Source organism: Lutibacter citreus (genome assembly GCF_003260195.1).
Lineage (GTDB): Bacteria > Bacteroidota > Bacteroidia > Flavobacteriales > Flavobacteriaceae > Lutibacter > Lutibacter citreus.
On sequence record NZ_QEIH01000004.1, the window covers coordinates 1 to 57,671 of the forward strand.

The window sequence follows — 57,671 nt, forward strand, 5'->3', positions numbered from 1 at the left end:
TTTATTTACACTAAATTCCTGAACTTTTTACCAACTTACCTTTGTTTGTTAGCGGGTGCAAATGTAACTACTTTTTATTCTTAAACAAGCTTTTTTTAACTCTTTTTATTAAAAATTTTAAAATATCCTATACCCCCCTGAAAATCCAATACTTATAAATATAACAATATTTCAAACTGCAAACTTACTTTCATTTTAAAAAATAGGCGGACTACTAAAGTAGAACATTTATTTTAATTACGCAAGTATTATTTTTAAATAAATTACTTTTTTTTTGATTTTGGCTTAGGCAAAATAACATCCTTAGAACTTAATTCTATAAAATTAAAATCTAATTTAGATGGTTGTTCCTCTAATGTACCATCTACAAAGGCACGTTGTAGTATATCTTCAATTAAATAATCTTCTTCTACATTTTCTGGATCATATTCAGATTTTAAAGATAATTTAAACAAATTGGCCGTTGAATTGTACCAAAATGCTTTCCATCCGCTTCTTAAATCTTTAACCAAATCATAAACTGTGTTTCCTGTTTGCCTATGAATTAACTTTATTAGTATTCTACCTTCAGTACGAGTTAGCTTTTTTAGTTGTTCTGTAAACTCCCCCTCCATGTATTTCTGAATACGCTTTGTGTAAACACGTTTTTTTCTTTTCGACTTCATATTATCAATTCTTTCATTTAACACATCTAACCTTTCTGTTGCCATTTTAGCAAATGGGTAGGCTTTTAATGTTTTTTTACGGAACCAGTAATAATATCTTCTATCGTATGAAGTTTTGAATTTTAACTTTTTTAAAAGTAACACTTCATCCAGCTCTATCAATAAAGTATCTCCTTCAAATATTACATATTTATCTGTTAAGGAAACAGAATCTACAATCTTTTTCTCTTGCGAAAAAAGATTTACACCATATATAGTTATAAATATATATAATAGGACTCTAAACTTAACTTTCATAAATATTCTTTAATTAATCAAAAACGTTTTCAAAATTACAACTTTCAATTATACTTTTTAGTATCTATTATTTAAAATGATTATTAATTTATAATTAATGAATTAACATTTTAGTATCTTCGTTTTTTATTAAAAAAATAAATTATGAGTAAAAAAATAATAAATAAAAGTTCTATTTCATTCTTAGAAAAATACTTAAATAATGCATCTCCTACCGGTTACGAAAGTGAAGGACAAAAAATATGGATGGATTATTTAAGACCATATGTTGATACATTTATTACTGATAGCTATGGAACAGCCGTTGGTGTAATTAATCCTGATGCAGATTTTAAGGTTGTTATTGAAGGACATGCAGATGAAATTTCCTGGTATGTTAATTATATTACTCCAGAAGGTTTAATTTATGTAATTAGAAATGGAGGTAGTGATCACCAGATAGCTCCATCAAAAGTGGTAAATATTCATACTAAAAAAGGAATTATAAAAGGTGTTTTTGGTTGGCCTGCTATTCATACAAGAATTGGAGGAAAAGAAGAAGCTCCTAAATTAGATAATATTTTTATTGATGTTGGTTGTAAAACAAAAGAAGAAGTTGAAAAACTTGGGGTTCATGTTGGTTGTGTAATCACTTATCCTGATGAATTTTTTATTTTAAATAAAAACAATTTTGTTTGTAGAGCTTTAGACAATAGAATGGGTGGCTTTATGATTGCTGAAGTTGCTAGATTATTAAAAGAGAATAAGGTTGAATTACCTTTTGGATTGTATATTACTAATTCTGTTCAAGAAGAAATTGGATTAAGAGGAGCTGAAATGATTTCACACACTATTAAACCAGATGTGGCAATTATTACTGATGTTTGTCATGATACAACCACACCAATGATTAATAAAAATAAAGAAGGAGAAACAAAATCTGGTGATGGACCTGTTATTACCTATGCCCCTGCTGTTCAAAATAATTTAAGAGAATTAATTATTGAAACGGCTGAAGCAAATAAAATTCCATTTCAACGTTTAGCTTCATCTAGAGCAACAGGAACTGATACCGATGCTTTTGCTTATAGTAATGGAGGTGTTCCTTCTGCTTTAATATCATTAGCTTTAAGATATATGCATACAACAGTAGAAATGGTTCATAAAGATGACGTAGAAAATGTGATCAGATTAATTTATGAAACATTATTAACTATAAAAAAAGGAGAAAACTTTAGTTATTTTAAATAAAATTGAGAGAAAGGCAGCTTTCGCTGCCTTTCCTTTTTTAAGATATGGATGAATATATTGACCTATTAGATAAAAACGGAAATAAAACGGGGAAAACCTGTTTAAAATCTGAGGCTCATAAAAAGGGGCTTTTACATGCAAGTACGCATATTTGGATATTTAATAATAAAAGTGAAATAATTATTCAGAAAAGAGCTAAAAACAAAGATACCTTTCCAAATTTGTGGGATGTTTCTGTAGCTGGGCATATTTCTGCTGGTGAAAAACCAGAAACTTCCGCTTTACGCGAAGTTGAAGAAGAAATAGGTTTATTACTAACTATTGAACAGCTCGATTTCATTTCTATATTTAAAAAAAAGGTTAAACATCATGTTAATTTAATTGATAATGAAATACACCATATATATATGTGTAACATAAATTTTGATTTTGACTCTTTAAAAGTTCAGAAAGAAGAAGTATCAGAGATTAAATTAATCACGTTAAAAAAATTAATTGATAGTTTAAAACTTAATAATAATGGTTTTGTACCTCACGGAGAAAATTATTATAACTTAGTTTTAGAAAATTTAAAAAAATATAATAGTTGATTTATGGCTAGTATGAAAAATACAATTGCGGAAAGAATTTTGGATTTTTTAAAAAACTATCCTCCATTTAATTTAATACCAAAAGAGACATTACTTGAAGTAGCTAAAAATGTAGAGATTAATTATTTTGAAAAAGATCAAATCATTTTTAGTCAAAATGACACTCCTCATGAACATCTTTATATGGTATATGAGGGAGTAATTAGATTGTATAGATTTGCCGAAGGCAAAAAGCATATTGTTGATATTTGTGATGAAGGAGACTTATTTGGTCTTAGACCTTTAATAATGAAGGAAAACTATTTAATGGGAGCTTCAGCAAATGAAGAATCTATAGTATATGGTATTCCTATTAATTTATTTAATGATATTATTTTAAACATACCAAAAGTAAGTCAATTCTTAATTGCTAGTTTTGCCACAAATACTAGAGATCCATTTTCAGAAAAACATAAAGGGAAATTATTTGCAAATATAAAGGCCATAAAAAAAGTTGAAAATACTTTTATTGAAACTCAATCTGCTAAATACACTAAAAACCCAATAACTTGTAATCCTAAAACCACAATACAAGAAGCTGCAATTAGAATGACAACCAATGTTATTAACTCAATTGTAATTGCAGTTGACAAAATTCCTCTTGGAATTATTACAGATAAAGATATAAGAACCAAAATAGGTACAGGGATTTTTAAAATAACTGATCCCGTTGAATTAATAATGGTTAGTCCTGTTATTACTTTTCCTGAAAATATAACAGTGGCCGAAGCTCAAATAGCTCGATTAAAACATAAAGTTTCTCATTTATGTATTACAAAAGATGGTACAAATAACTCTGAGTTAGTAGGGATTTTAACTGAGCATGATTTAAATTTAATTCAAGGCAACAATCCTCTTTTATTAATTAAAGAAATTAAATGTGCAAAAGATGCAGAGACCTTAAAGTATATTAGATCAAAAGCTGCCGAATTAACTAAAGGATACATAGAGCAAGAAATTCCTATTTATTTTGTAACAAAGGTTATTTCTGAAATAAATACAGCAATTACAAAAGCGGCAATTGAACTTTCTATTAAAGAAATAGGTAAAAAACCTCCTGTTGAATACTCTTGGTTAGCAGTTGGAAGTCAAGGACGGAAAGAACAATTATTAATGACCGACCAAGATAATGCACTTGTATTTGAAAATGTTGAAGATTCAGAATACGACGGTGTAAAAGCATATTTCTTAAAATTAGCAACCAAGGTTACCGAAAAATTAAATATTGTTGGATTTGAATATTGCCCCGCAAACATTATGGCTAGTAATCCTAAATGGTGTTTGTCTAAAAGAGAATGGAAACATCAATTTAAAGAATGGATTAAAGATCCTATTCCTGAAAAAATTCTGTTAAGTATTATTTTTTATGACTTTGAACTTATATATGGAAATAAAGAATTATATAATCAAGTAGCTAAAAGTGTTTTAAAATTAATTAAGAAAAATCAGATATTCTTAAGCTTTTTAGGAAAAGTAACATTAGACAACCCTCCTCCATTAGGCTTCTTTAAACAATTTTTAGTAGAACAGGATGGTGAAAACAAAGATAACTTTGATATTAAATCTAGAGCAATTAGACCTCTAGTTGATGCGGCTCGAATATTTTCATTATACCACGGCCTTCAAATTAACAATACAATAGCACGTTATAAAAAAATGATGGAAGTAGAACCGCAAAATAAAGATTTGTTTGAATCGTGTTCAAACGCCTTTAAAATACTTCTTACATTTAGAACTTCCCAAGGGTTGGCAAATAATGATAGTGGAAAATTTGTTGATATCAATAGTTTAAGTAAAGCGGATAGATTAAAATTAAAAAGTTGTTTTAATCCTATTAAAAATGTTCAAGAAGCTATAAAAATCCGTTTTAAAACAACTCAAATTGGTTAATTATGTTAGGTCTATTTAAAAGAAAAAACTTTCCAAAATATTGGCAAGATTATATTGATAAAGTTTCAAATAGCGAAAAATACTCTAATTATGAAAATATCCGATTTGTAGTCTTAGATACTGAAACAACAGGTTTTGATTATGAAAATGACAGAATGTTATGTATTGGGGCTGTTGCAATTCAAAATAACAAAATTTTAGTTACAGATTCTTTTGAAGTATATATTAAACAAGAAGTTTTTAATAAAGAAACCGTTAAAATTCATGGGATAAGAAAAAATGGTGATGAGATAAAAATTAGCGAAGAAGAAGCTCTTATTCAATTTATTGAATACTTAGATGATGCCGTTATAGTTGCCCATCATACTGCTTTTGATTTAAATATGATAAATACAGCTCTAAAAAGAATTAATTTGGGTCCTATTATATCTAAGCAACTAGATACCAACTACATTTATAAAAAATTATCTCCAAATAATAGATATAATAAAGTATTTAGCCTAGACGATTTATGTAGAAGGTTTAATATAACAATGCACGATAGACATACGGCATCTGGAGATGCATTACTTACAGCTTTTGTTTTTCTAAAACTAACAAATCAATACAAAAAAAATAATGCATTAAACATTCAAGATTTAGTAAAAACTAATTATCACTTAAATAGTTAACCTACTTTTATTAATATTCATTTTTTTGTAACTTCAGTGTTTAACATTCATCTATAAAAAGTATGAAAAACACTATTTCAGAACGCATATTTGATTTTTTAAAAGACTTTCCTCCTTTTGATGTTTTAAATAAAAAACAGTTATTTTTAGTTTCAAGTAATGTTAAAGTAACCTATATTGAAATAGGAAAAACTGTATTTCAGCAAGGAGAAATACCGCATGAAAACTTTTATATTGTAAAAGATGGAGCTATTGGTTTGTATAGAACTATTGAAAGTGATGAGATATTAGTTGATATTTGTGATGAAGGAGATATTTTTGGTTTAAGACCATTAGTCCAAAATGATCATTATTTAATGAGCGCTAAGGCAAATGAAGAATCGATTTTATATGCAATATCTGTAAACATTTTAAAAGAAATTATTGAAAATAATGAAAAAGTAAATAAGTTTTTGATTGCTAGTTTTTCTACAAATATTAAAACTCCGTATGCAAAAAACAATAATGGTAAATTATTTGCTAACATTGAAACTCTAGAAGATAACAACGGTAATTTCTCAGATTTTCAAACAGCTGAATACAGTAAAGACCCAGTAACTTGCCTTAAATCTACTTCAATAAAAGAAGCTGCATTAATAATGAGTTCAAATAAAGTTGGATCAATTTTAATTGTAGAAGATAAAAATCCAATTGGAATTATAACGGATAAAGATTTACGTTTAAAAATAGCCACAGGATTTGTTTCTATTAATAAAAAAGTAATTGAGATAATGTCTTCGCCCGTAATAACAGTTTCAGAAAAAATTACAACAGCTGAAGCTCAAATTGCAATGCTTAAAAATAAAATTACACATTTATGTATTACTAAGGATGGAACTCCCAATTCTGAATTAACCGGAATTATGTCTGAACATGACATTGTTGTATTACAAGGAAACAACCCTTCCGTTTTGATAAAAGAATTAAAACGAGCTAAAGATGTTGAAACATTAAAATATATTAGAGAAAAAACATCAAACCTTTTAAATGGATATATAGAACAAAAAATTCCTATTGTTTTTGTGTCTAATATAATTTCTGAAATCACTAATGCTATAACAATTAAAGCTATTGAATTATCTTTAAAAGAAATGAAAAAACAACCGCCAGTAAAATTTGGATGGTTAGCTTTAGGAAGTCAAGGTAGAAAAGAGCAATTACTAGTCACCGACCAGGATAATGCTCTAGTATTTCAAAATGTTCCAGATGAAAACCATCAAGAAACAAAAGACTATTTTATTAGCTTATCAGAAAAAATAACTAAAAAATTAAGTATAGTTGGATTTGAATATTGCCCTGCAGAAATGATGGCGAGCAACCCTGATTATTGTCTTTCATTAAAAGAATGGAAACATCAATTCAACAAATGGATTACTATTCCTTCTGAAAAATCAATTATGATGTGTACCATATTTTTTGATTACAATTTAATTTATGGTGATCTAGGGTTGGTAAATAAAATGTCTAAAAGTATTTTTAACTCAATAAAATCTTATGAAATATTCCTTAACTTTTTAGGGAAAAATGCTTTGATAAACCCACCTCCTCTTGGTTTTTTTAGGCAATTTTTAGTTGAAGACGATGGAGAAAATAAGGATCAATTCGATATAAAAAGCAGAGCTCTAATGCCTTTAATTGATGCTGCAAGGTTATTAACTTTATCTCATAAAGTAAAAGATAAAAACAATACTATTGAACGCTTTCAAAAATTAATTGAAATTGAACCTCAAAATAACGATTTATATTTAATGTGTATAGATTCTTTTAAAATATTATTGCGTTTTAGAACTGAACAAGGAATAAAACATAAAGATTCCGGTAGATATATTAATTTAAAAAGTTTAAACAAAGCTGAAAAATTAAAATTAAAAGGTTGTTTTAAACCTATTAAAGATATTCAAGAGTTGATAAAAGTTAGATATAATTTATCTCAAATGCTATAATGTTCAATTGGTTTAAAAAAAATACACATCCTGAGTTTTGGAAAGAATATTTAAAAACATTCAAAACCAAAGAATCAAAAAAAATTGAAGAAACTCGATTTATTGTTTTTGATACCGAAACCAACGGATTAGATATTGTGAAAGATAGAATTCTTTCAATTGGAGCTATTACTGTTTTAAATAACACACTAGATGTTGCTGATAATTTTGAATTGTACCTAAAACAAAATGAATTTAATGCTGAAACTGTTGAAATTCACGGAATTTTAAAAGACGGAAACCTTTTAAAATATACAGAAATTGAGGCTTTGGAAAAATTTATAAATTATGTAGGAAACTCTATCTTAGTTGCGCATCATGCAGCATTTGATATTGAAATGGTAAATGCAGCTCTTAAAAGAATGAATTTACCTAAACTTAAAAACAAAAGTATTGATACCGGTATTTTGTATAAAAAACTTAAAGGGAAAAAAAACAAACATTTTAATTTAGATGTATTGTGTAAAGAGTTTAATATTCCAAAACATGACAGGCATACAGCTTCTGGAGATGCTTATATTACTGCACTATTATTTCTGAAAATTATATCAAAATTGAAACAGGAAAGAAAAGTGAATTATTCCGATTTGTTTAGGACTTCAAATAAGGAAGGATTGATATAAACTAGGCTTTCTTATTGAAGTTTTTATAAATCGGAATTTATTTCGAATTCTAATAACAATTAACATCCAAAAATAAGATTCTAAAATAAATAAAGAATAACGTTTTTTTAATTAAAAAAAGCCTTCATTTCTGAAGGCTTTTTATTTTTTAGCAAGTTTTTGTTTATTTAACCAATGATCCTTCCATTATGGCCGCAACCACATCTGGATTTAATAAAGTTGAAATATCTCCTAAATTTGAAGTTTCATTCTCTGCAATTTTACGTAAAATACGTCTCATAATTTTTCCTGATCGTGTTTTTGGTAGTCCAGGTACAAACTGAATTTTATCTAATTTTGCTATTGGGCCAATAGTACGTGCAATTAATTCATTAATTTCGGTACGTAAAAAATCTTTATTTCCTGGTTCCTCGTATACAATTACATAAGCATACAATGCATTTCCTTTAATATCATGAGGATAACCAACAATTGCGGATTCTACAACATTACTATGTTCGTTAATAATATTTTCAATTGGTGCAGTTCCTAAATTATGACCAGAAACTATTACAACATCATCTACTCTACCTGTAATTCTATAATTTCCCTCTAAATCTCTAAATGAACCATCTCCTGTAAAGTATTTGTCCTTAAACGCCGTAAAATAAGTTTCTTTATAACGTTTGTGATCTCCATATATAGTTCTTGCCATAGACGGCCAAGGATATTTAATACATAATTTCCCTTCCGCAGGGTTCGTATTTAACTCTTCTCCATTTTCATCAACTAAACATGGCTGAATTCCTGGTAAGGGTCTTGTTGCAAAAGTTGGTTTTGTTGGTGTAACTCCACCTAAAGGAGAAATCATAATTCCACCTGTTTCTGTTTGCCACCAAGTATCTACAATTGGAGATTTTTGTTTTCCTATTTTTTCATCATACCAGTGCCAAGCCTCTTCATTTATTGGCTCTCCTACTGTTCCTAATACTTTTATTGAACTTAAATCGTGTTTTTCAATTAATTCATTTGGTTGTGCTGCCAATGCTCTAATTGCAGTTGGTGCTGTATAAAACTGATTTACTTTATACTTTTCAACTATTTGCCAAAAACGTCCATAATCTGGATATGAAGGAATTCCTTCAAACATTAAAGTTGTTGCTCCTGCAGCCAACGGTCCATAAACTATATATGAATGTCCGGTAATCCAACCAATATCAGCAGTACAAAAATACACATCACCATGTGTATATTGAAATACATTTTTAAAACTATATGCTGTATGAATCATATAACCAGCACAAGTATGCACCATTCCTTTTGGTTTACCTGTTGATCCTGAAGTATATAAAATAAACAACATATCTTCTGCATCCATTACCTCAGCGTCGCAAACAGCATCAACTTTAGCAATTTCATCGTGCCACCAAATATCTCGTCCTGCTTTCATGTTAATATCTCCATTAACTCTATTTAAAACAATTGCTTTTTCAATAGTTGGACAAGTTTCCAATGCTTCATCAACAATAGTTTTAAAATCTACAGCTTTACTTCCTCTAAAAACACCATCAGAAGTTAGTAAAACTTTACATTCGGCATCGTTAATTCTTGTTGAAAGAGCTACTGCAGAAAATCCAGCAAAAACTACTGAATGAACAGCTCCAATTCTAGCACAAGCCAATACAGCAATTGCTAATTCAGGAACCATAGGCATATACACACAAACTCTATCTCCTTTTTCTACACCATTATTTTTTAAAACATTTGAAAATTTACAAACCTCAGCATGTAATTCTTTATAAGTAAAAGTTCTGTTAGATTCTGTTGGATCATTTGGTTCCCAAATAATAGCTAAGTCATCACCTCTTTTTGATAAATGACGATCTAAACAATTTTCTGTAATATTTAATTTAGCACCTTTAAACCATTCAAACTTTGGTTTATCCCAATCGTATTCAACAACAGAATCCCATTTTTTATGCCAAGTAAAAGTTTCGGCAATTTGAGCCCAAAATCCTTCAGGATCATTAACACTATGTTGATATGATTTATAATATTTAATGAAAGAATCTACTTTTAAATCTGCTAATGTTTGTTTTTCTTCTTCAGTAGCATGTTCGTAAATTCCAATTTTATGTAATTTGAATTCGTGCGTAATTTCATTAATAATTTCAGGATCATCAATTGTTGAAGGAATTGTATATTCAACTCCATCTGCAATATTTCTTAATAATTTACGAAGAATTTTGCCAGAACGTGTTTTTGGTAATCTGTTAACCAATAACACTTTTTTTAGAGAAGCAACGGCTCCAATTTGCTTACGAACTTCCTGAACAATTTTGTATTCTAATTCAAAACTAGAAACATAATCTCCAGATTTTAAAACAACTAAAGCCAAAGGAACTTGCCCTTTTAACTGATCTTCAATCCCAAAAACAGCACATTCAGCAACCGAAGGATTAGCTGCTACAACTTCTTCCATTTCGGCTGTAGATAATCTGTGCCCTGCAACATTTATAACATCATCAACACGGCCAGTGATAAATACATATCCATCTTCATCTGTATAACCACCATCACCAGAAAAATAATAACCTGGTAATTTTTTAAGATAACCATCAACATATCTGTCTGTATTTCCCCAAATATTTAGTAAAGTTCCTGGAGGCATTGGTAATTTTACAGCTACTAAACCTTCTTCATTTGGTCCTAATTGTTTTCCTTCTGCATTTAAAATATGAATATCATACCCCGGAACTGCTTTTGCTGCTGAACCTGGCTTAATAGGTAAATGTTCAACTCCCATTAAATTAGATAACATTGGCCAACCAGATTCTGTTTGCCACCAATGATCAATTACAGGAATATTTAATTGATCTTCGAGCCAGCTTAAAGTGGCTGCATCACAACGTTCTCCTGCTAAAAACTGATATTTTAAACAACTTAAATCGTACATTTTTAGTAATTCTCCATCAGGGTCTTCTTTTTTAATAGCACGAATTGCAGTTGGAGCGGTAAACATAACCTTTACATTATTTTCACTTATAATTCTCCAAAAAGTACTTGCATCAGGTGTTTTAATCGGTTTTCCTTCAAAAATAATAGTTGTATTTCTATTTAATAAAGGTCCGTATACAATATAACTGTGCCCTACAACCCAACCAACATCTGAAGCCGCCCAGAAGGTATCACCCTCATCAACTCCATAAATATTTTTCATAGAATATTTTAAGGCTGTTGCATATCCTCCAGTATCTCTTAAAATTCCTTTTGGTTTTCCTGTAGTACCTGAAGTATATAAAATATATAAAGGATCTGTTGATTTCATTTCTACACAATCAACCGGTTCCGATTTTTTTACTAATTTTTTATAACTAATATAACGCTCTGTTTTAGTGTTTAACGCTCCTAAATTTCGTTTATAAACAATTACTTTATCTGGTTTATGTGTTGCTAATTTAATAGCTTCATCAACTAAAGGTTTATAGGCTATTAATCTGTCTACTTCCATCCCTGAAGTTGCAGTTATAATTGCTTTTGGTTTACAATCATCTATTCTTATGGCTAGTTCATGTGGGGCAAAACCTCCAAAAACAACTGAATGAATTGCTCCAATTCTTGCACAAGCCAACATACTAAATGCAGCATGTGGAATCATTGGCATATAAACAATTACAGTATCTCCTTTTTTAACGCCTAAATCACGAAGTCCTCCTGCCAAACGTTCAACTTCACTTTTAACTTTACTATAACTATATTTTACTTTTCTTTGAGTTACCGGAGAATCGTAAATTATTGCAGTTTGATCTCCATATCCATCTTCAACATGTTTATCTACTGCTAAATAACACATATTTAACTTTCCATCAGCAAACCAACGATCAAATCCATTTTCATCTTTAGACAAAATAGATGTTGGTTCTTTATACCATTTTAATTTTTTTGTTTGGTCTTTCCAAAATACTTCTGGATTTTCAATACTACTATTATAATGCTTTTGGTAACTCATATTATAAATTTTTAGTTGTTATTCACCCCCCAGTTTAAACTTGAGTGTATTTTTATTTTATTAATTCTTTTACTTCCTTAACCAATTTTTTTACTGAAAAAGGTTTTGACATATATTTATCTGCTCCCAATTGCAAACCTAATTCTATGTCTGATGCTTTATTTTTTGCCGAAAGAAAAATGACTTTTATTTTACTTAAATTCTCATCTCCTTTTAAATATTTTAAAACTTGATACCCGTCTACATTTGGCATCATAATATCCAATAAAATAATATCTGGAATATTATTTTCTGCTATTTCAATTGCTTCAGTACCATCACGAGCAATAAAAACTTCAAAATTTTCTTTTTTAAAAATATATTCTAATGACATTACAATATTTGGTTCATCGTCAACTATTAAAATTTTTCTCATATTAAATTAGTTTAAATGGTAATGTAAATGTTAATTTGGCTCCTTGAGGGATTATATTTTCGGCCCATATTTCTCCGTTATGACTTTTTATTATCTGTTTACTTATGGCTAAACCCAACCCACTTCCTACAGGTTTTAAAATTGTTTGATTTTTTGATTGGTAAAATTTATCAAAAATTGAGACCAAATCATTTGGATCAATTCCTTTACCATTATCAACAACTGAAACTTCACCTTTATTGTTTTTAAGTGCAGCACTTATAATAACTTCTCCATAATTTTCTTTTGAAAATTTAATAGCATTAGACAACAGATTAATTATTACTTGTTCAATTCTATCTTCATCATAAATTAATAAGGAATCAATTCCCCCGTTAAAACTTAATTTTACTCCTTTATTATCTGCAATCTGTTTGGTAGCATCCATTGATTTTCTAATTGTATTTTCAATAGAGTTTTCTTTTAAATCAAGTTGCTCTTTTCCTGTTTCCAATTTTTCTAAATCAAGAATATTATTTATCAGTCTACTTATTCTTTCACTTTCTGTTACTATACTACTTAAAAATTTGTTTTTAGTCTCTTTATCAACCTCATCATCTTCCAATAATATTTCAGAAAGCGCTCTTATTGATGTTATTGGAGTTTTCAACTCATGAGCTACGGTATCCAAAAATTCATCTTTTTGTTTGTCGCGCTCTTTTAACAATACATTAGATTGTTTTGTTTTTTTAGTTTCATCCAAAATATTTAAAACTTCGGATAAAGTAATCTCTTCTTCTTTTACTACGGTAGAAATTAAAATTCTAGAAGATGCACTACCAATACTTCCTGTTAATAATTTTTCTGAAAAGTTGACCAATCGTGCATCAGCAATAGGATTCTCTACATTTATTCCATTTTTCATATAAAACAAATTCAACGCTCTTTCTGTTCTTTCCTCTCCTAAAAACCGACTTAAAACTTGTTTTATATCACTTACATAAGCTTCTCCTTTCCATACATAAGCATTCTCATGTAATTCTGCATATTTGGCACTATCAACAAACATTTCAGCAAAATTTCGCTCTCTATAATTACCAACTATAATCACAGAAATTATAACATATACTAAAATATTAAAAAACAAACTCCAAAAAAAAGCGTGTGGCACTGGCTCAAATAATTGTAAACCAAATAACTCATATGGTTTTAAAAACTTCAACCCGAACAAACCATTATTTACTATTGATGTAGAAAGTAATTGTGATTCTACTGTAAAAGGTATTATTAATGTATAAACAGTAATTAAAAACCCAATGATAATCCCATATTTTGCACCTTTAGATGATGCTCTTCTCCAAAATAAACCTCCAAAAAATGAAGGTGCTAACTGGGCAATTATAACAAAAGAAATTAAACCAATAGATACTAACGATCTATTTAAAGTAAAACTTCTATAGAAAAAATATGCTAATATTATTAATGTAAAAATGGCAACTCTTCTTATGTTTTTAATAGATTCTGTATTTTCAGAAGATTTCCCTTTACTGTACTTTGTTAAAAATCCGTAAGGAATAATTAAATTATTACTTAACATTGTTGAAAGTGCTAAGGTTGAAATTACAACCATTGATATTGCTGCCGAAAACCCTCCAAGAAATACTATTAAAGCTAATAATTCATGTCCATTTACAAGTGGTAACATAAGAGTAAATAAATCTGCATCAACATTTTTATTCTGAAAAACTATATTTCCTCCCCAAGCTATAAAAATTACAAAAACATTAAATAACAATAGATATAAAGGAAATAACCAAATAACTTTTTTTAAATATTTTTCTCTTTCATTTTCAACAACTGTAACTTGAAATTGTCTTGGTAATAACATTATTGCAATCATTGAAAGCATTGTTAAAAAAAACCAATTAAATCCGCCTTCTAACCCATTTATTGTTTGTTGACTTTTAAAATTTGGTAAAAATGAGGCTTGATTATAAATATCTGAAGGTCCATTAAATAAATAAAATGTTACATAAATTCCTATAATTAAAAAGAATACTAATTTAATTATAGACTCTAAAGCCACTGCTGTAATAATTCCTTTATGACGCTCAGACGCATCTGTATGTTGAGTTCCAAAAAAAGCTGCAAAAATTGCTAATAAAATTGCTATATAAAAAGTAGTATCATTAACTATAGAGTTTGTTATTGTTTTATGATCTGTGATAACATTAAACGTTTCCGAAATAGCTTTTAACTGAAGTGAAATATATGGTACAATAGCCAATACACATACAATAGTTACTAATGCTCCTAAAAAACGACTATTTCCATAACGTAATGAAATAAAATCTGCTAATGATGAAATTTTGTTCGCTTTGGATATTTTTAAAATTTTACGCATTAAAATTATCCAGGCCGGAATAATAATAACCGGACCTAAATAGATTGTTAAAAATTTTAATCCTGAAGTTGCTGCTAAACCTACACTTCCATAATAAGTCCAAGCTGTGCAATAAACAGCTAAAGACAATGTATATACGTAAGGATTATTAACCCATTTACTTTTTGAATTTTTCTCAGCCCAATAAGCAACATAAAAAATGACCGACAAATAAATAATAATTATAAATATGACTAAAAAACTACTCATAAAACTTATTTAAAATTATATAAGATATTATTATACTCAATATCCAAATAAAAAAAACATAAAAATAAATAAGAGGAAAACCCATAAAAGATGAGCTATAATTAAATAATAATATTATTGGAATGTTAAACAAACACAATAATATTATTGAAATAACTATTAATTTTTGTTGATGTCTTTTTTTCACTATTTACGTTTTAAGACAATTAAGTTACAAAAACAGCACTATAAATATTATAATGCTGTCTGCACTAACTAATTAACTAATGATCACTTGCCTCTCCAGCTCCTGATGGGATTCTAATATCTTCTACTATATCTTGAACATTTTGTGGTGGTGCAGGTGTCATTCTTGAAACAACCAATGAAACAATAAAGTTTACAACCATTGCAACAGTACCAAAACCTTCCGGTGAAATTCCAAACCACCAGTTTTCTGCAGTATCAACAGCAGGATCACCTATCCAATGTAACTTATATTTTGCCATATAGAAAAACATTAATGTTAAACCTATAATCATCCCTGAAATAGCACCTTCTTTATTCATCCTCTTATCAAAAATCCCTAACAAAATTGCTGGAAAAAATGAGGCAGCTGCCAAACCAAAAGCCAAGGCGACCACGGCGGCGACAAATCCCGGCGGATTGATACCAAAATATCCTGCAATACAAACTGCAACTAATGCACTTAAACGAGCTGCCATTAACTCTCCTTTTTCTGAGATATCTGGCTTTATAATTTTCTTAAATAAATCGTGTGATATGGACGATGCTATTACTAACAATAAACCCGCAGCAGTTGATAATGCAGCAGCTAAACCACCTGCACCAACCAATGCAATTACCCAATTTGGTAATTGTGCAATTTCTGGATTTGCCAATACCATTATATCTCGGTCTATAGTCAATTCATTTGTAGATTTATCTGCAACATATTGCACTACTCCATCACCATTTTTATCATCAAATTTTAATAATCCTGTTTTTTCCCAATTTCCAAACCATTCTGGTAATTCAGCATATTCAGCATTACTTACTGTTTCAATCAGTTTTGTTCTTGCAAAAACAGCTACCGCAGGAACGGTTGTATATAAAATTGCAATAAATAATAAAGCCCAACCTGCAGAAACACGAGCATCTTTTACTCTAGGAACTGTAAAGAAACGAACAATTACGTGAGGCAATCCTGCCGTACCTACCATTAAAGCCACTGTAATTGCAAACACATCTATCATAGATTTACTTCCTGATGTATATTCGTGAAACCCTAGTTCCTGCTGAAGCCCATCTAATTTATCTAATAAATAAACACCATCTTCTCCTGCACCACCAAAACCTAATTGAGGAATTGGGTTACCTGTCATTTGAAATGAAATGAATATTGCAGGAACCATAAAAGCAAAAATCAATACACAATATTGTGCAACTTGTGTATAAGTAATTCCCTTCATTCCTCCTAAAACAGCATAAAATAAAACGATTGCCATACCTATATAAACTCCTGTATTTATATCTACTTCAAGATAACGAGAAAATACAATTCCAACACCACGCATTTGTCCGGCTACATATGTAAACGATACAATTAAAGCTGCAATTACTGCAACTATCCGTGCTGTATTAGAGTAATATCTATCCCCAATAAAATCAGGTACCGTAAATTTTCCAAATTTTCTTAAATAAGGTGCTAAAAGTAGTGCTAAAAGCACATAACCCCCGGTCCACCCCATTAAATAAACCGACCCATCATATCCCGTAAATGATACAATACCAGCCAATGAGATAAATGAAGCGGCAGACATCCAGTCTGCTGCAGTAGCCATACCATTCATAATTGGAGGCACTCCTCCACCAGCTACATAAAATTCTTTTGAAGATCCTGCCCTAGCCCAAATTGCAATTCCTATATAAAGTGCAAATGTAATTCCAACAAGTATCCATGTCCATGTTAATATTCCCATGATTTAATTTTTTTTTAAAGTTTAATTATTCGTCAACTCCATATTTTTTATCTAGTTTATTCATCAACTTTACGTAAACGAATATTAAGACTACAAATACATACATTGAACCTTGTTGTGCAAACCAAAAACCAAGCTTAAATCCACCTAACTTAATTGTATTTAACTGATCCACTAATAAAATTCCAAACACGTAAGAAACTAAAAACCATATAGCTAGCAAAATTGCTAAATAACCAAGGTTCTCCTTCCAATATGCTTTCATATCTTTTTTTGACATAATCGTAAGTTTTTAATTATTATAGATAAATCATTGCCTGAAGCGTAACAGTTCCTGTAGAATTATTATCTCCAAATTTTTGATTTTTGTATTCTAAAGTAAATTTTGAATTGTGACCACTTAAAAACATATTAGCCCCTAAACCAAATACATTTCTATTGTCGTCTATAGCATCATAACTATTTGTGCCATAAGACATATATGGCTGATATCTAGCTTTTTTCACATCTCCTGAAAAAAGATACCCAACATGTGCATAAAGCATACTTCCAGTTCCATATGCACTATACATATAATTTTTCCCATAATCATTTGATTGATATGTTGCATAGGCAGATATTGCACTTCCATCATCATTTAATGGAGCATCATAATAAGCATCAACGGCAAGGATTGAAACATTTTCACCTTCCATTTTTCCTGAAGAGTTAGCAACAACAGCGCCTTTAGGATGCGAAAAGAAACCAGCACCTATATTAAACACCTTTTTAGTTCCTAAGTAGGTACCAACTTTATAAGGTAATGTATTGGACTCTTGATCTAAAAAATTATATTCAAAATAACCAGCGTAAGCAAATCCAGCATCTTTAGATCCTAATATTCTCTTTCCTCCATAAACAGCTGCACCTCCATTTTCTGGATTTCGCATATCTAAACCATTTACAATGGCATCATTAATAGCTAACTGATATTTAAAATTATTAAATTTTCCTTTTACAAAAAAACCTAAATGTCTTGCAAACTGATCTGATAGACCTATAGTAGCCCATGATTGACGATTGTTATCTAAAGTTAGACCATTTAATGTACTTTGGTTATTTAATCTTGAAATTCCATTCCAATAATGTAAACCACCTCCTACAGTATGATTATCATTTAAATTCCATTGCCCCCAAATTCCGTGCATAAAAATCTGATTTCCATCACCTTTACCAACTGGATGCAAATTTGCACTGTTTAACCCATTCAACCCAAAATGGGTTACTAATAAAAATTTCTTTGTTATTTGTGATAACAATAATACTCTAGCTCTTCTTACATTAAAACTTAGATTACTTGTATTATCGGGAACATCATCATTGTATACTGCCTGAAACTGCCCCCAGGAAATAACTCTTAAGTACTTACTTCCATCGTCATTAAATTTAATTTTAAAGCCTCCCTTATAATCTGGTGAGCCTTGTGAAAAAGAAAATTGAAATGAAAGCATAAATATACTAAACAGTAGTATTTTAATTTTTCTCATAATGTTTATTATTGGTTAATTGATTTAAAAAAATATGCTAAAAAACAATTTTTAACCTTCACAATATGAAAATAAATATATGCTAAATGAAATTTAATATATATATCTGCTAATATGTATAGCTACTCCTTAAATCGTTCCCAACGGATTAACATATATTTGTCCCCTAACTCAGTAACAATAACACCTGCACCAATTAAATTATTATTTTCCGTAAAGTACTTTGCAAGCTCATCTGCATTTAAAATTTTATAAGTTGAATGATACTCAAAGCTATACGGCCTTTTAATATTGTACTTTTTTACCCAATTTATTATACTCACATGAGAAATCCCTAAAATCCTTTCAATTTCCCTATAGCTCAACCCTTCCAAATATAATTGCAAAGCCTTGTTCACATAATAAGAATCTATTTGTTTACCTATTTTATTTACGGTAAAAAAGTAATTGCATTTTTTACATTTATAACGTTGTCTATCTTTAACAATTCCGCTCTTAACATACTCAGTTGAAGTACAATTTGGGCAACATTCAATTTTCATATATATTTATTTTGCATAAATATACCTATTTAGCACGATATTTATGTGATTAAGAAATCTGTTTTTAATAAAAAATTGACGTTTTACAATTTAATAACACTTCACAAGTTTGCTTCAACTTAAGAATTTCTTAATAAAGCTATGCAATTACACCGAATAAAAAATTAATAAGGTTTATTTTATTTTATTATCATAATTATAACGTTTTCGCAATTTCATTAAGAGATTATATTATAATTTCGTTATTTTTGTAGCTATTATTAAAACTAAACATAATATGCTTAAACAAGGTCTTTACCTACCAGAATTTGAACATGAAAACTGTGGTGCAGGTTTCATTTGCAACCTGAAAGGAGAAAAAACAAATCAAATTATTCACGATGCTTTAGAAATTTTAGTAAAGCTTGAACATCGTGGTGGTGTTAGTTCTGATGGGAAAACTGGAGATGGTGCTGGACTTTTGATTGATATTCCGCATGAATATTTCAACCGAGTTTGTGATTTTGAATTACCTGAAAGAAGAGAATACGCCGTTGGAATGGTGTTTTTCCCAAAAAACAAGAACCAATATGCCTATTGTAAAAAAATATTTGAACAAGAAGTAGAAAATCAAGGCTTAAAGATATTAGGATGGAGAAGCGTTCCTGTTGATTCTTCTCAACTTGGTCCAATTGCTTTAGCTTCTGAACCTACTATTGAACAAATCTTTATAAGTAAAGGTAGAATTAAAAAAGAACTTAATTTTAAGGCTAAACTGTATGCCGCTCGTAAAATAACTGAGCATACAATTGCAGCTTCTAAAATGTCTGAAGCTTCTTATTTCTATGTTTCTAGTTTGTCACATACTACGTTAATATATAAAGGTATAATTATGCCTGAAGATATTGGCCCATATTATACAGACTTGCAACAACCAGATTTAGTAACTAGATTGGCGTTAGTGCATCAAAGATTTTCTACCAATACAATGCCTTCTTGGGAGTTAGCTCAACCATTTAGATATATGTGTCAAAATGGTGAAATAAATACTTTAAGAGGAAACGTTAGTAGAATGCGTATTCGTGAAGAAATCATGAAAAGCGATATATTTGGAAGCGACATAGATAAATTATTCCCTATTATTTTACCAGGAAAATCAGATTCAGCATCCATGGATATGGTTGTTGAACTATTAGCTTTAACAGACAGATCTTTACCTGAAGTAATGATGATGTTAATTCCTGAAGCTTGGGAAAAACATGCAACAATGTCTAAAGAGCGAAAAGCTTTTTACGAATATAACGCTTGTTTAATGGAAGCTTGGGATGGTCCTGCTTCTGTTCCTTTTACAGATGGAGATTATATTGGTGCTCTTTTAGATAGAAACGGTTTAAGACCTTCAAGATATACTGTAACCAAAAGTGGTAAATTAATAATGTCTTCAGAAATTGGAGTTTTTGATGTTGCTCCTGAAGATGTAGAAAGACACGGTAGATTAGAACCAGGAAAAATGTTCTTGGTTGATATGAATGAAGGTAGAATTATTAATGACGAAGAGATAAAAAATAAAATTGTTTCTGAAAGACCATATAAAGAATGGCTCGATGAAACAAGACTACATTTAAAAGATGTAGAAAACACACACGAAGAATGTCCTATTGAAACTTTAGACATTAAAACGCGTTCCCGTTTATACAACTATACTATAGAAGATATTCAAGAAGTAATTACACCAATGGCTCAAAATGGTAAAGAAGCCTTGGGTTCAATGGGAATTGATACTCCTTTAGCTGTATTATCAGATAGACCTCAGTTAATATCAAACTATTTTAAGCAATTATTTGCTCAGGTTACAAACCCTCCTTTAGATGGTATTCGTGAAGAAATTGTAACAGACATTAGCTTAGCATTAGGTAAAGACAGAAATATTTTTAGTATTTCTAAAAGACAATGTAAAAAATTACGTATTCAAAATCCTGTTATTTCAAATAACGATTTAGAAAAAATAAGAAACATAAATATTGGTAAAGACTTTAAAGCTATTACTATCCAAATTCTTTATAAAAAAGAAAGAGGTGTTAACGGTTTAGAAGACGCTCTCGATAACATAATTAAACAAGTTTCAAAAGCCGTAGATAAAAGAAATAATATTATTATTTTATCTGATAGAGGTGCAAATGAAGAAATGGCTCCAATACCAGCTTTATTGGCTTGTTCATTTGTTAATCACGAATTAAACAGAATGCGTAAGCGTTCATATTTTGACATTGTTATTGAATCTGCAGAACCACGTGAACCTCATCAGTTTGCAACTTTATTTGGTTATGGAGCAAGTGCTATTAACCCATATATGGTTAATGAAATTATTCGAATGCAAGTTTCAGAAGGTTTTATAACTGGAATGGACGAACAAAAAGCTGTTGACAATTTCAATAAAGCAATTGGAACAGGATTGTTAAAAATAATGAACAAAATTGGTATCTCTACTTTACATTCTTACAGAGGTTCTCAAATTTTTGAAATAGTTGGATTCAATTCTAAATTTGTTCAAAAATATTTTCCTTATACCGCTTCAAGAATTGAAGGTATCGGATTATACGAAATAGAAAAAGAAATTTCAGCTCGATACAATTACGCCTACCCTAAAACACTAATTAAAAGTAGATTAGGACTAAATATTGGTGGTCATTACCGTTGGAGACGAGGTGGAGAACAACATATGTTTAATCCAACAACTGTCGCTAAATTGCAACAAGCTGTTAGATTAAGCGATCAAGATAGTTATAATGTTTATGCTAAAACAGTAAATGAACAATCTGAACGTTTAATGACAATTAGAGGTTTATTTGAGTTTAACAATTACGACCCTATTCCTATTGATGAAGTAGAACCTTGGACAGAAATTGTAAAACGTTTTAAAACAGGAGCAATGTCTTATGGGTCTATTTCAAGAGAAGCCCACGAAAACTTGGCTATTGCAATGAACCGTATTGGAGGAAAATCTAATTCTGGTGAAGGTGGTGAAGATAGAAGACGTTTTCAAAAAGATATTAACGGAGACAGCAGAAACTCAGCTATAAAGCAAGTAGCTTCTGGTCGTTTTGGAGTAACTTCTCATTATTTAACAAATGCTGAAGAAATTCAAATAAAAATGGCACAAGGCGCGAAGCCTGGTGAAGGTGGACAGCTACCTGGAGAAAAAGTATATCCTTGGATTGCTGCGGTACGTAATTCTACTCCTTTTGTAGGATTAATTTCACCTCCTCCTCATCACGATATTTATTCTATTGAAGATTTAGCACAATTAATTTTCGATTTAAAAAACGCCAACAGAGAAGCAAGAATTAATGTGAAATTAGTTTCTGAAGTAGGTGTAGGTACAATTGCTGCTGGAGTTTCAAAAGCAAAAGCCGATGTTGTTTTAATTTCTGGTTATGATGGTGGTACAGGAGCATCTCCTTTAACATCTTTAAAACATGCTGGTTTACCTTGGGAACTTGGGTTAGCAGAAGCACAACAAACTTTAGTAATGAATAATTTACGTTCTAGAATTGTTGTAGAATGTGATGGACAATTAAAAACTGGACGTGATGTTGCAATAGCAGCTTTACTAGGTGCAGAAGAATTTGGTTTTGCAACTGCTCCTTTAGTAGCTTCAGGATGTATTATGATGCGTAAATGTCATTTAAACACCTGTCCTGTAGGTATCGCAACTCAAGATAAAGAGTTACGTAAAAACTTTAAAGGAACTCCAGAACACGTAATTAATTTCTTCTTTTATATTGCTGAAGAATTAAGAGAAATTATGGCTCAGTTAGGTTTCCGAACTATGGAAGAAATGATTGGTCAAACTCATAAAATTGATTCAAACAAAGCAATTAAACATTATAAAGCTAAAGGATTAGATTTAAGTTCTATTTTACATAGACCAGAAGGTTATAAGAAAATGTCTTTAAGAAATTCCGAAAAACAAGATCACGATTTAGAGAATGTTTTAGATTTTCAACTTTTAAAAGATTCTCATAGAGCTATCTATAGAAAAGAAAAAATGATTTTAGAATACCCTATTACTAATCTAAATCGCTCTACTGGAGCAATTGTTAGTAATGAAATTTCTAAAATATATGGACACTTAGGTTTACCTGAAGATACATTAAACATTAATTTTACAGGATCTGCAGGACAAAGTTTTGGAGCATTTGGAGCACCAGGAATTACATTTACAATTGATGGTAATACAAATGACTATTTAGGAAAAGGCTTATCAGGAGCTAAAATAATTGTTAAAAAACCTGCTAAAGCAGATTTCGTAGCCGAAGACAATATTATAATTGGTAATGTTTGTTTATTTGGAGCTGTGCAAGGTGAAGCTTATATTAATGGAATTGCTGGTGAACGTTTTGCCGTAAGAAACTCAGGTGCTACAACAGTTGTTGAAGGCGTTGGAGATCACTGTTGTGAATATATGACTGGAGGAAAAGTTATAGTATTAGGTAATACTGGTAGAAATTTTGCTGCTGGTATGAGTGGTGGTATTGCTTATGTTTATGATCCAGAGCATAAATTTAAAAACGGATTATGTAACACTGAAACAATTGAATTTGAACCAATTGAAACAGAAGAAGCAGAAGAGTTAAAAGCTCTAATTAGTAAACATGTTCTTTACACAGAAAGTAATAGAGGTAAAGAATTATTGAGTGATTGGGACAAAAGCTTAAGCAATTTTGTGAAAGTTATGCCTATTGAGTACAAACGTGCATTGATACGTTTAGAGACTGAAGAACAAATGGTTGAAGAATTAACAGTTTAGAAAAATGGGAAAAGTAACAGGTTTTAAAGAATTCGAAAGAAAAGACGAATCATATAAGTCAGTAAAAGAAAGAGTAGGAAATTATAAGGAATTTACTATTCCTTTAGATAAAGAAGATCTTACTAAACAAGGTTCAAGATGTATGGATTGCGGAATTCCATTTTGTCATAGTGGTTGCCCACTTGGTAATTTAATTCCAGATTTCAATCATATGGTACATCAAGGTGAATGGAAAAAAGCATCATGGATATTACATTCAACAAATAATTTTCCTGAATTTACAGGAAGATTATGTCCTGCTCCTTGTGAGCAAGCTTGTGTATTAGGAATTATTGATGATCCTATTTCAATTGAAAACATTGAAAAAAACATTGTTGAAAGAGCGTTTAAGGAAGGCTGGATAATTCCACAAATCCCTAATGAACGTACTGGTAAAAATATAGCTGTAGTTGGATCAGGACCTGCTGGTTTAGCAGCTGCTCAACAATTAAATAGAGCTGGACATAGTGTAACTGTTTTTGAAAGAGATGATGAATTAGGTGGTTTATTACGTTATGGTATCCCTAATTTTAAATTAGAAAAAGGAATAATTGACAGACGTTTAAATATATTAGAAGCTGAAGGAATTGTTTTTAAAACAAATGTAAATGTTGGTGTAAATTATCCAGTAAAAAAACTGAAAAAATTTGATGCCATTGTTTTATGTGGTGGAGCAACTGAAAGAAGAAGTTTACCTACTAAAGGTATAGATTCTAATGGAGTTGTTCAAGCTATGGATTTTTTAACTCAAGCAACCAAAGTTGTTTTAGATAAGCAATTAGACGAACCACAAATATTAGCAACAGGAAAAGATGTTATTGTAATTGGTGGTGGTGATACAGGATCGGATTGTGTAGGAACTTCAAACAGACAAGGAGCTAAATCGGTAACTAATTTTGAAATTATGCCCAAACCTCCTGGTCATAGAAGCCCAACAACTCCTTGGCCATATTGGCCTTTACAATTGAAAACATCTTCTTCTCATAAAGAAGGTTGTGATAGAAATTGGTTAATTAATACCAAAGAGTTTGTTACAAACGAAAAAGGTGAATTAACAGCCTTAAAAACTATCAACGTTGAATGGAAAATGGTTCCGGGTCAAAGACCTCAATTAATTGAAATTGAAGGTACAGAAAAAACATGGCCATGTGATTTAGCTTTATTAGCTCTTGGATTTACTGGACCAGAATCTACTTTAAGTGATCAACTTGAATTAGACACTGACGCTAGAAGTAATTACAAAACTAATAAATATCAAACTAAAAACCCTAAAGTATTTGCCGCTGGAGATATGCGTAGAGGACAATCCTTAATTGTTTGGGCTATTTCTGAAGGAAGAGAAGCCGCTAAGAAAGTTGATGAATATTTAATGGGATATAGCTATTTACCTACTAAAGGAAGTGGAGATTTACCTGCACTATAATAAAAATAAATAGTTTCTAACTATTAATATAAAGTAAAAACCATCTTTGTTAATCAAAGATGGTTTTTTTTATTTAAAAAATATGATTTTAAGTAAAATTCCTCATTAACCAAAACTTAAATCAGAATCTTATAAGAATTAAGTTTCAGCATAATCAAATTCATAAACCCTTTCTAAATTCAAACTAATAAAGTAACTAAGGATATAAATATATCTATTCTTCAGATATAATCAATTTTATTACTCCCAAAAAGCTTTTATTCTTATTTATTTAACAACGTAAAATCAGCCAATACCATAGCCGCTAAAGCTTCTACAATTGGTACAGCTCTCGGTACAACACAAGGATCATGACGTCCTTTTCCTGTCATTTCAACTATATTCCCTTCCTTATCAATTGTTTGTTGAGCTTGCATTATAGTAGCAACTGGTTTAAATGCTACACGAAAGTAAATATCCATTCCATTACTTATTCCACCTTGAATACCTCCTGAAAGATTTGTTTTAGTTGTTGCATCAGCATTAAATATATCATTATGTTCACTACCTTTCATTTTTGCGCCACAAAAACCACTCCCATATTCAAAACCTTTTACGGCATTAATAGAGAGCATTGCTTTTCCTAGTTGCGCATGTAATTTATCAAAAATAGGTTCTCCTAAACCAACAGGTACATTTTTAATTACACAAGTAACAGTTCCACCGACAGTATCTCCTTGCTTTCTAATTGAATCTATATATTCAATCATTTTCTCAGCTGTCTCATCATCTGGACATCTTGCAATATTACTTTCAACTTTATCAAAATCTATATCCTGATAAGGTTTTTCTAAAAAAATATCTCCTACAGAAGATGTATAGGCATTTATTTTTATTGAAGGAATTGCTTGCTTTGCTACTGCTCCCCCAACTACCCAATTCGCCGTTTCACGTGCAGAGGTTCTACCTCCACCTCTATAGTCTCTGTTTCCATATTTCTTGTCGTAAGTATAATCTGCATGAGATGGACGATAAGAATCCTTTATATGTGAATAATCATTTGACCGTTGGTGAACATTTTCTATAATGAAACCTATAGACGCCCCTGTAGTTTTCCCTTCAAAAATACCAGAAAGAAAGCGAACTTCATCTGGCTCTTTACGTTGTGTAACAATTTTAGATTGCCCAGGCTTTCTTCTATCCATTTCTTGTTGAATAGCCTTCAAATCTAATTCAACTCCTGCAGGACAACCATCAATCACTCCTCCAATAGCTTCACCATGTGATTCTCCAAATGTGGTTAAAGTAAATATTTTTCCAAACGTATTTGACATATGTAAAATTTAAGTGACAAATTTAAAAAAAGAATTTAACAGAGGGTTTATTTATTCCTTGAAATAAATTTAAAAAAACCATAGTTTTATTGCCATAATTACAACAATAACAATTAAAAATTTCTTAACAAGCCCATCTCCTTTCTTTACAGACCATCTGCTTACAAACCAACCCCCTAATGCGTTCCCAATAGATAAGGTTAAGCCCATTTGCCAATTAATCTTATCATTGTAAGCAAAAACAGCTACAGCTGCAATGGTATAAATTAAAGCAACCGTCACTTTAATAGCATTACTTTTTACTAATGAAAAATTATTAACTGATGATAAAATCAATAACATTATAAAACCAACACCTGCTTGTATAAAACCTCCATACACCCCAACAAAAAAGAATAGAAATATGCTAAACCATAAATGTTTACCGCTAGTACGCTCAATTGTAGATGATAATTTAACTTTTGAATTAAATACCATATAACAAACAACAACAACCATAATTATGGCTAAAATCTTATTAAAAGTCTCTCCTTTTATATCTAACGCTATTTGAGCTCCTAATATTGAACCGAACAAAGCTGAAATGGCTACATAAATACTAAAAGGAAAAGTAATTACTCCTTTACTTTTAAAACCTGCTGTTGTAAATATGTTTTGAGCTATGATTGCAATTCTATTTGTGCCATTTGCTATAGTTGGAGGTAAACCTAAAAAAATAAGTATTGGTAATGTTAGTAAAGAGCCACCTCCTGCAAGTGTATTAATAGATCCTGCTATAAAACCAACCACAATTAAAACTAAAATTTCTACTATTGTATTCATCTAATTAATTGAGTGTCAAATGTACTGTAAATTAATATGAAAATAAATCAAAAAAAAGTTTAAAAAAGTTTTATAGAAACAAAAAAGGTTTCTATATTTGCACTCGCTAAGGGAGAAATGGCAGAGTGGTCGAATGCGGCAGTCTTGAAAACTGTTGAGGGTCATACCTCCGGGGGTTCGAATCCCTCTTTCTCCGCAAAAAACCTCATAATCTTTTGATTATGAGGTTTTTACTTTTTATAAAATCAAATATAACGACTAAACATTAAATAAAAGGTTCGGAATTAGAAACTTGCCTCCTCAAAAAACCACGTGCCAAATAACACTCAATCAACTACCAATCAGTATTTTAAATCACATTAATCTATAATGATTTTTTATCTACAGGTACTATAATTTAAATAAGCCCCAATTTTAAATATATTTTCAAGATTATTTTACCCAATAGATTTTGATATAAATAAAAAACGTAACACTTCTACTTTAATTAAGTATTACAATTAATGGGAAAAAAGAAAACATTTATGATTCTTATCAAAACTGTAAAACAGCTAAATGAAGTAGAACTAGAAATTAACAACTTATAATATATAACATAAGCCTTAGAAATTTGTCCTACTTTTTGTTACAATTCATTTATTAAAAGTCACTTTCTTCCGCCATTTTCACTACACCAACAGTTAGTATCAAATTAGCAAAGCGACGCTGTTCGCCTGTTTGAATAATTAATGTAGTAGTAGGCTCTCTTATTTTATCGTAGAAAGCCCATCGCTCCATCTCATCCCATGTTACATCACCAAGTATTTTTTTATAAGCACCGTGTATTTCTGCGTTTGCTTCAGCCGGTTTTTCCATTACAATTGCACCTTGAATAGGACAAATATCAAGTATACCTTCAAGCACTGTAAGCGCATCTAATAATCCCGGACGGAAGTTCAGATGTACCGTAGTGGAGTTAGGTCCTTTCATAGCACCAACTGGCAAATTACCGTCAGCAATAACAACTTGTGCAAAATGACCTGAACGCGCAAGCGCTTCTAAAATTGTTGGGTGTATTACCGGTGTCTTTAACATAATTTTATTTTTAGAGAATAAGTAAATTTCAATTGCTTAAACTTTCAACCACACACAATTTAACAACAAACTACATATTATAAACACCACCATTGATGTCTAACGTAGCACCTGTAATAAAACCATCGTATTCGGAAGCCAGAAATAAAACTGCTCGCGCTACGTCAGCTGCATTACCTGCTCGTTGTATTGGAATACCTGCTATTGTTTCAGCTGCTGATTCTTTTGTTGTATGAGTATTGTGAAATGAAGTACCGAGGATAAGCCCCGGAGCAACAGCATTAACCTTTGTTCCTTGAGGTCCTAATTCTGCAGAAAGCGCTCGCGTGAACGTTAAGATAGCTCCTTTGCTAGTAGAATAAACTAAAGACCCTGGGTGTCCTCCTTTACGACCAGCTAGTGATGCCAAATTAACAATACTGCTATTATCGTTTTTCGCTAAATGAGGAGATGCTGCTCGCGTCACGAACATCATGGATGTTAAGTTGATATCCATTACCTTGTGCCAAAAATCAGCTTCCATTTCACTCAGCATTCTACGCGCAACAAGTGAACCTGCATTGTTGATTAATATGTCTAGCCCACCTAGAGCTTCTATTGTTTTTTCAACTATACTATTTGCTTCTGCTTCTTTTGTTAAGTCTCCGCATAAAGTAACAGCTTTTTGCCCTTTGCTCTTTGCATATTCCATCAATTGGTTTGCTGTATCCGCACTTGAAAAATAGTGGATAGCAACATTAGCTCCACTATCAATAAAGTGTTTGGTGATTGATTCCCCAATACCCTGCGCTCCAGCAGTAATAAGAACATTTTTTCCGATTAATTTATTATTGTTTTTCATGTTATCTTGTATCTATGATGTGTTTAATTTTATTTTACAAAAAAATAAGCACGTATTTTTAAAAAGTATGGCAGTATATGTAATCTTACCTTTAATATTCAGTTTTCATTTTTATTAGATTCTTACTAGTATTCAAAAATTTATTTAGTAATTTCACTAAGCTAATAATTGATTGAATTTGTTATTTTTTTTCCTTTTTGTATAAGAAATCATTTTTGGAGAAATAACCATCATTAGAATAAGCAGCATCACTTACAGTTATATTTGCTGTTTTAAACCAAACTTCAGTATAATTTCCGTCTTCATATTGTTTCTTAATATCTCCTCCGTGTGTTTCAGCACCAGAACACCAGTTCTTATTTATTTCAGGAGATTTTCCATTTGTTTGATTGTAATTACCTAGTTTAAAAAAACAACCTTCACCTGTGTATGCTCCTGCACGCTCTACTCCATCTTGACCAATTGGTACAAATAATTTTTGAGTCTGCTCAGGAATATCAGCTTTAGTTGTATATTCTGAAGCGATTATGTTTTTTGTAAATGTTTTAGTTTCATGTCCTTCACTCATAAATTTCAAGCTCATAATACCATCCTTAACTTCTATTTCATAGCTAAATTCTTCATCTAAAGAGATCCCATCCTTAGGTTCTTCTGGATATGTACTTACATCAGTACCAACAACAGATAAATCGTACCCCCAAACAGCTGTTGAAAAATCCCATCTTCCAGAATTGTCATCACCTGCAGTATTAATTTCATAATCCCAAAAAACAGAACCTTTGGTATGACCAGGAAATTTCTTGTAAAATATTTTAAGTGGTTCGTTCTCTAAACCATCGGCGCTATGAATTTGACCAATAACTACAGCGTACGAAGCAGCTACACGTGCATCTCCGGTTACTGATACATTCATTACTTTTAATGTAGCTGTCAACTTAGCATCAGTTGTAGGTGTCCATTTTTTTGATTGCGCCAATTCAGTTCTTGTATTGTTTGAAGTTCCATGGGTATGTCCTGCATTAGGAGCTTTAAAAACTACCCAGTTACTTTTACCATCATTTGCAGTATAAAAGAAGTCTTTATTTTCAAAATTATTGGCGTGACCAACATTTGAACCGTCACCTAAAATCAAGCTCCAATGCTCAAAAAAAGGAATAACGTCACTTGCGTAAACGGTTTTTACAACTTCTTTTTTCTTTTTTTCTTTAGCTTCATTTTTACAGCTATTAAGTGTTAGGAAAACACCAAGTATTAAGAACGCTGCTACTGATGTAATAATCTTTTTTTTCATCTTTTTATTATTTAGTTTTGTTTATATCTTTGTTTTCTATGTGTTTTGATAATTTAAAAAAGTGGTCACTCATCATTTTTGTAGCAAGTTTAGAGTCTTTAGATTTTATTGCTAAATAAATATTTTCGTGTTTTTTAATTTCAGAAATTACTTTATCTCCTTCACAAACCGTATCTCTGTCATAAGCTGCAAGAATTGGAGGCGTTAATAAAAGCATTAACGAAACCATTGTATTATTTTTACTTGCTTTTGCTATAGCTATATGAAATAATAAATCATCTTCTAAATAATCCTCTCCAACGGAAATTTTAGCTTTGAAAGCATTTAATGAGTCTTTTATTCGTTTTAAATCATTATCTGTTCTTCTTTGAGCAGCTAAAGAAACTGTCTCTAACTCTAATGAGATGCGAGTTTCCACGAGCTCATTAAAAGACGGTGCGTCTAAAGATATTATTTCATCTACCATCCCATTAAACCCAATTAACCCAATTGCTAGAATAGTACCACTTTGAGACTTGGATTTTAATATGCCATAAAACTCTAGCTTTCTTATTGCTTCTCTAATATGGTTTCTTTTTACATCAAATTTTTCTGACATAATCCTTTCTGAAGGTAATTTATCTCCACGCTCTAAATTTTTAGCGTTAATCAAATCACGAATCTTACAGATTACTTCATTCTGCACTATTTTATTTGAATTTTTATCTATTAAACTTATTTTCATGTAATTGATTATTCTATATTATTACAGATTTTGTGTAATTAATTTTTATTTAAAAATATTCCAAAAGTGCTAATACACCGTTGTATGAAATCACTAAAGAAAAGAACAGCGCAGCATACATGCCTATATAAACACCTAAACTAGTCTTATACTCTTTCATTACCTTTTTATTGCTTAACATAAGTATAATTCCCAGAATTACAATTGGCAATACAAAGACATTAAACACTTGTGATAAAATTTGAATTTCTATGGGATTCGCACCAAATGCAGGTCCTATTAAAGCTACCAAACAAGCAATCGCCGTAATAATTCTAAACTGTAGTGAATTGGTATCTAAAGTTCCAGATTGATAATCTGCAATTAATAAAGGCGCTATTAATAAACAAGGAAATATTGATGATAATCCAGCACTTAATGCGCCAAAAAAGAAAATAGATACAGCCCATTTTCCAGCTACTGGTTCTAAAGTATTTGCCATATCTAATACTTGATTAACCTCTTTACCTTGATAAAATAAAGCTCCAGCTGCTACTGCCATTATAACTCCACTAATTACAAATATTAAAATTGCAGCTGTAATTGAATCCTTTTTTTGTTGGTCTAAATTTTTAATAGTCCACCCTTTTCCTTTTACAAATAATGGTCGTGATAAAAATGTAGCTGATGCCATGGTGGTACCAACAAAAGCAGCAACCAACATTTTTCCTCCAGGAATGTCTGGAATAGTTGGTATTAACCCTTTAACTACATCCAAAGATAATGGCTGCACAAAACATAATGACAGTAAAAATGACAACCCCATTAATGTTACAAATATGACTAGTATTTTTTCAAAAAAAGTATATTTACCTACCAACATTAATAAGTAAAAAGTAACAATTATTATAATAGCTGTTATTAATACTGTTTCGTATTTATACGCTACTAAACCTTCAAAATTCACTGCTAATATTTCAAAAATAATATTGGCTGAAATACCTAAAATACCCATTAGTGAATTCCATTGCCCGAAGGTTATACCTACAATAATTAAAATTGCTAAAATTTTACCGTATTTTAAATGTTTTTTAAATCCATAAAGCGCGGTTTCTCCTGTAATTAATGCAAAGTTACCATAGGCAAACATTAAAATTCCCGAGAAAGTACAGCTTAATAAAAGCACCCATAATAATTGCATATTAAATTTACTTCCCGCAACAATCATAGAAGTTACACTACCTGTACCTATGGTATAACCAATAGCAAAAATTCCTGGACCAAATCCTAAAATAATCGCAATTATTTTTTTTAGTAATGACTTTTTATTTTCGGTTTTTGGCATAGTTTAATTATTTTTCCAGTTAGTATGATAGAATTCATTTGAATTATCATTTATTCTTTGGTAGGTGTGTGCACCAAAATAGTCACGTTGTGCTTGTATTAAATTTGCTGATGAATTTGCTATTGTAAAACTGTTTAAAAAATTAATAGATTCACTAAAATTTGGAATAGGCATCTCATTTAAAATACATTCAGAAACCACTTTTTTAACGCTTGGTTTTAATGATTTTATCTTTTGAATTATTACCTCATTTGTTAACAAATTATTCGTTGTTTTAAAAACAGTAACCAATTCTACCATAAGATCTGATTTTATAATACAGCCATTTGTCCATATTCTAGATAATTCGCTTAAATTCAAATCCCATTTGTGATTTTTGGAAGCTTCTTGAATTAATTTAAAGCCTTGATAATGATTTATAATTCTAGCAAATTGATATGCTTTTAAAACATCATCAGTTGTAAGATTGAGATTAATAATTGTATTTTCTTTAAAATTTTCACTAGCAATAATACGCTCTTCTTTATAAAACGAAGTATACCGCGCAAATAATGCAGAAGCAATCATAGTACTAGGCACACCTAACTGAGCGGTTGCTATGGTAGCCCAATTTCCTGTACCTTTATTACCTGCTTTATCCATTATTTTGTTAACTAACCAATCATCTTCTTCTTTTTTTCTTAAAATATCAATAGTTATTTCTAATAAATAACTATTTGCTGTTTCTTTCCATGTTTCTAAAATATTAGCTATTTGATCTGGATTATTCCCCAATGCTTTTAACATTACAAACACTTCTGCTAATAACTGCATTTCTACATACTCAATTCCATTATGTACCATTTTTACAAAATGCCCACTTCCTTCTGTCCCTATATGTGTACAACAGGGCAAATTATTAGAATCTTTAGCTGCTATCGCTTCTAAAAAAGGTTGAATATCTTTATAAATATCTTTATCACAACCAGGCATAATAGACGGTCCTTTTAAGGCTCCTTCTTCACCTCCAGAAACTCCAGTTCCTACAAAATGAATGTTTTTAGATTTTAAATAATTAAACCGTTCTTTTGTTTTATTATAATTTGAATTACCACCATCTATTAAAATATCTCCATCATCTAAAAATGGTAAAAGATCTTCAATAACAAAATCTACTGTCTTACCAGCATTAACCATGAGCATGATTTTTCTTGGTTTTTGAAGAGAGCCCACAAAAGGTTCTATCGCATCAAACGGCATGGCTGAAGACAATTCATCAAATTCATTCTTGAAGTTTTTCGCAACATCCTCTTCTACTCCTTCAACATGTCTGTTAAATAACGAAATGTTAAACCCTTTACTTGCTAAATTTCTACTCAGGCTCTTACCCATAACCCCTAACCCGAACAATCCAAATTCTGACTTTCCTAATAATTCATTACTTATCACTGCTACAATATTTTTTGGTGTTAAACTTATATCTATTTTTATTGCATTCTTAGGCTCTTCCAAAATATCAAATTGAGACTTCAATAATTCAGAACTCATAAAATGCCCCTTACGCTTATTAATTCTTTCTTTAATTTGTTTAAAAGACCCACTAAGGAAAACCCATTTTGCGTTATCTTTTATGTTTGCATTTAAAATATCTCGATAGCTTTCTTTTAATGCTGAACAAACAATAACACAACCTTTATTTGTTAATTGTTTTATAGCTAATTTGTTTAATGTTTGCAACCAGCCTAATCTATCATCATCATTTAAAGGTTCTCCTTTTGACATTTTTTTAATATTCTCTTCTGGATGGAAATCATCTCCATCAAAAAAGGGAATATTTAATTCCTCTGACAATAAGTTTCCTATGGTGCTTTTACCAACACCTGAAACTCCCATAATAAATATAATTTTAGCTTCGATTTTCATTTGTTTTTATTGATTCCTAAATTGGGTGCCCGAACTGGGCAACCAAATTGGTTTACCAAATATATGCTTTTTATTATTAATAATAGCTTGATATTTAAAATTTTGAAAAAAGAAGTTATTCTAAAGAGTTTTCAAATCTTTACTAAATGTATTAGTAGAAAAGATAAAATAGCATTTGAAAAAGAATATATTTAGAAATAAAAAAAGTTAAAATACACTTCTTCGCTAACCTAAATAAGGGTTTCGTATTCACCTTAAAAAGATTGTTTAGAAGTTACTCTTAGTTAAACCCAATATACTTTTGCACTTATCTAAGATTTAAATGGATAAATTATATAGTAACAAAATAAATTAAAAATCTATCAATTAATTTTTTTGTGTTTATAAAAAGTGAAGTTTCGAGTCCTTCCTAACCTAAAAAAAAGACTAATTTACATTTCAAAATTATGGCTTATAATAGACACTTTATCTAATGAAGCTTTAAAATACAATATAATAGGTTTCTCTAAATTAGGAAAATCTCAAAATTCATACAAAAAATATTAAATGAAGATTATTCTTCAAGTTTTAAAAGTATCTATAAATAAATTCGTAAATATTTAGAATAATACGTTTATTGCACTTCTATTTATATCCATTTGAAAGAGATTATAAATTACAGTTACAAAAGGTTATAAAACCCTAACAACCTAGCTGTTAATTCAGCATAGCAGCTCCGTAGTATGCGGCTCCCAAAAGAGCAGTTTTTTGATTAAGAACTACCTTCACTGGTATCGTCTCCAAAAGCATATCCAATCTACCAGATTGTATAAACCCTCTTTTAAATACTTTTAAATCCATTCCTTGAACAATCTTTGGAACAATTCCGCCTCCAATATATATACCTCCAGTAGCTTTCATTTTTAGAGCTAATTGAGCAGCTTCTATAGCCAAAAACCTTGTAAATAAATCTAAAGTTTCCCTGCAGATAGCACTTTGCCCTTTTATGGCAATTTGGGTAATAACCGCCGATGGATCTTCTTTCAACATTTTTTCTTGTATCCATTCAGGAACTTTTTCGTTTCCTTCCTTAAGTAAGAATTGAAAAACATCATAAATCCCAGGACCTGATAATACACGTTCCCAACTCACATGCTTGTACCTTTGATCCATATACTTCCATAAATCAATTTCTAGGTTGTTACGAGGGCAGAAATCACAATGCCCTCCTTCTGAAGCGAACGGATTAAAATTAACACCATTCCAATACATCCCTACTTCACCAAGACCTGTTCCTGGTGAAATCATCACTGCATTTCCTGAGGCATTGGAACCTTCAATTAGCGTGAATAATTCTTCTTTATCCAGCGCTGCCAAACCATAGGCGTTAGCTTCCATATCATTCATTACTGCCACATGTTCCACATGAAATTCTTTTGCAATTTCATCACCATCAATACTCCATGGAAAATTAACTCCTTGCACTTTTCCATTCACTACAGGTCCAGCAACTCCTAAACATATACTATCAATTAAAAGTAATCTATTAGTATGAAAAAACTTAACCATTTTAATAAAAGATGAATATTCCTTAGTTGGGTATGAATTCGCTTTTAAGGTTTTAAGTTGTCCATCCTTACTTTCAAAAAGTGCTAAATTGGTTTTTGTACCACCGACATCTGCCGCTAAAACAATTCCATTGGTAGGATGCGTATTTTTCCTTGGAAAATCTAACGATAATATTGTAGAATGTTTACTAGGAAGTAAATAAACCTCTTTTAAGTCTGTTTTGTTCATTATTTATTATGCAATTGTAACTTGTTTGTCCAAATAAACATCTTGAATTGAATGTAATAATTCAACACCTTCTTTCATAGGTCTTTGAAATGCTTTCCTACCAGAAATAAGTCCCATACCACCCGCTCTTTTATTTACAACGGCAGTAAAAACTGCTTTTTCAAAATCATCATCACCAGATGAAGCGCCTCCAGAATTAATTAAACCAGCTCTTCCCATATAGCAGTTTGCAACCTGATAACGTGTAAGATCAATAGGATGGTCTGTAGTTAACATACTGTAGACAAGCTTATTGGTTTTTCCGAAATTTTGTAAAGCCAAATAACCTCCATTATTTTCTGGTTGTTTTTGCTTAATAATATCTGCCTCAATAGTAACCCCTAAATGATTGGCTTGTCCTGTAAGATCTGCACTTACGCTATAATCTTTATCTTTTTTAAAAGCATCATTTCTAAGATAACACCATAAAACGGTAGCCATACCTAACTCATGAGCACGTTTAAAAGCTATACTTGTTTCTTGTATTTGACGGTCAGATTCCTTTGAACCAAAATAAATAGTAGCTCCAACTGCTACAGCTCCCATATTCCAAGCTTGTTCTACTTGTGCAAAATAAATTTGATTAAAAGTATTGGGATAACTTAACAGCTCATTATGGTTTAATTTTACCAGAAAAGGAATTTTGTGTGCATATTTTCGAGAAATACTACCCAATACTCCTAGGGTAGATGCCACAGCATTACAACCACCTTCCATTGCCAGTTTTACAATGTTTGCAGGATCAAAATATTCTGGATTTGGAGCGAAACTAGCTCCAGCAGAATGCTCCACACCCTGATCTACAGGAAGAATAGATACATACCCCGTTCCTGAAAGTCTTCCATGTTCAAATATTTGTTGTAAACTTCCTAAAACCCTTGGTGATCGATCGGATACCATACATACTTCATCTATAAAATTAGGACCAGGCAAGTGTAATTTTTCTTTAGAAATTGTTTTACATTGATGATCCAATAGATAGGAAGCGTTTTTACCTAATAGTTTTTCAATATTCATAATTATTAAAATTTTAATTCAACATTATAATTAAAAGTATCTATATCAATATAAGATTCCCTTTAACGCATTAATTATGCTAATTTTTTTCAAAATTATTATCAAGATTTAAATAATTTATTAATCAAGGAGACAACAATACCTTCCATTTAACTTATTATCAAGACTATATATCTATGAAATTTTCAGTAAAATTTCAAGTTTTACAATTTAAAATGAAACTATGTTTTTAAAATGCTCAATCAATACTTTTAAAAAATACCATTCAAATCTCTAATCAAAGTTAATCATTTAAGTGCTTAGATATCTTTTAAATGTTTTAATTATTTCTTAAAAAAAAGTCATTTAAATGATATCTCACTATTTTTAAAAGCACAAATTTTAAAATTAGCACCAGGCTATTTACCCATAAAATTAAAACATTATAAATAAGATTATTCAAAATAAGATTTAAGCAACAGTTTGAGAATCTAAAAACTAAATAGCCCAAACAACTCATCGCTAAAAAACAACAATTCGGAAATTTAAACTTCCGAAACCAAAATTATAATCCCAACTTTGAATCCTAAATTAAAAACAGATGGAAGAAACAATTAAAATTTTCATTTACATTCACGCATTTTTTGGTGGACTTGGATTAATAACAGGACTTGGAAGTATTTTGGTAAAAAAAGGAAGTAAACCACATAAAACAATGGGAAAATTATTTTCAATTGGAATGATTTTGAGTTCTTTAATTTCAATGCCAATTTCTTGGATGCCGAATCACGAAAATTTATTTCTTTTTCTTATCGGACTCTTTACTATTTACTTAGTAATTTCTGGAAACCAAATTCTAACTTTTAAATTGAATAAAAAACAACACGCTAAGCCAATTGATAAAACAATATCTGGTAGTATGCTAATTATATCTGCAATTATGGTTTTAATTGGTATTTATGGTTTAATTAAAGGAAATTCAACATATCTATTATTTATATTTTTTGGAGGCTTTGGACTTTCATTAACCATAAGAGATTTTATTTTTTATAAAAACTTCAGAAAAACAAAAAACGGATGGCTCTCTAATCACATTGGTAAAATGATTGGTGCGTTTATTGCTTCCATTACAGCATTTATTGTTGCCGGAATGGGAATAAATAATTTAATAGCTTGGACATTGCCTTCCATATTAGGAACTATTTATATTATATATTGGAGGAAAAAGTTGAGAACAAAAACAGTTGACAACAAAGAACTGAATTAAAAAATATAGTTTAGTTTTATCTGAAATAAATAATCAAGGTAGGCCTATTTAATAAAACAAAAATCTTTGAAAATATAAAGCTATATTAATCTAAAATACTACTCAATAGTAAAATATCACATATAAAATTAACCGTTTCAAAGAAAAAAATAATGCCATATTTTTTTTAAAATTACTAAATGAGAAATAGTATCTTTATCAATTAGAAATTAAAGAAAAAAGAATGAATTTAACAATTGAAAATATACTATTAGTTGGCTCTTTATTACTTCTTATAAGTATTTTTGCTGGTAAAACCTCCTATAAATTTGGTGTTCCAACCTTATTACTGTTTTTAGCAATTGGAATGTTAGCGGGTTCTGATGGTATTGGAGGCATTCACTTTGATGATCCAAAACTTGCTCAGTTCATTGGTATAGTATCTTTAAATTTCATCTTATTTTCTGGTGGACTTGACACCAACTTTAAAGCCGTTAAACCAATTCTTTGGGAAGGAATTACCCTATCAACACTCGGAGTTTTATTAACAGCTGTTTCTCTTGGAACTTTTGTTTGGCTTATTACAGACTTTACCATTTATGAAAGCTTATTATTAGGTTCAATAGTATCATCAACAGATGCTGCAGCAGTATTTTCAATTTTACGTTCTAAAAGCCTGGCTTTAAAAACTAATCTAAGACCAACTTTAGAGTTAGAAAGTGGAAGTAACGACCCAATGGCGTATGTGCTCACAATTGCGTTTTTAACATTAGTAATCAATCAAGATCAAAGTTTTATATCTATAATCCCAATGTTTTTGCAACAAATGATTTTAGGTGGAGCTGCAGGTTTTGGATTTGGATTACTCAGCAAATATATTATTAACAAAATTAAACTTGACTTTGAAGGGCTATATCCAGTTTTAGTTATTACCCTAATGTTTTTAACATTTTCAGCTACCGATTTTTTGGGTGGTAATGGATTTCTAGCTATATACATTTGTGCTGTTTACTTAGGTAATCAAGATCTTATACACAAAAAAACCATATTAAAAATGTTTGATGGTTTAGCTTGGTTAATGCAAATTGTTTTATTCCTTACCTTAGGTTTACTTGTTTTCCCTTCTCAAATCATTCCATATATGGGTATTGGATTACTCATTTCTTTATTCCTTATTGTAATTGCTAGACCAATTGGTGTATTTATAAGTCTAATGTTTTTCAAAATGAAACTTAGAAGAAGATTTTATATTTCGTGGGTTGGGTTGCGCGGGGCTGTTCCAATTGTGTTTGCGACTTACCCCCTTTTAGCGGGAATTGAAAAAGCAAACATGATTTTTAACATTGTATTTTTCATTTCAGTTACATCCATATTAATTCAAGGAACTACACTAACCATAATTGCAAAATGGTTAAATGTAGGATTACCTGAAGAAGCAAAAAAATTAACTGCAACTGATTTACTTTTATCTGAAAATTCAAAAGCTGAAATGAAAGAGTTTTTAATAAATTCAGACTGCCTTGCCGTAGATAAGAAAATTGTAGAGCTAGGCTTTCCAAAGAATGCAATAATCGCTATGATTAATAGAGATGATAGTTATATAATTCCAAACGGCTTAACAGTAATTGAAGCACAAGACATATTAATTGTACTTGCTGACAGACATTTAGTTTTTGATGAAGTATATAAAGCACTAAGAACAAGTAAAACATTATAACCTCAACTTATTACTTTTAACTTTAAGACAAATTGAATCAAATTTTCTTACTACAATTAAGAAAAACAATAGATAATTGCATTCTCTTTTACTTTAAAACTTAAAATATTTAGGATTTATAGCCTAGTTTATTATATATACTTTTATAAAAAAAATTAAAAATACTCCAAACCATACACAGAATTGACAGTGAAAATCACCGTGTAAATCCTTTAAAAGTTATGATTACATTTTAGTATTAGACATTAAAGGAATCACTCGAAACCCTAAAAACTTATAAGATTTATTAAAAAAAATGATTTTTGAAGATTCATTTTTTTAGTTTTAATATCTTTTAGTCCAGATCATTTTTAATATAATTATTAAGCGATAAAAATATAAAATTATAAACTCTAGATGAGGGTAAAAGACGGACTGAATAAACTTTTCTAGTCATTAGTACTTCTTTGGTGTACCTTTACATCGATTTTAAATCATTTATTTTGAAAAACTTTGAAAAATTAGGTATTAACCCAAGCTTTATAAAAGGTCTTGCTGAATTAAATATTGTTGAACCAACTGATATTCAGAAAAAGGTTATACCAATATTGTTAGCTGGAGCTACAGATATTATTGCTCAAGCACAAACAGGAACAGGAAAAACAGCTGCATATGGTCTTCCTTTATTAGAACAAATGGATCCAAATATAAATTCCGTGCAGGGTTTAATTCTTTGTCCTACTCGTGAACTTGCTAAGCAAGTAGCTAAGCAGTTGTTCAAATTCACAAAATATTCTACTAAAATTTTTACTGAAGCAGTATATGGTGGAGAAAAAATAGATCGCCAAATTGCATCCTTAAAACGTCCCACACATATAATTGTGGCTACACCTGGTCGTTTAATTGACTTGGTAAATCGGAAAGATGTTAATCTTAGCAAAGTAAAAACTGTTATTTTAGATGAAGCAGACGAAATGCTAAGCATGGGATTTAAAAAAGAATTGGATGAAATCTTAAGCTTTCTATCTACAGTTGAGAACAAATGGCTCTTTTCGGCAACAATACCAAATGGAATTCAAGAAATTATTTCCAAGCACTTGTCCAAAGATGCTGAGCGTATTGAAGTAAGCCGAGATAATATTGTCAATAAAAATATTATGCACCAATATTTAATGTGCCAAGACACAGATAAATTACATGCCTTACAGCTTTTCTTACAGTCGGAACACAAAAACAGAGGTGTAATCTTTTGTAAAACAAAAGCGGCTACCAAATTGCTTTCCAAACAATTAATGGCAAAGAATATCGCCGCAGATGCAATTCACGGTGATTTGCTTCAAAAAGAACGTGATAAAGTAATGCGTGCATTTAAAAATGAGACATTACGCGTGCTTGTTGCAACAGACGTTGCGGCACGTGGAATTGACATCTCTGACCTCTCCTTTGTAGCTCATTATCAACTACCGGAAAGTGATGAGTATTATACTCACCGTAGTGGACGAACTGCACGTGCAGGAAAAAAAGGTATTTCTATGTGTTTTGTGAACACTTCTGAGGTTAAGATTTTACGAAACTACGAACGTACCTTAGGCATTAATTTTAGACAAATAAAAAAGGTACGTTAATCACATTTCCTTTATTTAATTATAAAATTATATCATCAAAGGTACTATTCAAAAATAAGCATCACTAAAACTTTAATAATATTATTTAACCTATCAATAAATATTGATAGGTTAAATAGTTCTTACTTTTAATGAAATTCAAAAGTGAATTCTAGTAAAAAATATAAAGACAAACAAGTGATGACTTTGGATATAAATATTTCATTTTTATAAATAAATAAAATAACTTCATTCATAAAAAACATGACAAAAGAGAATTATCATTTTACCTATTATGATGAATTTAAAAAAAAACATCATACAGACTTCAAAACCAATGAATACCACAATTTAATGGAATTGCTCTTTGATAAATATCTTGAAGAATGGGGTGATTGCAAAGGTAGAGCCTGGTGCGGAACTTGCCACATACAAATTATTGAAGGTGAAATTTCTGAAAAAATAGATACAGATGAAAAAAATACACTTTCAAAAATTGAGGGTGTTACTCCAAAAAGCCGTTTAGCTTGTCAAATTCCCCTAAATTCGGAACTTAATGGAATTGTATTTAAAATTATGGAAACTTCATAATTTTTATCCATTACTTAATTCTCTATCCAAATAAATCACAAACAGGTTTTAATGAAAAATTACCTGAAACTTGTAAATCGCTACATCAAAAACCCAAACTAACAATAAATTTCCCAAACATTTATTTAAACCTCAACTAGAATTAACTCTAACCTATTTAAAACAACGTACACTAATAAAATTTACTTTAGCTTCATTTATTAGGAATCTTTATTGCCTACGTTCATAAAACCCAAACTCCAATACTTAAAAAGTTAAACTTAACTAAAGAGGATAGTTTATGCAATACTTCACTAAAATATAGTATTTCAAAAGTGTTATTACTTCACTATTAATTTAAAATACAATTAACAACTTAAGCTTCAATAATTAACGCTTCATTACTAATTTTTCATTTAATAATGGTATGTAATTCAACAAGAATATACATTTAAAAGTATATATTCGTGCACAATATTTTTTTTAAAACCTACTAACTACGAATTCTAAAAAAATACATGAGCAACGTAAAAAACTGGTTAAATTATTATAAAAACAGTTTAACTGATAGTGAAAACTTAGCTGTTGACATTTCTAGAATCAAAAACTTATTTCATCAAAATTATTGTGATTTAAGTACGGCAACTATTAATTCAAAAAATGCTGCTGATATGATTGATGTTGAAGAAAGAAGAATTAATAGACTAAAAGGAATCACCAAAAAAGATAGTGCTAATTGGCATAAAGTAGTTGATATTGAAATTATTATTGCACCTTTTCAATTAGATTTTCAATCGAACGACACTAATTATAAACAAAAAACAATTCATCCATTTTGGATAACTGCTAATGTAAATAGATCAGGCCAATTATCTGCTCCTAGAGAAGTATTTCCATTAATAGTGCGTAATTATTTAGATCCAATTGCTGAAGTTGGAAATGATTTTATTTTTTCTTCAATAGAAACAATCTCAACAGCTAGAGATTTAGAAAAACCTGAAATTGAAAACGAAGAATTAGAATGGAGTTCTTACTGGGATTATATTAATTTGGTTTTTTCGGAAATCACTTATGGAAGCATAGATAATTATAGAGCTGACGGATACAAAACCAATAATAAAGTTACATATTTCGCTAGAAGTTCTAAAATTTCAGCAGCAAAAAGCATCCTCTTTTTGTATGAAAACTTAATAAATGAAACTGAAGAACTTCCGTTAATTTCAAAAATAATAAATACAAATAATAGAGAACGAAGAGATCCAATTACCGATCAAGGTTTTTTAGATTTCAATCATTTACATTTAGGACAAATGTCTAATGAATTTCCTCTTTCTATTAGTCAACGGAAAACCTTATTATCCTATTTTACTGCCGAGGAAAATGCTATTACAGCTGTAAATGGACCTCCGGGAACAGGAAAAACTACTTTATTGCAAAGTTTAGTAGCCACAGAGGTTGTAAGAGCTGCTATTAAAGGTGAGGAAGCCCCTGTTATTTTAGCATGTTCAACAAATAACCAAGCGGTAACAAACATTATAGATAGTTTTATAAATTCTAAAAGTAATATGGAAAATCTAGCAGAACGCTGGATTCCTGGCTTTAATGGTTATGCAACTTACCTACCTTCAAATTCTAAAAGTGAAAAAAGCTTAAAAGATATAAACTATCTAAAAGGAAATATGTTTGGTAATGAAGGTACTTTATGTGACCTAGAAAATGAAAATTATTTACTTGATGCGAGAAACTTTTATTTTAGTAAATATTTTGATTACTTTGGTTATAAAGCTGACTCATTAGAGGATGCTTGTGAACACCTACAAGAAGAAATTACAATTTTAGAAGATAATTTGATAGACGGAGTTCGTATATCTCAAAATTATTTAATTTCTGTTGAAAAAATTAACAACTTACTACTTCACAAAGAGAACTACATTCAAAAAAATGCAATTCAAATATCTAAATTACAACAGTGGAGAACTATTATTACCAAGATAAAATCGCTTTCTAAAGAAGATAATTTTATTAATGAAATAAAACGTTATTTTAAAGTTGACACTGAAGAAAACACAGTTAATTCTGAGCAACTTTTTAAAGTTAATAATGAAATCCTCACTAACAATGCAACAGCGTTAGTTTTTATAAAAAAATGTATTACAGATCTTAATTTGGCATTATCTTCAAACTTAAAATTAAATAATTGGAAACATCTAAATAACATTATAGGATATCCTTTTATTTCAGAAGAACAAATGTGGGAGTTTGAATATGAAAAAATGGAATCTAACGATAAAACTCATCGTTTTTTTTATGATGAAATAGATTTAAGTTTACGTCATAAAGCATTTTTATTAGCTACTCATTATTGGGAAGCAAGATGGATTTTAGAAACACAAGATGTTCTAGAAAATGAAACAGAGAAAGGGACTGGAGAAAAAACTGTAATTGCTAAATGGAAACGAAGAGCTATGCTTACACCTTGTTTTGTAGCTACTTTATATACTGCACCAACTCACTTTTTATATAGCCAATATCAAGGTGAAAATGAAGAAGGAAAACCTATTTTTGAATACCTCCCATTATTTAACTTTCTAGATTTACTTATTATTGATGAAGCAGGACAAGTAACTCCGGAGGTTAGTATTCCTATTTTTTCATTAGCACAAAAAGCAATTGTTGTTGGAGATTTAAAACAGATTGAACCTATTTGGTCCATTCCTCCAAAAATTGATTTTGGAAATTTAACCAACCAAAATATTATTACAAACCAAGCACAAAATGAATATTTAAATGAAATTGGTTTTTTAGCCTCTAGTGGAAGTATCATGAAAATGGCACAAAATGCTTGTGAATATGAAACTCCATTAGTTACAAAAAAAGAAAATGGCTTGTTATTATTAGAGCATAGAAGATGTAATGATGAAATTATTGGTTTTTGTAATGAATTAGCTTACGATGGTATTTTAAAACCAATGAAGGGAAAGGCACATAAAGATCAAATATTCCCTTCAATGATGGCATATCATATTGAAGGTTTTAGCGAACGTAAATATAATAGTCGCCATAATAAAAACGAAGTTAAGTCTATAATTTTATGGCTAAATAGACATAAGGAAGACATAGAAAACGCTTATAATGTAGATTCTATTGAAAGTATTTTAGGTATAATTACACCATTTGCTAGTCAGAAAACAGAACTTTCCAAAGCTTTAATTGAATCTGGCTTTAAAGTAAATGACATAAAATTAGGAACAGTACATGCCTTGCAAGGTGCCGAACGTAATATTGTTTTATTTAGCTCTGTTTATAGTAATGAGGATGAAGGCGTACTATTTTTTGATAGGGATAATAAACCAAACATGTTAAATGTAGCTGTTTCAAGAGCAAGAGACAGCTTTATTTTATTTGGAGATACTAGAATTTTTGACGAAACCAAAAACACACCTTCGGGAATATTAAAAAAACACTTAAATATGTTTGAAATGCCAAGTTAAAACTCTTTCTATAATTTGTTTTTATTTATACATATTTTACCTTCTAGCAACTGTAATATACGGGTATAGATTAACCTTTTTTTGAATATTTATTCCAAATACCATCATTTCTTGTTTCAATCCACAAATTGTTTGTTGAATCTTAAAAAAACGTTTCAATATGTATATCTTAAAAAAATATAAAATTTAGCATAGTTCTACTATAACCACAAAAAAAGCCGAAACATTTATTTCGGCTTTTTTAATATATTAAGAATTGATTTTTACATTTCTTTAAATTCAATATTAGCCCATAAATTACCAACTTGTAATTCTAAGGCTTTTGAAAGATCTTCTTTAGCTAATTTAGTTTTACCTAACCCTTTATAGCCAAGACCTCTTGTTGTATATCCCATAGATTCTTTCACATTTTTATGGTCTTGTTTTCCAAAAATACTAAAAAACGCATGTTTATCTGCTTCCCTAGGTTTTAAGTACTCATTGGCTCCAACAATAAGATTTTTAAAAATAATGTTAGCTTCTTTCTTTTTATTTAGCTTTAAATAGCTTAAACCTTGATAATAATTCATGAAACCAACTTTATCTCCTTCAGAAATACTTCCAGAATTTATTTTAGAAGATATTGTATAAAACTTTTTCGCTTCTTTTTTGTTTTTAAGAGCTTCATTAGCCAATCCTAAATAATAATTAACTTGAATACTTCTATTTCCTGTTCTTGCATTTCCTGCAGATTCCAATGGAACATTGGCTTTTAAAAATTGTTCCAACGCTTTGGTATAATTTTTTTCATTATAAAACTTAATTCCAGAAGCTAAATGTGCATCTATAGTTAATTCTCTTACAGTAGAATTTCCTTCTTTAAAACTAAATTGTTTCTCTTTTAAATATGAAACCGCTTTATCAGCTTCTCCTGCTAATGTTAATACTATCATTTGTCTTACAAAAGCATCGTCTCGTTTTTTAGCTATTTCATTTTTACCTTCAAACAAAGCCAATCTCGTTTCAATAGAATTGTTATTCAAATCATACAATTCATCTAATTCATTGTAAAAATTAGCATCGGTATCATTATATTTAAATGCGTTTTCGTAAGCTGAAATTGCCTTTTCAACTTCATTATTATGCTTATAATATCCCCATCCTAAATTTCTATGTGCCATAGCTAATTCAGGAGCGTTTATTACTGCTTTTTCCCAATATTTTATAGCTATTGATGGTTGTTTATCAAATAGTATATTTCCTAAATAATAATTCGCTTTTATGTCTTTTGAATTGTATTCTAGTGCTTTCTTTAAAACTTTTACAGTTTCTAATCGAAAAGGAAAAATAGATTCCTCAGATAAAGATTGTGCTTTTTTAAAATAACTCTCTGCACTTTTTTTATTTCCAAATTTATCTTGAATAAAACCTAAATAGTAGTAAAAAATAGGATTCTCTCCTTTAAATCTTAACATTACATTTTCTGACTCTTTATAAAGTCCTTCGTTAAAATACTCGACAGCTAATTCTAAATAATTTTGATCAAAATTGCGCATTGTTGTATTCAAATTCGTAAGATTTTTTTCAGCTTCAGAAGTATTTCCAGATTCATTAGCTATTAAATAAAGCTCATTGCCTATTCTAAAGTTTAAAGGATCAATTTCTTTTACTTTTTCTAAAGTTGTTTTGGCTCCATTAAAATCTCCTAATTTTCTTTGGATAGAGGCTTTTAAAGCAATTATTCTTGTATTTCTGTTATTGGTTGAAAGAGCTTCATTAATTTGATGTAATGCTTTTTTATAGTCTTTTTTTAGGCAAGAAATTTGTGCCAATTCAAAATATCCTGCTGTATGATAGGCATAATCCCAAGTTGCTCTATACAAAGTATCAATAGCTTCGTCATAAAGGTCTAACGCTTTTAAAGTTAAACCTTGTAAATACAACCCTTCGCCTGTTGATGGTCTTGTATAATCTTTTGTTTGTCTTTTTATAGCTCTGCTAAAATGAGTTCTTGCTGAATTATAATCACCGCTTTTAAGTAAATTATTTCCAATAGCTATATTTGTTCTTGTATCATTGGGATCACGTTTTAAAACCTCATTATAATAAGACATAGCGCCACCATTATAAACCTTGTAAAATTGATCCATTCTACTACCAATTAAATACAATTCTTCTATTGTTTTAACTTCTTCTGGATCTAATGGTGGTTTTACTTCTTCTGGAAGGTTTTTGCTCTTTTTCTTAACTTTAGGCTTATATGATAACAGTATTTCATTAGAATCTAAATCTACCAATTCAGTATATAAATCTGTAATAATGTAATCATCTTTCAATTTTATTATTTTCGTAAAAGCTTTACCTGGTAAAATTTCCATTTGCTTTTCTAATAAAATTTTATCTCCAGATTTCAATACAATTTTTGCATTCTTTACTTTTTGGGTTGAATGATAACCTAAGAAAAAAGTATTTTTATCTCTTTCTTCTAAATTAACCGCAGCATCTTTATTTGCATTTTTAAATCCTTCAATATCTCTAACAGGATACCAATAATGTTTCCATTTTTTAACCTCATAAGGTCTTATCCAAGAATAATCTGGCTGATTATCTGAAAATGCTCCAACCATAATCTCAACATATGGGCCACTTGTTGTTGTTAATTTAGCTTCAGTATTCTGACCAACTTTTCCTGATCCCCATTGCCATAATTTAGCTCCTTTAATTATATTATGATCTCCTATATGAACTGTTCCACTATTTTTACCGTGGTCATAACCTCCGCTAAAATCTTCCTTTAAATCATGTGCAAAAAATGAAGCACGTTCTCTGGTATTTTTCCAATAACTTATATCTACGCCTTTTGTAAAATCTTGTTCTCTATAAACTTCTGTTGAAATAGGCCAGCGCGTAAATTGGTTTTTTTGATGATAGGTTGCAAACTCAACACTTGGAGGAAAAATAGTTTGAAAATTTTCATTTGTATGTGCCGCTACATTTGCCCAATATAAAAAGTTATGTGTATATGGTGTTGCATTGTAAATTGTAACCTCTGCCTCAAAATAAGCTTTCCCAGGAGCAACAGTAACCCCAACATTCCATCTCATTCTATGTCTTGGTTCAGTTTCACCAACAAAAATAGTTTTGCTTCCATCATTATTTTCTTTTAAAGAATAATCCATAGCCAAATATGTAGAAGCTCTATGATGATGCAAAACACACCATTCTATACCTCCTGAAGCCCAAGCCCCTGTCATCCCAATATTTGCAGGTTTTACTTCATTATTTTTATAAATGAAATTATAATTATTGGTTTTATCGGTTGCATAATAAAGCTTCCCTCCCATTTCTGGAGTTATGCAAAGTTTTATATATTCATTTTCAAGTGTTAGAGCTTTCCATTTTTTATTTATTTGCTTATGTGAAAACTCATCGTTAGCGGCATTAGGATATATCATTCTTCGTGCGCCTTGAAAATTTCCATTATCAAAAAACATTGGAGCTTTTTCTGAAGGTAAAACCTCATAAGTTGGAAGTTCCCATAAGCTTTCAGTCATTTTAACTTGAGCAAAAAGACTTGAACTTAATATTGAAATAAAAAAAATTGAAAAAGCAGTTACTTTTCTAAATTGTACACTAATATTCATATTTGTCTAGTTGGTTTAATGGTTATTATATCTGTTTGGTTACTTGTATCTCTTAAATTTAAAGGTTTTTGCTTTATAATTGCTTTTATTATTTATCCAAAATCTGTCCATTGTTTGTCCAAACTTTATTCAAAGTTTTTTTTTACATTTGAGCTTATGACTAACAGTAATGATTATTTAAAATATTGCTTACAAGAAGTTGAAAAAAAACTTAACTGGAAAAAGTCAATATTATGGAAAGATCCAGATTATACTAAATTATCTAAAGTCATATATAATGAATCTAATATTACTATAAGTACAAATACCCTAAAACGCCTTTTTGGAAAAATAAAATATTCTAAAGCTTACAACCCCCAAAAAGGGACTAAAGATGCTTTAACTAAATACTTGGGTTATGAAAATTGGGATGATTTTGTAACTAAATATAATCATCAAGATGTAGAATTAAATCTTAATAAGAAAACTACTAATTTAGTTCCAACAAAAATTAATTTCAAAAATATGGCTTACAAGTCTTTATTTTTTGTTGGAATAATTTTAATACTAATAACAATTTACTCATCACTTTACTCAAAAAATAGTAATAACATAATTGACCATTATACATTTGAACTAAAAGATTCAATTTCTGAAGTTCCATTTACTGTCTCAATTAATTATGACCTTCAAAAGGTAAAATCTGATAGCATATATGCAAATTTCAATTATTTAAAATCCTATCTAGGGCTTCAAGTTGTTAAACTTAATAAATCGAAACATGTAAATAATTTTACTTATCAGATTCCTGGATATTATCAAATTGATCTAGAAATAGATAATAATCTTATTGAAAGAAAAAATATACTTGCAATGTCTGACGGTTGGGATTCACATATTTTACCAGAGAACCATAGGCAAGAAGGCTTTTGGCTAGATACTAAAATTGAATTAAATAATAAAAACGGCTATCTATACTTTAGTCCGGACAGCATAAAATCAAAAGGATTTGACACAAATTCGGTTTATTATGTTGCAAATAGATTATTTAAAAAATTTGAGATTGATGGAGATAATTTCAAATTAGAAATGAAATTTAAAAACACAAAAGAACTGGGAGGTATTACGTGTTACGACTTTATTTTGAACCTTGTTTGCGCTAACGAAACCAGCTCTATAAAATTAATGGAAGAAGGTTGTGGTAGATTTTCTGGTTTAAAAATGGGAGATTTAATTATAGAAGGTGTTGACAATGATCTTTCTTCCTTTAAAGTTGACACAAAAAATTGGAATATCTTAAATATTTTAGTTAAAAATAAAAAGGTTAAAGTTTCAATAAATAGTGAATTAATTTATAATGGAAACTATAAAACTCCAAATGGAATGCTTGTAGGAATTGAAAATATCTTTAAAGGTTCAGGGATGGTTGACTATATAAAAATTGAAGATTTAAAATCTCAAAAAGTATTCTTTGATGATTTTAAAAATTAATTTATTGTAATAAAAATTTTATTTTCTCAAAGGTAAAAAGCCATTTAGGCATACCTCAATTTATCTTAATTACCCTAAATACTCAAATTGAGTATTGCTTTCCTTATTTCAAAATACTAATTTGCAATCTATTATATGTTAACTATTTAAGTAACATATACTATTCCTCAACTATAAACACTAAGTAAAGAAACCCCTATTTACTTATTAATAAAATGACGTCTCTGGTTTTGTACCAAAAAAATAAGACTAAAGTAATTTACTAACTAAATATTAAAAAACATGAAAAAAATTATTCTAATTTTATTAATGATTTTTACGGTCATTTCTTATGCTCAAAAGAAAAAAAACGGAACCGTTTACAAAGAACACCCTGCTATAAATGTTGTTGAGGATATGATGAAAGCCTTTGTTGAAGGCGATGAAAACAAAGTTGCTTCTTACTTAGCAGAAGATTTTAAATCCTATAATGGCTCTAATGGAGATAAAGATGCAGAAGGAAGTACAAAAGATGATTTTAAAAATCAAGTATTATTTTGGAAGAAAAATGCTGCCTACCTTACTATAAAAAGAACAAAGGAAGCATACCCAGACGCCATAGAATATAAAGATAGCGATAATGATGACAGTGTTTGGGTACAAACTTGGGTTGATGTGAAAGCAGTACATAAAAAATCTGGTGTAAAAATAGATATGCCTTTTCACCGATTGTACGTGGTTAATAAAGACAATAAAATTAAAACAATGATTAGTTATTATGATGAATCTATTTATGATAAAATTGGAGCTAGTTTTGTTGAAAGAACAAATGGAACAATATATAATAACCACGAAAACATTAACAAAGTAAGAATACTTATTCAAGCATATGCCAATGATGATTATGAATTAGCATATACCTTTTATGATAAAGATGCACGTTTTAGTAATATCCATATGCTTCCTGGAAAATCAAAAACTTTAGAAGAGTCTAAAGAAAATGATTTAAAATTCAAAGAAAAATATACAATTGAAAGTATAGATGTTAATGGATATCCAGATTACTTAAAATATGAACTAGGTAATGGAAGTATTGTTCAATCTTGGTGGACTGTTAGATTAACAAGAAATAAAGACAAGAAAAAACTTGTTGTTCCAATATTATTCATTCATGATTTTAATGATAAAGGAATGATAACTCGTGAAATGGCATATTTCAGCCTTAAATTAATGGAATAAATTTATACAACAATCACTAACTAAAATGTAAAAAGCGGGACAATTGTCCCGTTTTTTGTTCCCATTTTTATTCTATTTCAAATAATCCTATTCAACTTTACTAAGATGATAATACCTTTCTTTATGTTCTTCCTGTCTGTCTGAACTAAAATTAGATACGCGTTTTAAATAACCGATAACTCGCGTACCATAATCAATATTTTTAGAGCCACATTTACTACAACTTTGTAAGGTTCTTTTATCTATATTTTCACACTCATTGCAAATAGTTATTTTAATATTAAAACAAAAATAATTACACCCAACCAAAGCCGTTGCATGTATTAGCTTTAAAAATCCCTCTTTATTAGGTGCTTCTTCTAAGTTTAAATGTAATGCAGATCCGCCATCTAAATATTTAATAGTTTCTTTTCCATGTAATATTATTTTATCAAGCGTGTTTATTGAAGTGTCTTCAACTGGATAAAAATAAGAATTATAACATGCTCTTGAAACTGCCAAGCCATCTTCTTTATCCCATTTTGCATTTTTTACACCCAAATTTTCGGCAGGAACAAATTCTGTATTAAACATATAACCATATTTAATTTTGGCTTTTTTATTAGCTTCATAAATAACCCTTAATAAATTACTCACAAAATCTTTATAAGGCTTGCTGTTTTTAGCTTTTATTCCAAAATACTCAGCAGCTTCTACCATTCCATTTATTCCAATAGTTAAAAACTGTTTGTCTAAAGAAATAAAACCAGCATCATAAACAGGTAACATTCCGGCATCCTTATATTGTTCAATTAGCTTTCTATATGCAATTTGATACTTATGCATTTTCGCCACTTGATCTTTAAGATTCTCACCTTTTTGAATTAAACGATTTATATTAATAGTAATCACATTTATAGAACCTGTTGAAACACCTCCTGCTCCTAATGAGTAACTAAAAGTATTATCGGTAATTTCATTTCTCAATCTGCAACAAGAAGCTAAACTATCTGCACTTTCAGATTGATATATAAAAAATGAATTCCCTTCGCTTAATTCTGTTGCACACATTTCAGCAAATTCATTATCAATAGGCTTCCCTTCTTTCACTAACATAGCTGCTGTCACAACAGGAAAAGTTAATACGGCTCGTTCTCTTTCTTTATTAAACCATTTCATAAAAAACTGTTGTAGCGTTTTTAAACTTTCCCATATAGGTTTTGACATATCTGGAAAAACAAAATCTCCAAACATACTTTCGAAATAGGATTGATCATATAACGAAACATTCCAAAAAACAGATTGATATCCTCTTGCGGCTGCAGGTTGGTTTATTGCATATACAGCATGTTGCAAGTGATTTTCAACAGTTCTTAAATTGGTATTTAAATAGTCACTCCCAAAATCCTTACGCGCAAAATAATCAAAATACAATAAAAATTCTACCGTTGCCAATGCTCCCGCAAACTGTGAACTAATTGCAAAAACAAGATTTACAAATTCTCCACAATAACTTTCTAAATGTTGAGGAGCTTTGCTCTCACCTCCAAGTTTTGTTAGGCCATCAAACAAAAACGGATACATACTAATTGAGGTACAATAAGGTTTTAAAGAAGTTTCGTCATGAACATAAATTTCATGAGATTCTATTTGTCTAACGTATTCATCGCCTAATTCTTCACCAAATAATTCAACAATTTTATTTTTAACCAACTGTCTATTTACTTGTACATTAATATCTTTATTCAGTTCAGCTTCCATGGTTGCAATGTTTTTAGATGAGACATTCGCGTTGGCATCCATTTTAGAACCATCAGCAGCATTATTAGCATTGATGTAATTATTAATAAATTCAATTTTTTTATCTACTTGTTCTTGATTTAATCTTACCATAGCTTTAATTTTTTATGAATAAATTATTTAATATTCTATTTGATTTAACTTCTATAAATTTTTGGTTTGTTATTGCGCTATCTAACCCTCCTAAATCAGGGTTCCAAGCCCCAATTTTCAACCAAGTTAAATGTTCTTGTAATTCGTACTTTATATCTTCTTCACCCGAATATAAGCACGTTTTAAAACCTTGTAATTGTGCGTTCTGTAAATACCCCAATAACTCCTTACAGTGCCATTCTCCTCCCATAAATAAAACTGTACTTGCAAAGCCTTTATATTTATTTAGAGTTGAATTAAATATGTTTTCGGTTAATAATTCTCCTGTTTTTTCATTCCACAAAAATGGAGAATGACAACCTTTGCATTTTAATTTACAGCCACATATACTAAAGCAAATACTTATTTCTCCTGGTACTTCCTGAAATACTACTTGAATATTATAATAATTCATATAACTAACCTTTGTTTAAAACAATAAAAAACTGAATCAATAACTGTTTATTGAAAATTTACTAATTTGTCAAAAAAAGCGACGATTATTCTAAAATTGAATAGTACGTATCAGTATCTTTTTTCCCGAAAGATTGACATTTTTGAATATGGCAGGTCTTCTGACTTACTCTTGTTTTTAGGTCTTCCCATCTTTTTACGGACAGTGACAAAAGAATTTAAAAACATTTTTTGAGCTTACAGCTGCGGGAACAGTTTAGGTTTTTCACCTAATTCCCATTTTAATCCTAACAATGTAATATTGCATTAGAACCAAATTCATGTGTAAAGATATAAATGAAATAAATACTAATTCATCTCATTTTAATTTTTTAATTAACCACTTATTAACAAAGTAAATTCATTTATTAAATTTACTTTCTAAAGGTTATTAAAAGATTCTATAATATTTTTTTATTTGTTTGAAAGAGTCAATCCTTCAAGTGCAAGAGCGTTATTTGGCTTGTTCATTAGTGCTTTTTGAAATAACAATTTTGCTTCTTTTTTTCTTCCTAATTGTAAATTACACCAAGCGTACATATACAATGAATCAAAATCAAATGGATATAAATCAGTTACTTTTTTAAAATATTCTATAGATTTATCGTACTGTTTTCTGTTATAATAAATTGTTCCCAAATAATACATTGCCTTGGTATTGTGATTTGAATTCTCCAAAATAGCATTATACATTTTTATAACTTCATCCCAATTTCCAATAGCTGAAAGCGGAAAAATATATCCAAACTTAGGTTCATCTGCATAAGGCATTAAATCTATGGATTTATTATAAAAAGCTATTGATTCATTAAAATTCCCAGCCATGTAATTTAACCAGCCTAAACGTAAATTAGCTTCATAACTATCTTCAATATAAATTTGCTTAATCTCATTAGCTGCTTCTTTAAAATCTCCGTTTGCCTCTAAAGTGTAACTTTTATTAAACGCTTCTTGAATAGATGAAAAATCTTCTTGCGCATAAATAAATTGTGAAATAACTAACAATAACATTCCAAATATGTACTTTCTTCCTAAATTTCCCATGTTAATCCTCCTATTATATTTTGTTGATTAAATTTAAAAACTGAATTTGATATCTCTGTATCTTCGCTAAAAAAAGAATCCTCCATTTTCATAAAAGAATAACCAATTTTAAGATTTACTTTTTTAAGGTAAACTTTTAAAAGTAAACCAATTTCACTATTAGCAGCAGCTGTTTGATTATAAATTATAGAGCCATTATTAGATATGTAATTTATAATTTCTCCGGCATTAACAAATCCTGTAACTCCTAATTTACCTTTGTTAATTGAAACTCCACCAGTATAAACTATTCTAGAATCGGTTAAGCCCCCCCCTGTTTCATTTACATATTGTGCAGATACAAAAGGGATTAAAACTGTATTTCCTAAGGGATAAAATGATAAATTATATCCTAACTGAAACTGATTGAGATTATTTAAAGTTGAATACGAAACATTTATACTATTACTAAAATAATAACTAGCTTTAGAAATTGAGGTTCCAAATACAACATCAGAATAACTTATTTTATTACCAGAATTTATATAATAACTATCTGCTAAATCACCTGTTGAGTTTTCTATTATCTCTTCAAAATCTCCTGAAATAACATTAAAAAACAACTCTAAATACCAGCGATTTCCTAAACCTAAAGTACCATTGGCATAATAACGGGTCTCTTTCCCATTGAATTTGGTATTATACAAATCTGTATTAATTAATTCTTGTGCAACTGAATTTCTTTGCATTACAGTTAATCTATGATAAAAATTTGTATTGTTTGAAAACCTATGATTTAACCCTAAAGTATACATTTGAAAATCTTCTGGTAAATACAAAAGCCCTGTTTGAGAATTATTCAAAAATTCTTTATCTGAATCTAAATTAGAATTTGAAACAACTCCAACATCAATCGCCGATAAAAACTTTAACTTATGTTGAATTTTATTCTGAAGATCTTTAGACATTTTATTATAAAACATATCCGACTCTAATAGAAATCCGGCATATCTGTATGCCCAGTATAAATATTCCTGAACAACAACATCAAAGGCATTTAAATTATGTGCCTGTTCCAAATATTTAATAGCCAAAAGCATTTGATCTTTTTTAAAGTAACCAATTCCTGTTCTCACTTTTAAATAATAAAAATCAATTCCTTCTGCTCTAGATCTTTTACTAAATTTTATTAGTTGTTTCCAATCTTGTTTTAAAAACAATGCATACGATATACTATCAACCTGCTTAAAAGTTAAAGACGATCTTTGGGCATTTATACTTAATAATAAAAATAACCCTAGCAATAATGTTAATCCAAATTGTTTTCCCATCTTAATTGAAGTGTTTTGTTTTTTGATGTTATATAACGTATTGTTATTCTCCCATTTTTTTCAATCACTATTTTTGAAGAGCTAAAGATTCTGTTTTTTATTCCAGTTATATTTGAGTTCAGTTCCAATTCTTTTGGGCTAAAAACCTGACTAGTTTCTTTATATAATAACCTATAATTACCTTTTAAAAAAATACCAAATGGAACTAAAAAATCCTGGAGTGTTATTATAGGAAACCGATATAAATGATGAATAGGAAATTTAGATTCAACATTTAAATTACCCGTATTACTTAACACCACTTTATAAAATGTATAGAAAAAATAGTAAAGAAGACTATTTTTAGACCCCAAATAATTTAAGGCTAAAAATGTTTTCCCATTGTTTTCATAATACAATTTAGCTCCTGTATTTAAACAATGTAAAAAAGACTTATTATTAATATCAATTTCATTTTTAATTGAGTTTAAAGTCTTATTTCCATTATCTGAAACCATTTCAAGTTTAAATAAATCTCCTGGACTCCATTGAAATGCGCCTTTTAAAATTGGTGAAACTTGTATATTCTCTACAACATCATTAATTTCAGGAA

The 57,671-nt window shown here is 29.8% G+C and carries 39 protein-coding genes, 1 tRNA gene and 1 riboswitch (1 of these 41 running past the window's edge); of the genes, 16 read left to right on the forward strand and 24 right to left on the reverse strand.

What is annotated here, in order from left to right; all coding sequences use genetic code 11:
- Nucleotides 1–263: 263 nt before the first annotated feature.
- A complete protein-coding gene (locus DAD81_RS09035; RefSeq protein ID WP_111707945.1) occupies nt 264–962 on the reverse strand; it encodes a DUF4294 domain-containing protein in 699 nt (232 codons plus the stop codon).
- Between the two features lie 144 nt (nt 963–1,106).
- On the opposite strand from DAD81_RS09035, the gene DAD81_RS09040 reads away from it, so the two are divergent.
- From DAD81_RS09040 to DAD81_RS09065, 6 genes are all read left to right on the forward strand, one after another.
- Nucleotides 1,107–2,192: a M42 family metallopeptidase gene (locus tag DAD81_RS09040; protein WP_394340161.1), complete on the forward strand. Its 1,086-nt coding sequence runs from the start codon at nt 1,107–1,109 to the stop codon at nt 2,190–2,192.
- 44 nt (nt 2,193–2,236) lie between these two features.
- Nucleotides 2,237–2,782, forward strand: a complete 546-nt coding sequence (locus DAD81_RS09045; RefSeq protein ID WP_111707947.1) for an NUDIX hydrolase — start codon at nt 2,237–2,239, stop codon at nt 2,780–2,782.
- Between the two features lie 3 nt (nt 2,783–2,785).
- On the forward strand, nt 2,786–4,711 hold the full coding sequence (locus DAD81_RS09050; protein WP_245949202.1) for a DUF294 nucleotidyltransferase-like domain-containing protein: 1,926 nt from the start codon (nt 2,786–2,788) through the stop codon (nt 4,709–4,711).
- Between the two features lie 2 nt (nt 4,712–4,713).
- On the forward strand, nt 4,714–5,382 hold the full coding sequence (locus DAD81_RS09055; RefSeq protein ID WP_111707948.1) for a 3'-5' exonuclease: 669 nt from the start codon (nt 4,714–4,716) through the stop codon (nt 5,380–5,382).
- 62 nt (nt 5,383–5,444) lie between these two features.
- On the forward strand, nt 5,445–7,364 hold the full coding sequence (locus DAD81_RS09060; protein ID WP_111707949.1) for a DUF294 nucleotidyltransferase-like domain-containing protein: 1,920 nt from the start codon (nt 5,445–5,447) through the stop codon (nt 7,362–7,364).
- Complete coding sequence (locus tag DAD81_RS09065; RefSeq protein WP_111707950.1) at nt 7,364–8,026, forward strand: 3'-5' exonuclease; 663 nt, start codon at nt 7,364–7,366, stop codon at nt 8,024–8,026. Before DAD81_RS09060 ends, DAD81_RS09065 begins: the two co-directional genes overlap by 1 nt.
- 163 nt (nt 8,027–8,189) lie before the next feature.
- On the opposite strand, the gene acs is transcribed toward DAD81_RS09065, so the two are convergent.
- The 7 genes from acs to DAD81_RS09105 all read right to left on the reverse strand — a co-directional run bounded on the left by acs (nt 8,190) and on the right by DAD81_RS09105 (nt 19,090).
- Nucleotides 8,190–12,014 carry an acetate--CoA ligase gene (gene acs, locus DAD81_RS09070; RefSeq protein ID WP_111707951.1) on the reverse strand — a complete coding sequence of 1,275 codons (3,825 nt, stop codon included), beginning with the start codon at nt 12,012–12,014 and terminating at the stop codon, nt 8,190–8,192.
- A gap of 52 nt (nt 12,015–12,066) precedes the next feature.
- Entirely contained in the window at nt 12,067–12,429 is a 363-nt protein-coding gene (locus DAD81_RS09075; RefSeq protein ID WP_111707952.1) for a response regulator transcription factor, read from the reverse strand.
- A 1-nt stretch (nt 12,430) separates the two neighbouring features.
- Nucleotides 12,431–15,061 (reverse strand): sensor histidine kinase, encoded by a 2,631-nt coding sequence (locus tag DAD81_RS09080; RefSeq protein ID WP_111707953.1) that lies wholly within the window; start codon nt 15,059–15,061, stop codon nt 12,431–12,433.
- Nucleotides 15,062–15,324: 263 nt separating this feature from the next.
- Complete coding sequence (locus DAD81_RS09090; RefSeq protein ID WP_111707955.1) at nt 15,325–17,022, reverse strand: sodium:solute symporter family protein; 1,698 nt, start codon at nt 17,020–17,022, stop codon at nt 15,325–15,327.
- 25 nt (nt 17,023–17,047) lie between these two features.
- Complete coding sequence (locus DAD81_RS09095) at nt 17,048–17,302, reverse strand: DUF4212 domain-containing protein (RefSeq protein WP_111707956.1); 255 nt, start codon at nt 17,300–17,302, stop codon at nt 17,048–17,050.
- 19 nt (nt 17,303–17,321) lie between these two features.
- Complete coding sequence (locus tag DAD81_RS09100) at nt 17,322–18,548, reverse strand: hypothetical protein (RefSeq protein WP_111707957.1); 1,227 nt, start codon at nt 18,546–18,548, stop codon at nt 17,322–17,324.
- 122 nt (nt 18,549–18,670) lie between these two features.
- Nucleotides 18,671–19,090, reverse strand: a complete 420-nt coding sequence (locus DAD81_RS09105) for an IS1/IS1595 family N-terminal zinc-binding domain-containing protein (RefSeq protein ID WP_111707958.1) — start codon at nt 19,088–19,090, stop codon at nt 18,671–18,673.
- 277 nt (nt 19,091–19,367) lie between these two features.
- On the opposite strand from DAD81_RS09105, the gene gltB reads away from it, so the two are divergent.
- Together gltB and DAD81_RS09115 are read left to right on the forward strand one after the other, a co-directional pair.
- Nucleotides 19,368–23,879, forward strand: coding sequence for a glutamate synthase large subunit (gltB, locus tag DAD81_RS09110; protein WP_111707959.1), 4,512 nt, complete (start codon nt 19,368–19,370; stop codon nt 23,877–23,879).
- A 4-nt stretch (nt 23,880–23,883) separates the two neighbouring features.
- Nucleotides 23,884–25,341: a glutamate synthase subunit beta gene (locus tag DAD81_RS09115; protein ID WP_111707960.1), complete on the forward strand. Its 1,458-nt coding sequence runs from the start codon at nt 23,884–23,886 to the stop codon at nt 25,339–25,341.
- Between the two features lie 263 nt (nt 25,342–25,604).
- Here the strand turns inward: DAD81_RS09115 and aroC are convergent, their stop codons facing one another.
- Nucleotides 25,605–26,654, reverse strand: a complete 1,050-nt coding sequence (aroC, locus tag DAD81_RS09120; protein WP_111707961.1) for a chorismate synthase — start codon at nt 26,652–26,654, stop codon at nt 25,605–25,607.
- A gap of 69 nt (nt 26,655–26,723) precedes the next feature.
- Complete coding sequence (locus tag DAD81_RS09125; protein ID WP_111707962.1) at nt 26,724–27,476, reverse strand: sulfite exporter TauE/SafE family protein; 753 nt, start codon at nt 27,474–27,476, stop codon at nt 26,724–26,726.
- A gap of 111 nt (nt 27,477–27,587) precedes the next feature.
- Here DAD81_RS09125 and DAD81_RS09130 point away from each other — a divergent pair.
- A tRNA-Ser gene (locus DAD81_RS09130) sits at nt 27,588–27,672 on the forward strand.
- A gap of 443 nt (nt 27,673–28,115) precedes the next feature.
- Here DAD81_RS09130 and DAD81_RS09135 read toward each other — a convergent pair.
- The 8 genes from DAD81_RS09135 to DAD81_RS09175 all read right to left on the reverse strand — a co-directional run bounded on the left by DAD81_RS09135 (nt 28,116) and on the right by DAD81_RS09175 (nt 37,464).
- Nucleotides 28,116–28,550, reverse strand: coding sequence for an RbsD/FucU domain-containing protein (locus DAD81_RS09135; protein ID WP_111707963.1), 435 nt, complete (start codon nt 28,548–28,550; stop codon nt 28,116–28,118).
- Nucleotides 28,551–28,620: 70 nt separating this feature from the next.
- On the reverse strand, nt 28,621–29,391 hold the full coding sequence (locus DAD81_RS09140) for an SDR family NAD(P)-dependent oxidoreductase (RefSeq protein ID WP_111707964.1): 771 nt from the start codon (nt 29,389–29,391) through the stop codon (nt 28,621–28,623).
- Nucleotides 29,392–29,572: 181 nt separating this feature from the next.
- Nucleotides 29,573–30,682 carry a polysaccharide lyase family 7 protein gene (locus DAD81_RS09145; protein WP_111707965.1) on the reverse strand — a complete coding sequence of 370 codons (1,110 nt, stop codon included), beginning with the start codon at nt 30,680–30,682 and terminating at the stop codon, nt 29,573–29,575.
- A gap of 7 nt (nt 30,683–30,689) precedes the next feature.
- On the reverse strand, nt 30,690–31,406 hold the full coding sequence (locus DAD81_RS09150) for a FadR/GntR family transcriptional regulator (RefSeq protein WP_111707966.1): 717 nt from the start codon (nt 31,404–31,406) through the stop codon (nt 30,690–30,692).
- Between the two features lie 49 nt (nt 31,407–31,455).
- Nucleotides 31,456–32,730, reverse strand: coding sequence for an Nramp family divalent metal transporter (locus DAD81_RS09155; protein WP_111707967.1), 1,275 nt, complete (start codon nt 32,728–32,730; stop codon nt 31,456–31,458).
- A 3-nt stretch (nt 32,731–32,733) separates the two neighbouring features.
- A complete protein-coding gene (gndA, locus tag DAD81_RS09160) occupies nt 32,734–34,632 on the reverse strand; it encodes an NADP-dependent phosphogluconate dehydrogenase (RefSeq protein ID WP_245949204.1) in 1,899 nt (632 codons plus the stop codon).
- A 696-nt stretch (nt 34,633–35,328) separates the two neighbouring features.
- Nucleotides 35,329–36,408 carry a glucokinase gene (gene glk / locus DAD81_RS09170; protein ID WP_111707969.1) on the reverse strand — a complete coding sequence of 360 codons (1,080 nt, stop codon included), beginning with the start codon at nt 36,406–36,408 and terminating at the stop codon, nt 35,329–35,331.
- Between the two features lie 6 nt (nt 36,409–36,414).
- Nucleotides 36,415–37,464, reverse strand: coding sequence for a class I fructose-bisphosphate aldolase (locus DAD81_RS09175; protein WP_111707970.1), 1,050 nt, complete (start codon nt 37,462–37,464; stop codon nt 36,415–36,417).
- A 580-nt stretch (nt 37,465–38,044) separates the two neighbouring features.
- Here DAD81_RS09175 and DAD81_RS09180 point away from each other — a divergent pair.
- From DAD81_RS09180 to DAD81_RS09200, 5 genes are all read left to right on the forward strand, one after another.
- Complete coding sequence (locus DAD81_RS09180; RefSeq protein WP_111707971.1) at nt 38,045–38,710, forward strand: hypothetical protein; 666 nt, start codon at nt 38,045–38,047, stop codon at nt 38,708–38,710.
- Between the two features lie 223 nt (nt 38,711–38,933).
- Entirely contained in the window at nt 38,934–40,406 is a 1,473-nt protein-coding gene (locus DAD81_RS09185; protein ID WP_111707972.1) for a potassium/proton antiporter, read from the forward strand.
- A gap of 482 nt (nt 40,407–40,888) precedes the next feature.
- Nucleotides 40,889–42,010: a DEAD/DEAH box helicase gene (locus DAD81_RS09190; RefSeq protein ID WP_111707973.1), complete on the forward strand. Its 1,122-nt coding sequence runs from the start codon at nt 40,889–40,891 to the stop codon at nt 42,008–42,010.
- Nucleotides 42,011–42,253: 243 nt separating this feature from the next.
- The gene (locus tag DAD81_RS09195) at nt 42,254–42,580 is read left to right on the forward strand and encodes a 2Fe-2S iron-sulfur cluster-binding protein (protein ID WP_111707974.1); all 327 of its coding nucleotides are present in this window, start codon (nt 42,254–42,256) and stop codon (nt 42,578–42,580) included.
- Nucleotides 42,581–43,077: 497 nt separating this feature from the next.
- On the forward strand, nt 43,078–46,050 hold the full coding sequence (locus DAD81_RS09200) for an AAA domain-containing protein (protein WP_111707975.1): 2,973 nt from the start codon (nt 43,078–43,080) through the stop codon (nt 46,048–46,050).
- Nucleotides 46,051–46,313: 263 nt separating this feature from the next.
- On the opposite strand, the gene DAD81_RS09205 is transcribed toward DAD81_RS09200, so the two are convergent.
- Entirely contained in the window at nt 46,314–49,673 is a 3,360-nt protein-coding gene (locus DAD81_RS09205; protein WP_111707976.1) for a DUF5107 domain-containing protein, read from the reverse strand.
- A gap of 156 nt (nt 49,674–49,829) precedes the next feature.
- On the opposite strand from DAD81_RS09205, the gene DAD81_RS09210 reads away from it, so the two are divergent.
- A complete protein-coding gene (locus DAD81_RS09210) occupies nt 49,830–51,143 on the forward strand; it encodes a hypothetical protein (protein WP_157961108.1) in 1,314 nt (437 codons plus the stop codon).
- 282 nt (nt 51,144–51,425) lie between these two features.
- Complete coding sequence (locus DAD81_RS09215; protein WP_111707978.1) at nt 51,426–52,361, forward strand: nuclear transport factor 2-like protein; 936 nt, start codon at nt 51,426–51,428, stop codon at nt 52,359–52,361.
- An 87-nt stretch (nt 52,362–52,448) separates the two neighbouring features.
- Here DAD81_RS09215 and nrdD read toward each other — a convergent pair whose 3' ends face one another.
- The 5 genes from nrdD to DAD81_RS09240 form a co-directional block, all read right to left on the reverse strand.
- Nucleotides 52,449–54,233, reverse strand: a complete 1,785-nt coding sequence (gene nrdD / locus DAD81_RS09220) for an anaerobic ribonucleoside-triphosphate reductase (RefSeq protein ID WP_111707979.1) — start codon at nt 54,231–54,233, stop codon at nt 52,449–52,451.
- Between the two features lie 4 nt (nt 54,234–54,237).
- On the reverse strand, nt 54,238–54,687 hold the full coding sequence (gene nrdG, locus DAD81_RS09225; protein ID WP_111707980.1) for an anaerobic ribonucleoside-triphosphate reductase activating protein: 450 nt from the start codon (nt 54,685–54,687) through the stop codon (nt 54,238–54,240).
- 133 nt (nt 54,688–54,820) lie between these two features.
- A riboswitch (cobalamin riboswitch) is annotated at nt 54,821–55,018 on the reverse strand.
- Between the two features lie 121 nt (nt 55,019–55,139).
- Complete coding sequence (locus DAD81_RS09230) at nt 55,140–55,769, reverse strand: tetratricopeptide repeat protein (protein WP_218939689.1); 630 nt, start codon at nt 55,767–55,769, stop codon at nt 55,140–55,142.
- Entirely contained in the window at nt 55,757–57,079 is a 1,323-nt protein-coding gene (locus DAD81_RS09235) for a hypothetical protein (protein WP_111707981.1), read from the reverse strand. Before DAD81_RS09235 ends, DAD81_RS09230 begins: the two co-directional genes overlap by 13 nt.
- A protein-coding gene (locus tag DAD81_RS09240) for an urea transporter (RefSeq protein ID WP_111707982.1) crosses the window boundary here: on the reverse strand, nt 57,058–57,671 show its 3' end. 1,594 nt of this gene lie beyond the right edge of the window; only the last 614 of its 2,208 coding nucleotides appear in the window; its start codon lies off the right edge, out of view — the gene reads right to left on this strand; its stop codon occupies nt 57,058–57,060. Before DAD81_RS09240 ends, DAD81_RS09235 begins: the two co-directional genes overlap by 22 nt.

Coding starts and splice junctions, on each gene's coding strand:
- DAD81_RS09185 (WP_111707972.1), top strand. CDS start 38,934: ATGAATTTAACAATTGAAAATATACTATTAGTTGGCTCTTTATTACTT.
- nrdD (WP_111707979.1), bottom strand. CDS start 54,233: ATGGTAAGATTAAATCAAGAACAAGTAGATAAAAAAATTGAATTTATT.
- DAD81_RS09075 (WP_111707952.1), bottom strand. CDS start 12,429: ATGAGAAAAATTTTAATAGTTGACGATGAACCAAATATTGTAATGTCA.
- DAD81_RS09135 (WP_111707963.1), bottom strand. CDS start 28,550: ATGTTAAAGACACCGGTAATACACCCAACAATTTTAGAAGCGCTTGCG.
- aroC (WP_111707961.1), bottom strand. CDS start 26,654: ATGTCAAATACGTTTGGAAAAATATTTACTTTAACCACATTTGGAGAA.
- DAD81_RS09175 (WP_111707970.1), bottom strand. CDS start 37,464: ATGAATATTGAAAAACTATTAGGTAAAAACGCTTCCTATCTATTGGAT.
- DAD81_RS09205 (WP_111707976.1), bottom strand. CDS start 49,673: ATGAATATTAGTGTACAATTTAGAAAAGTAACTGCTTTTTCAATTTTT.
- DAD81_RS09035 (WP_111707945.1), bottom strand. CDS start 962: ATGAAAGTTAAGTTTAGAGTCCTATTATATATATTTATAACTATATAT.
- DAD81_RS09055 (WP_111707948.1), top strand. CDS start 4,714: ATGTTAGGTCTATTTAAAAGAAAAAACTTTCCAAAATATTGGCAAGAT.
- DAD81_RS09065 (WP_111707950.1), top strand. CDS start 7,364: ATGTTCAATTGGTTTAAAAAAAATACACATCCTGAGTTTTGGAAAGAA.
- DAD81_RS09115 (WP_111707960.1), top strand. CDS start 23,884: ATGGGAAAAGTAACAGGTTTTAAAGAATTCGAAAGAAAAGACGAATCA.
- DAD81_RS09050 (WP_245949202.1), top strand. CDS start 2,786: ATGGCTAGTATGAAAAATACAATTGCGGAAAGAATTTTGGATTTTTTA.
- gndA (WP_245949204.1), bottom strand. CDS start 34,632: ATGAAAATCGAAGCTAAAATTATATTTATTATGGGAGTTTCAGGTGTT.
- DAD81_RS09100 (WP_111707957.1), bottom strand. CDS start 18,548: ATGAGAAAAATTAAAATACTACTGTTTAGTATATTTATGCTTTCATTT.
- DAD81_RS09180 (WP_111707971.1), top strand. CDS start 38,045: ATGGAAGAAACAATTAAAATTTTCATTTACATTCACGCATTTTTTGGT.
- DAD81_RS09125 (WP_111707962.1), bottom strand. CDS start 27,476: ATGAATACAATAGTAGAAATTTTAGTTTTAATTGTGGTTGGTTTTATA.
- DAD81_RS09140 (WP_111707964.1), bottom strand. CDS start 29,391: ATGAAAAACAATAATAAATTAATCGGAAAAAATGTTCTTATTACTGCT.
- DAD81_RS09210 (WP_157961108.1), top strand. CDS start 49,830: ATGACTAACAGTAATGATTATTTAAAATATTGCTTACAAGAAGTTGAA.
- DAD81_RS09080 (WP_111707953.1), bottom strand. CDS start 15,061: ATGAGTAGTTTTTTAGTCATATTTATAATTATTATTTATTTGTCGGTC.
- DAD81_RS09150 (WP_111707966.1), bottom strand. CDS start 31,406: ATGAAAATAAGTTTAATAGATAAAAATTCAAATAAAATAGTGCAGAAT.
- glk (WP_111707969.1), bottom strand. CDS start 36,408: ATGAACAAAACAGACTTAAAAGAGGTTTATTTACTTCCTAGTAAACAT.
- DAD81_RS09235 (WP_111707981.1), bottom strand. CDS start 57,079: ATGGGAAAACAATTTGGATTAACATTATTGCTAGGGTTATTTTTATTA.
- DAD81_RS09195 (WP_111707974.1), top strand. CDS start 42,254: ATGACAAAAGAGAATTATCATTTTACCTATTATGATGAATTTAAAAAA.
- DAD81_RS09215 (WP_111707978.1), top strand. CDS start 51,426: ATGAAAAAAATTATTCTAATTTTATTAATGATTTTTACGGTCATTTCT.
- gltB (WP_111707959.1), top strand. CDS start 19,368: ATGCTTAAACAAGGTCTTTACCTACCAGAATTTGAACATGAAAACTGT.
- DAD81_RS09105 (WP_111707958.1), bottom strand. CDS start 19,090: ATGAAAATTGAATGTTGCCCAAATTGTACTTCAACTGAGTATGTTAAG.
- nrdG (WP_111707980.1), bottom strand. CDS start 54,687: ATGAATTATTATAATATTCAAGTAGTATTTCAGGAAGTACCAGGAGAA.
- DAD81_RS09040 (WP_394340161.1), top strand. CDS start 1,107: ATGAGTAAAAAAATAATAAATAAAAGTTCTATTTCATTCTTAGAAAAA.
- DAD81_RS09200 (WP_111707975.1), top strand. CDS start 43,078: ATGAGCAACGTAAAAAACTGGTTAAATTATTATAAAAACAGTTTAACT.
- acs (WP_111707951.1), bottom strand. CDS start 12,014: ATGAGTTACCAAAAGCATTATAATAGTAGTATTGAAAATCCAGAAGTA.
- DAD81_RS09155 (WP_111707967.1), bottom strand. CDS start 32,730: ATGCCAAAAACCGAAAATAAAAAGTCATTACTAAAAAAAATAATTGCG.
- DAD81_RS09045 (WP_111707947.1), top strand. CDS start 2,237: ATGGATGAATATATTGACCTATTAGATAAAAACGGAAATAAAACGGGG.
- DAD81_RS09145 (WP_111707965.1), bottom strand. CDS start 30,682: ATGAAAAAAAAGATTATTACATCAGTAGCAGCGTTCTTAATACTTGGT.
- DAD81_RS09060 (WP_111707949.1), top strand. CDS start 5,445: ATGAAAAACACTATTTCAGAACGCATATTTGATTTTTTAAAAGACTTT.
- DAD81_RS09095 (WP_111707956.1), bottom strand. CDS start 17,302: ATGTCAAAAAAAGATATGAAAGCATATTGGAAGGAGAACCTTGGTTAT.
- DAD81_RS09090 (WP_111707955.1), bottom strand. CDS start 17,022: ATGGGAATATTAACATGGACATGGATACTTGTTGGAATTACATTTGCA.
- DAD81_RS09230 (WP_218939689.1), bottom strand. CDS start 55,769: ATGGGAAATTTAGGAAGAAAGTACATATTTGGAATGTTATTGTTAGTT.